Origin of the sequence: Tenacibaculum gallaicum (assembly GCF_003387615.1) — a bacterium.
GTDB classification, from domain to species: Bacteria; Bacteroidota; Bacteroidia; order Flavobacteriales; family Flavobacteriaceae; genus Polaribacter; species Polaribacter gallaicus.
On the sequence record NZ_QUNS01000001.1, the window covers coordinates 57,672 to 115,342 of the forward strand.

Annotated in this window: 55 protein-coding genes and 1 pseudogene (1 of these 56 only partly in view); 37 read left to right on the plus strand and 19 right to left on the minus strand. The window is 31.3% G+C overall.

Going from position 1 to position 57,671, the window contains the following annotated elements:
- The 3 genes in view from C7448_RS00260 to C7448_RS00270 are tightly spaced (at most 51 nt apart) and all read left to right on the plus strand, a layout consistent with a single transcriptional unit that may run on beyond the window.
- Positions 1-730, plus strand: the 3' portion of a protein-coding gene (locus C7448_RS00260) for a type IX secretion system plug protein (protein WP_115899374.1). Its footprint begins 503 nt before the window's first position; only the last 730 of its 1,233 coding nucleotides appear in the window; its start codon lies beyond the left edge, outside the window; it ends in the stop codon at positions 728-730.
- A 51-nt stretch (positions 731-781) separates the two neighbouring features.
- Positions 782-1,168, plus strand: coding sequence for a Co2+/Mg2+ efflux protein ApaG (gene apaG, locus C7448_RS00265; protein ID WP_115899375.1), 387 nt, complete (start codon positions 782-784; stop codon positions 1,166-1,168).
- Entirely contained in the window at positions 1,168-2,268 is a 1,101-nt protein-coding gene (locus tag C7448_RS00270; protein WP_115899376.1) for a DUF3667 domain-containing protein, read from the plus strand. The genes apaG and C7448_RS00270 overlap by 1 nt, the downstream gene beginning before the upstream one ends.
- Here the strand turns inward: C7448_RS00270 and C7448_RS00275 are convergent.
- From C7448_RS00275 to C7448_RS00290, 4 genes are read right to left on the minus strand one after another with little or no spacing between them, the layout of a single operon-like run.
- Positions 2,265-3,593 (minus strand): hypothetical protein, encoded by a 1,329-nt coding sequence (locus tag C7448_RS00275; protein ID WP_115899377.1) that lies wholly within the window; start codon positions 3,591-3,593, stop codon positions 2,265-2,267. The two genes, C7448_RS00270 and C7448_RS00275, sit on opposite strands and share 4 nt — an antisense overlap.
- Positions 3,594-3,598: 5 nt before the next feature.
- A complete protein-coding gene (locus tag C7448_RS00280; RefSeq protein WP_115899378.1) occupies positions 3,599-5,308 on the minus strand; it encodes a hypothetical protein in 1,710 nt (569 codons plus the stop codon).
- Positions 5,309-5,315: 7 nt separating this feature from the next.
- Positions 5,316-5,987, minus strand: coding sequence for a hypothetical protein (locus C7448_RS00285; protein WP_115899379.1), 672 nt, complete (start codon positions 5,985-5,987; stop codon positions 5,316-5,318).
- Between the two features lie 35 nt (positions 5,988-6,022).
- A complete protein-coding gene (locus C7448_RS00290; RefSeq protein ID WP_115899380.1) occupies positions 6,023-6,739 on the minus strand; it encodes an NRDE family protein in 717 nt (238 codons plus the stop codon).
- 140 nt (positions 6,740-6,879) lie between these two features.
- Between C7448_RS00290 and pruA the strand changes: the two genes are divergently transcribed.
- The 3 genes from pruA to C7448_RS00305 all read left to right on the plus strand — a co-directional run bounded on the left by pruA (position 6,880) and on the right by C7448_RS00305 (position 11,081).
- The gene (gene pruA / locus C7448_RS00295; RefSeq protein ID WP_115899381.1) at positions 6,880-8,505 is read left to right on the plus strand and encodes an L-glutamate gamma-semialdehyde dehydrogenase; all 1,626 of its coding nucleotides are present in this window, start codon (positions 6,880-6,882) and stop codon (positions 8,503-8,505) included.
- Positions 8,506-8,642: 137 nt separating this feature from the next.
- On the plus strand, positions 8,643-9,554 hold the full coding sequence (locus C7448_RS00300; RefSeq protein ID WP_115899382.1) for a glutaminase: 912 nt from the start codon (positions 8,643-8,645) through the stop codon (positions 9,552-9,554).
- A 99-nt stretch (positions 9,555-9,653) separates the two neighbouring features.
- On the plus strand, positions 9,654-11,081 hold the full coding sequence (locus C7448_RS00305) for an ApeA N-terminal domain 1-containing protein (protein ID WP_115899383.1): 1,428 nt from the start codon (positions 9,654-9,656) through the stop codon (positions 11,079-11,081).
- Positions 11,082-11,152: 71 nt separating this feature from the next.
- Here C7448_RS00305 and C7448_RS00310 read toward each other — a convergent pair whose 3' ends face one another.
- A complete protein-coding gene (locus tag C7448_RS00310; protein ID WP_170136980.1) occupies positions 11,153-11,788 on the minus strand; it encodes a YceI family protein in 636 nt (211 codons plus the stop codon).
- Between the two features lie 182 nt (positions 11,789-11,970).
- On the opposite strand from C7448_RS00310, the gene C7448_RS00315 reads away from it, so the two are divergent.
- The 5 genes from C7448_RS00315 to C7448_RS00335 all read left to right on the plus strand — a co-directional run bounded on the left by C7448_RS00315 (position 11,971) and on the right by C7448_RS00335 (position 15,277).
- Positions 11,971-13,203, plus strand: coding sequence for a DEAD/DEAH box helicase (locus C7448_RS00315; RefSeq protein ID WP_115899385.1), 1,233 nt, complete (start codon positions 11,971-11,973; stop codon positions 13,201-13,203).
- A gap of 70 nt (positions 13,204-13,273) precedes the next feature.
- Positions 13,274-13,723 carry a hypothetical protein gene (locus C7448_RS00320; RefSeq protein ID WP_115899386.1) on the plus strand — a complete coding sequence of 150 codons (450 nt, stop codon included), beginning with the start codon at positions 13,274-13,276 and terminating at the stop codon, positions 13,721-13,723.
- Between the two features lie 75 nt (positions 13,724-13,798).
- Entirely contained in the window at positions 13,799-14,128 is a 330-nt protein-coding gene (locus C7448_RS00325; RefSeq protein WP_115899387.1) for an ArsR/SmtB family transcription factor, read from the plus strand.
- Positions 14,129-14,175: 47 nt separating this feature from the next.
- Entirely contained in the window at positions 14,176-14,643 is a 468-nt protein-coding gene (locus C7448_RS00330; RefSeq protein WP_115900094.1) for a DUF6428 family protein, read from the plus strand.
- Between the two features lies 1 nt (position 14,644).
- Positions 14,645-15,277, plus strand: coding sequence for a low molecular weight phosphatase family protein (locus tag C7448_RS00335; protein ID WP_115899388.1), 633 nt, complete (start codon positions 14,645-14,647; stop codon positions 15,275-15,277).
- Here C7448_RS00335 and rsmG read toward each other — a convergent pair.
- Positions 15,267-15,896 carry a 16S rRNA (guanine(527)-N(7))-methyltransferase RsmG gene (rsmG, locus tag C7448_RS00340; protein ID WP_115899389.1) on the minus strand — a complete coding sequence of 210 codons (630 nt, stop codon included), beginning with the start codon at positions 15,894-15,896 and terminating at the stop codon, positions 15,267-15,269. The genes C7448_RS00335 and rsmG overlap by 11 nt on opposite strands.
- A gap of 145 nt (positions 15,897-16,041) precedes the next feature.
- Here rsmG and C7448_RS00345 point away from each other — a divergent pair, with 145 nt between their 5' ends.
- Together C7448_RS00345 and C7448_RS00350 are read left to right on the plus strand one after the other, a co-directional pair.
- Positions 16,042-17,133 (plus strand): fatty acid desaturase family protein, encoded by a 1,092-nt coding sequence (locus tag C7448_RS00345; protein ID WP_115899390.1) that lies wholly within the window; start codon positions 16,042-16,044, stop codon positions 17,131-17,133.
- Positions 17,134-17,157: 24 nt separating this feature from the next.
- Positions 17,158-18,345 (plus strand): pyridoxal phosphate-dependent aminotransferase, encoded by a 1,188-nt coding sequence (locus tag C7448_RS00350; protein ID WP_211321871.1) that lies wholly within the window; start codon positions 17,158-17,160, stop codon positions 18,343-18,345.
- A gap of 298 nt (positions 18,346-18,643) precedes the next feature.
- Here C7448_RS00350 and C7448_RS00360 read toward each other — a convergent pair whose 3' ends face one another.
- On the minus strand, positions 18,644-19,612 hold the full coding sequence (locus C7448_RS00360) for a hypothetical protein (RefSeq protein ID WP_147300482.1): 969 nt from the start codon (positions 19,610-19,612) through the stop codon (positions 18,644-18,646).
- A gap of 245 nt (positions 19,613-19,857) precedes the next feature.
- Between C7448_RS00360 and C7448_RS00365 the strand changes: the two genes are divergently transcribed.
- Positions 19,858-20,076, plus strand: coding sequence for a helix-turn-helix domain-containing protein (locus tag C7448_RS00365; protein ID WP_115899393.1), 219 nt, complete (start codon positions 19,858-19,860; stop codon positions 20,074-20,076).
- A gap of 9 nt (positions 20,077-20,085) precedes the next feature.
- On the opposite strand, the gene C7448_RS00370 is transcribed toward C7448_RS00365, so the two are convergent.
- Positions 20,086-20,565 carry a retropepsin-like aspartic protease gene (locus C7448_RS00370; RefSeq protein ID WP_115899394.1) on the minus strand — a complete coding sequence of 160 codons (480 nt, stop codon included), beginning with the start codon at positions 20,563-20,565 and terminating at the stop codon, positions 20,086-20,088.
- A 36-nt stretch (positions 20,566-20,601) separates the two neighbouring features.
- On the opposite strand from C7448_RS00370, the gene C7448_RS00375 reads away from it, so the two are divergent.
- Entirely contained in the window at positions 20,602-21,366 is a 765-nt protein-coding gene (locus C7448_RS00375) for a TatD family hydrolase (protein WP_115899395.1), read from the plus strand.
- Positions 21,359-21,853: a methylated-DNA--[protein]-cysteine S-methyltransferase gene (locus C7448_RS00380; RefSeq protein WP_245939400.1), complete on the plus strand. Its 495-nt coding sequence runs from the start codon at positions 21,359-21,361 to the stop codon at positions 21,851-21,853. Before C7448_RS00375 ends, C7448_RS00380 begins: the two co-directional genes overlap by 8 nt.
- A gap of 30 nt (positions 21,854-21,883) precedes the next feature.
- On the opposite strand, the gene C7448_RS00385 is transcribed toward C7448_RS00380, so the two are convergent.
- A complete protein-coding gene (locus C7448_RS00385) occupies positions 21,884-22,333 on the minus strand; it encodes a nucleoside deaminase (protein WP_115899397.1) in 450 nt (149 codons plus the stop codon).
- Positions 22,334-22,424: 91 nt separating this feature from the next.
- On the opposite strand from C7448_RS00385, the gene C7448_RS00390 reads away from it, so the two are divergent.
- Positions 22,425-23,192 (plus strand): UDP-2,3-diacylglucosamine diphosphatase, encoded by a 768-nt coding sequence (locus tag C7448_RS00390; protein ID WP_115900096.1) that lies wholly within the window; start codon positions 22,425-22,427, stop codon positions 23,190-23,192.
- A 68-nt stretch (positions 23,193-23,260) separates the two neighbouring features.
- Here C7448_RS00390 and C7448_RS00395 read toward each other — a convergent pair whose 3' ends face one another.
- Both C7448_RS00395 and C7448_RS00400 read right to left on the minus strand, forming a co-directional pair.
- The gene (locus tag C7448_RS00395) at positions 23,261-24,589 is read right to left on the minus strand and encodes a RagB/SusD family nutrient uptake outer membrane protein (RefSeq protein ID WP_115899398.1); all 1,329 of its coding nucleotides are present in this window, start codon (positions 24,587-24,589) and stop codon (positions 23,261-23,263) included.
- Between the two features lie 19 nt (positions 24,590-24,608).
- On the minus strand, positions 24,609-27,572 hold the full coding sequence (locus C7448_RS00400; protein ID WP_115899399.1) for a SusC/RagA family TonB-linked outer membrane protein: 2,964 nt from the start codon (positions 27,570-27,572) through the stop codon (positions 24,609-24,611).
- Positions 27,573-27,799: 227 nt separating this feature from the next.
- Between C7448_RS00400 and C7448_RS00405 the strand changes: the two genes are divergently transcribed.
- From C7448_RS00405 to C7448_RS00460, 12 genes are all read left to right on the plus strand, one after another.
- Complete coding sequence (locus tag C7448_RS00405; protein ID WP_115899400.1) at positions 27,800-28,789, plus strand: AAA family ATPase; 990 nt, start codon at positions 27,800-27,802, stop codon at positions 28,787-28,789.
- Positions 28,790-28,865: 76 nt separating this feature from the next.
- Entirely contained in the window at positions 28,866-29,732 is an 867-nt protein-coding gene (locus C7448_RS00410; protein ID WP_115899401.1) for a DUF58 domain-containing protein, read from the plus strand.
- Between the two features lie 9 nt (positions 29,733-29,741).
- Positions 29,742-30,659, plus strand: a complete 918-nt coding sequence (locus C7448_RS00415; protein WP_115899402.1) for a hypothetical protein — start codon at positions 29,742-29,744, stop codon at positions 30,657-30,659.
- A complete protein-coding gene (locus C7448_RS00420; RefSeq protein WP_115899403.1) occupies positions 30,646-31,653 on the plus strand; it encodes a vWA domain-containing protein in 1,008 nt (335 codons plus the stop codon). The genes C7448_RS00415 and C7448_RS00420 overlap by 14 nt, the downstream gene beginning before the upstream one ends.
- Positions 31,654-31,658: 5 nt before the next feature.
- Positions 31,659-32,696: a VWA domain-containing protein gene (locus C7448_RS00425; RefSeq protein ID WP_211321872.1), complete on the plus strand. Its 1,038-nt coding sequence runs from the start codon at positions 31,659-31,661 to the stop codon at positions 32,694-32,696.
- A 28-nt stretch (positions 32,697-32,724) separates the two neighbouring features.
- Positions 32,725-33,549, plus strand: a complete 825-nt coding sequence (locus C7448_RS00430) for a tetratricopeptide repeat protein (RefSeq protein ID WP_115900098.1) — start codon at positions 32,725-32,727, stop codon at positions 33,547-33,549.
- A 51-nt stretch (positions 33,550-33,600) separates the two neighbouring features.
- The gene (locus tag C7448_RS00435; RefSeq protein ID WP_115899404.1) at positions 33,601-35,364 is read left to right on the plus strand and encodes a BatD family protein; all 1,764 of its coding nucleotides are present in this window, start codon (positions 33,601-33,603) and stop codon (positions 35,362-35,364) included.
- Positions 35,364-36,116, plus strand: a complete 753-nt coding sequence (locus tag C7448_RS00440; protein ID WP_115899405.1) for a CDC27 family protein — start codon at positions 35,364-35,366, stop codon at positions 36,114-36,116. The genes C7448_RS00435 and C7448_RS00440 overlap by 1 nt, the downstream gene beginning before the upstream one ends.
- 56 nt (positions 36,117-36,172) lie before the next feature.
- A complete protein-coding gene (locus tag C7448_RS00445; RefSeq protein WP_245939401.1) occupies positions 36,173-36,472 on the plus strand; it encodes a hypothetical protein in 300 nt (99 codons plus the stop codon).
- Positions 36,473-36,643: 171 nt separating this feature from the next.
- The gene (locus C7448_RS00450; protein ID WP_115899406.1) at positions 36,644-38,224 is read left to right on the plus strand and encodes a SulP family inorganic anion transporter; all 1,581 of its coding nucleotides are present in this window, start codon (positions 36,644-36,646) and stop codon (positions 38,222-38,224) included.
- A gap of 112 nt (positions 38,225-38,336) precedes the next feature.
- Complete coding sequence (locus C7448_RS00455) at positions 38,337-38,966, plus strand: carbonic anhydrase family protein (protein ID WP_115899407.1); 630 nt, start codon at positions 38,337-38,339, stop codon at positions 38,964-38,966.
- Positions 38,967-39,106: 140 nt separating this feature from the next.
- Complete coding sequence (locus C7448_RS00460) at positions 39,107-39,733, plus strand: carbonic anhydrase (RefSeq protein ID WP_115899408.1); 627 nt, start codon at positions 39,107-39,109, stop codon at positions 39,731-39,733.
- A gap of 33 nt (positions 39,734-39,766) precedes the next feature.
- On the opposite strand, the gene C7448_RS00465 is transcribed toward C7448_RS00460, so the two are convergent.
- Positions 39,767-40,294, minus strand: a complete 528-nt coding sequence (locus tag C7448_RS00465; protein WP_115899409.1) for a CvpA family protein — start codon at positions 40,292-40,294, stop codon at positions 39,767-39,769.
- Between the two features lie 126 nt (positions 40,295-40,420).
- On the opposite strand from C7448_RS00465, the gene C7448_RS00470 reads away from it, so the two are divergent.
- Positions 40,421-40,777: a hypothetical protein gene (locus C7448_RS00470; RefSeq protein ID WP_115900100.1), complete on the plus strand. Its 357-nt coding sequence runs from the start codon at positions 40,421-40,423 to the stop codon at positions 40,775-40,777.
- On the opposite strand, the pseudogene C7448_RS00475 reads toward C7448_RS00470, so the two are convergent.
- Positions 40,774-41,519, minus strand: a pseudogene (locus tag C7448_RS00475) (SDR family oxidoreductase). The gene C7448_RS00470 and the pseudogene C7448_RS00475 sit on opposite strands and share 4 nt — an antisense overlap.
- A 172-nt stretch (positions 41,520-41,691) precedes the next feature.
- Between C7448_RS00475 and C7448_RS00480 the strand changes: the two are divergent.
- Positions 41,692-43,071: a TlpA family protein disulfide reductase gene (locus tag C7448_RS00480; RefSeq protein ID WP_115899410.1), complete on the plus strand. Its 1,380-nt coding sequence runs from the start codon at positions 41,692-41,694 to the stop codon at positions 43,069-43,071.
- 56 nt (positions 43,072-43,127) lie between these two features.
- Here the strand turns inward: C7448_RS00480 and C7448_RS00485 are convergent, their stop codons facing one another.
- Positions 43,128-43,487, minus strand: coding sequence for a YraN family protein (locus tag C7448_RS00485; RefSeq protein ID WP_115899411.1), 360 nt, complete (start codon positions 43,485-43,487; stop codon positions 43,128-43,130).
- 39 nt (positions 43,488-43,526) lie between these two features.
- Between C7448_RS00485 and C7448_RS00490 the strand changes: the two genes are divergently transcribed.
- Positions 43,527-43,733: a YgaP family membrane protein gene (locus C7448_RS00490; RefSeq protein ID WP_115899412.1), complete on the plus strand. Its 207-nt coding sequence runs from the start codon at positions 43,527-43,529 to the stop codon at positions 43,731-43,733.
- Here the strand turns inward: C7448_RS00490 and C7448_RS00495 are convergent.
- Positions 43,730-44,716, minus strand: coding sequence for a S66 peptidase family protein (locus C7448_RS00495; protein WP_115899413.1), 987 nt, complete (start codon positions 44,714-44,716; stop codon positions 43,730-43,732). The genes C7448_RS00490 and C7448_RS00495 overlap by 4 nt on opposite strands.
- Positions 44,717-44,831: 115 nt before the next feature.
- On the opposite strand from C7448_RS00495, the gene metG reads away from it, so the two are divergent.
- From metG to C7448_RS00510, 3 genes are all read left to right on the plus strand, one after another.
- Positions 44,832-46,886, plus strand: coding sequence for a methionine--tRNA ligase (gene metG / locus C7448_RS00500; RefSeq protein ID WP_115899414.1), 2,055 nt, complete (start codon positions 44,832-44,834; stop codon positions 46,884-46,886).
- 203 nt (positions 46,887-47,089) lie between these two features.
- Positions 47,090-49,507: a hypothetical protein gene (locus C7448_RS00505; RefSeq protein WP_115899415.1), complete on the plus strand. Its 2,418-nt coding sequence runs from the start codon at positions 47,090-47,092 to the stop codon at positions 49,505-49,507.
- Positions 49,508-49,712: 205 nt separating this feature from the next.
- The gene (locus C7448_RS00510; protein WP_115899416.1) at positions 49,713-51,836 is read left to right on the plus strand and encodes a Tex family protein; all 2,124 of its coding nucleotides are present in this window, start codon (positions 49,713-49,715) and stop codon (positions 51,834-51,836) included.
- A gap of 58 nt (positions 51,837-51,894) precedes the next feature.
- Here C7448_RS00510 and C7448_RS00515 read toward each other — a convergent pair whose 3' ends face one another.
- The 3 genes from C7448_RS00515 to C7448_RS00525 all read right to left on the minus strand — a co-directional run bounded on the left by C7448_RS00515 (position 51,895) and on the right by C7448_RS00525 (position 56,099).
- Positions 51,895-54,831 (minus strand): TonB-dependent receptor plug domain-containing protein, encoded by a 2,937-nt coding sequence (locus tag C7448_RS00515; RefSeq protein ID WP_115899417.1) that lies wholly within the window; start codon positions 54,829-54,831, stop codon positions 51,895-51,897.
- A gap of 18 nt (positions 54,832-54,849) precedes the next feature.
- Positions 54,850-55,590, minus strand: a complete 741-nt coding sequence (locus C7448_RS00520) for an energy transducer TonB (RefSeq protein ID WP_115899418.1) — start codon at positions 55,588-55,590, stop codon at positions 54,850-54,852.
- 173 nt (positions 55,591-55,763) lie between these two features.
- Positions 55,764-56,099: a single-stranded DNA-binding protein gene (locus tag C7448_RS00525; RefSeq protein ID WP_115899419.1), complete on the minus strand. Its 336-nt coding sequence runs from the start codon at positions 56,097-56,099 to the stop codon at positions 55,764-55,766.
- A 170-nt stretch (positions 56,100-56,269) separates the two neighbouring features.
- Here C7448_RS00525 and C7448_RS00530 point away from each other — a divergent pair, with 170 nt between their 5' ends.
- A complete protein-coding gene (locus tag C7448_RS00530; protein WP_115899420.1) occupies positions 56,270-56,812 on the plus strand; it encodes a GNAT family N-acetyltransferase in 543 nt (180 codons plus the stop codon).
- Positions 56,802-57,152, plus strand: coding sequence for a hypothetical protein (locus C7448_RS00535; RefSeq protein ID WP_115900101.1), 351 nt, complete (start codon positions 56,802-56,804; stop codon positions 57,150-57,152). Before C7448_RS00530 ends, C7448_RS00535 begins: the two co-directional genes overlap by 11 nt.
- Here C7448_RS00535 and C7448_RS00540 read toward each other — a convergent pair whose 3' ends face one another.
- The gene (locus C7448_RS00540) at positions 57,153-57,620 is read right to left on the minus strand and encodes a CBS domain-containing protein (RefSeq protein ID WP_115899421.1); all 468 of its coding nucleotides are present in this window, start codon (positions 57,618-57,620) and stop codon (positions 57,153-57,155) included.
- Positions 57,621-57,671 lie beyond the last annotated feature (51 nt).

Here is a 57,671-nt window from a genome sequence, read left to right on the forward strand (position 1 = left end):
CCAATTCTCTGTAAACCACCCTGGTTTACAAATAAACACTCCTTCTCAAGAAATTAATGTTACGTTATTTCAGAATCACAATTGGAACACTGCTCTCACCAATCTTCAGCCTGTTTTTATCAAACCTCAGCAATTGTTATACAACCATACAGTTAAAACTAATTTTTGGGGCGGAAATGAATTTTTAAATTTTGACACTAAATTTATACGAAACTCAAGTTTAAATGTTGCCAGAGTAGAACGTAAAAACCTATACCACAGCTATCTTTACACAGACGAACCTAGAGTTGATAAAACATATACTTACAACCCTGATATTAACGGACAATTTGTTGTAAGAACCACTGAACGTGATGTTATTGACAATAGAGACAATACTGAAGCTGATTATTCTTTAGTTCATTTTTCTTTAGATGCTTTTGAACCTTACGAGAACAAAGAAATTTTTGTTTATGGTGCTTTTAACAATTACGAATTGTCTGAAGAAAATAAAATGACTTATAACACCTCTGAAAAAATTTACACAGCCACACTTCCTTTTAAACAAGGGTTTTACAACTACAGTTATGCTACCTTAGACAGCAGCAAAAACATTGACTTACATGAGATTGATGGTTCTTTTTACCAAACTGAAAATGAATACACCGTGATTGTTTACTACAAACCTTTTGGTGAAATTTATGACAGAGTAATTGGTGTAGGTTATGGCTTTTTTAACCAAAATAAGTAAGGTATCTATAGAAACATTGACTAAAAACTGAAAAAGAACTATCTTTATCATATGTTTCAGCAAGTTACAAAAGGCATTAAAATCTCTGTAAAAACATCTTTTAGAGGCTCTGTTTACAGAGGACATCGGCAGTATTATGCTTATAGTTATTATGTATCTATAGAAAATAGTTCGAAAGAAACTGTAAAATTACTTGAGCGTTTTTGGGTTATTTTTGATGCTCTTAACAGTACTGAATACGTAGAGGGAGAAGGTGTTGTTGGCGAAACCCCCATCTTAAAACCTAACGATATTTATAATTACAGATCTAATTGCTTTTTACTTTCTACTACGGGTGCTATGGGAGGCAATTACAAAATGATTAACATAGAAACACTTGAAGAATTCCTAGTAATTATTCCAACTTTTCAATTAACTACCACTTCTATTTTAAACTAATGATTAAAAAAAACAAAGTTCCAGTTGTTAGAGATACCAACTGCTTAAACTGTGGATGTCCTTTTACTAATAATGAAAAATTTTGCCCTGAATGTGGGCAAAAAAACAGAGGTAAAAAAATCACCTTAAGTATTTTTCTTCGAGAACTTTTTGCTGGTTTTTTCTCTTTAGACACTAAGTTTTGGAGAACTCTTATCCCTTTACTAATAAGCCCAGGAAAAGTCTCAAAAGATTATATTGAAGGAAAAAGAATTAAATACACAAATCCATTTCGATTCTATTTAGCTACTTCTATTATTTTTTTCTTAATTATTAGCTTAACCGATAGTTATAAAAAATTCGAAGAATTAAGAATCGGCAGATCGTCAAAAATCAAACTAAACAACAACGATACTGAGGCTATTCAAGTAGATTTGGACTCTATACAAAATGTTGTTTTTAAACAACTTGAAGAACAGGATTCTATTAAAGCCGAACAAACAAAAACTAAAACTGACTCCACCAAGGTTTCATATAACACAGAACTAAAAACAGTTAAATCTGATCTCGGTAACTCTTTTGACATCGTAAAATTTATGAAATTTCAAAAAGGACACCCTAAAGTCTCTATTGATGCTGCTTTGGATAGCTTACAAGTAAAGAGAAATTTTAGTAATCGTTTTTGGTATTCCCGCGCAAAAGTTTTTAATTCAATTTTTTTAGATAGAGATGAAGCTAAGAAGTTTTTTCGTCAAGTGTTATCGTACTCTTCTATTGCACTTTTTATACTACTCCCTTTATTTACTTTATTTTTAAAATTTATTTACATGAGAAAGAAGTATACTTATGTAGAACACCTAGTCTTTGTCTTTCATGTACAAACCGTACTCTTCCTTCTCTTTTCTATTTTTTATATCATAGACTTTTTTAAGCATTCTAACAGCTTTTTACCTGTTTTCTTACTTCTCTTTATGATTTACTTATTTATAGCCATGAAAAGATTTTACAATCAAGGATATTTTAAGACGTTTATAAAGTACATACTAGCCAATACAATGTTTTTTATCTTAGCTATGCTTGGATCTGTTGCTATATCATTTGCTGCATTTGCTTTGTATTAATTTAATACTTGTAAAAAAAAGTTTTTTGAAGTGTTTTTAAATTCTACAGATGCTTCTAACTGGTTGTTATTAGTTACTGACAACTGTATTGTTTTTACTTTATCTAAGTATTTGTTTTTAAAAGAATAAATACCTCTGTCTTTTTGTTGATAGTCGGCAACATTAAATAAGAAGTAAAACTTACTATTTTTGTTAGCTTTTTTAACTAGTTTTTGGTTCTTTACTGATGTGAACCTTAAACCACTCTCTTCACAAAAGCTATAAGTAGTAAACAAAGGCATTAACGTTAATAGGTCTTCATTGTCTACTTTCTGAATCGCTTTTTTTTCTTCTAAATAACTACACAAATCACCTCCTTCAACTTCTAAAATCACTTTAGGTGTTATTGTTTTTTGAACTTCCTTCTTTTCTATCTTGTTAAAATCATCGTCATACTCATAAGTTACAATCGTATCTGACTTTTCTATAAAAGAGGTAAGGTTCCCTTCTACTACTCCATCCCATTTACTAATGACAGAATCTAGCGATAGTGTTGTAAGTTTTTTAAATTTATCTTTAAAATCTTTATCTAATCTATCTGCTACTATTTTAGTATTTAGCTTACCTGATATACTTAGCATTGAACTAACTATAGATGTTGCTTTAAATGACTTAAACAAGTCATTTTCTTCACTTAACTCACCTTGGATTCTTAAAACTCCTTCATCAATAATAAGCTTAAAAAAATCCCCCTGCAAAGTATTTATAGCTATAGGTGTTTCACTGTTTTTTATTTGTTTAAAAATTAAATCTTCTTCAGAAAAATAATCCTTATGATTTAAGGCAGATAATAATTCAGAAGATACAACAGCTTTTTGATACTTTTTAAACAGAATTTGTAGTGAATTATTTTGCACTACACAGCTCACTCTTCCTTTTGTATAAACGAAAGCATTTCTAATTTTTTGTTCTGTAAACCCTTCTTCTTTTAATGCTTCTGCAAATTTAGCTTTTATAGGTACTTGATTGCTTATAAGAAAGTCTTTAAATTCTTGTTGATTGGTATAAAAGAACACACTGTTAGGTATTTCAACTTGATCTAGTAGCGTTATTTTTTCTTCCTCTTTTGTCGTTGAGGATTTTTTTGAATCAAACTGTGAAAGTGGATGCTTTAAAAAGCTAAGAAGTATGTTATATTCTATTTCTCGAAGATTAACATAAATCACAGTTTCTGCTGAAGTTGGTACTTTTTCTGTATAAATTACGGTTGGGTTATATCTAAAAAACCCAACCGTAACAATAATACAGCATACTATTACAAGTATATATGCTATTCTTTTTATCATTTAGCTTACTTCGCTACTGCATTGATAAATTCTAACAATAATTTTAAAGTATTTTCTTCTGTTCCTTGTGTAGAAATTTTTAATTCAGAAGAAATTGTATTACCTCTCATTCTAGACACTCTAAACACACCTTCATTTAAATTCTCTGTTGAAAAACGCATTGCTTCTTTTTCAGACTTATTCATCCATTTATTAGGAATCTTATTTAAAACAGCGTTTGCGTCAACAAAAAATACTGTTGAATTATTTCTAACCAACTTGCTGTGTTTTTTAGTATTAAAATTATTATTTCCTCTAGCAATACTTAACGCATTAGTTCTTGATGTAGTTAAGTACAATACATCATTTTTAATTACTGAATATAGGTTAAATGGTATATCAGACTTTTTAGTTTTAAATTCTACTACATTATTTTCAATCTTTAACGCTTTGTGTTTTTCTCCTAATCTAAAAAATTTACTTAACAATTCCTCTTCCTCTGAACCTATCATTAACGTAAAATCAGGAACAATTTCTTCTTTTGTTTTTGTTACTTCTTTACGCTTGTAATCTTTATCATATTCGTAAGTAGTGTATTCTACTTCTTGTTTAGAAAAATCGTTCAATACTAAAAGGGCATCTCCAGTAACTAATTTCCCTACTGCTTCTTCATCTATAACTAAAGAGAACAAATCACCTACAATTTCCATTTCTTCTTGAAACTTAGGTAAAATGCCTCCGTACATCTTATGTAATAATTCTGGATATTCCTTTAACGTTTCTTCAGTGTCTATCGAAATACTCCAAAAAGCTAATGCTTTATCATGATCAAAGCTGTTTACTAAATTGCGACTCATTCTTTTATTATAAATCTTTTTGAAAGATTTCTTCATATCAGAGCTAACCGACATGTCTAATAAGATTCTTGCATCGTTTTTATCAAAAAACAAATTAGCAGTTACTTCTTCAACCCCGTAAATATTTTGATTTCCACCTTCAGCATACATAGGATACAGATACCCCCCAAAAGACTTGAACAAATCTGTCATTAACATACCATAGTTACGAACCCAAAGTGTTGCTGATGCATTTTTCTTTTTACTTTTTTGAAATTTTGTATTAGAAGCAATAGAGCTGATAGCATTCTTATTAAATAGGTTTAACACATACTTTTTTGTCCAACCTTTACCTATTCTTTTTCTGAAATTGTAGTTATACTCTCTTTCTTCTTTAAGTTTATCTAAACGTTCTTTATGAGTTGAGAAATATCCTCTTGACGCATCACCGTTTACCAATAAAAGATAATCATCGTTCCAAATTCTAATATCACTACGTCCTTCAATGATATTATAGCCTTCCATTCTTCTTATCTTCTTCTTATTTCGTTTACTTAACATTGACTCGAACAACTCTCTATCTTTCAATTCAACATAAAAGTTATGGTATGAAATACTATCAGTTTTACTGAAGAAATAATAAGCATTCGATTTAATATTAATACCAGCATTAGCAACTGAAGACACTTTATCTTCATCACGTCTTCTATTAATATCCTTTAAAATTTCTTTTCCAATAGCATTCTTATCAATATCTGATACTTCTATTAACTTAAATAAATTTTCTGCATTTGCAGAAATTAACACGTCTACATTGTTAGGTATCTTAGACTCTAATCGTTGAGCTTGTATAACTGTAAGTGTGTTTAAAAACAGTAGTGTAGCAATAATTTTTTTCATCCTAAATTTAATTCTCTAATTGTATTTTATTTTTGATTGTTTGTTTGTTTGCTATGATGTCTTGTGCTTGTAAATGTAACATAATAGCTTTTTTACTTTGTGATATTCTTGCTTGGTTATTCTCTGTCGTTTTTATAGGCGTTTCAAACCTATACACACTGGTGTAAGTAGCAGTTTCAAACACCTTACGGTCTTGATTTTTTGTTTTTCTGAACTCTTTCCCTAAATCAAAATGATGGCTACGTGTAAATGTTTTATTCTTTTCATTAAAAGTAAAATGTCTGTCTTTTTTGATAGCTTCTATATGTTTTTTAGAGCTAAAATTAACTATTACTTCATTCAAAGCTTCCACATTATCAAAATCACATGAAACTGTTACGATGAACTCATTAAAGTTTAACGTATTTTTTACATTATGAACTCCTTTTGTCCCTTTAATCTTAGAAACTATTTCTTGTACTTTTTTTCTTATGGTTACTTTTGAAGGTACTTTATAACCATTTATACTATCAAGTAATAGTATAGAAGCTAGCTTCGTTTTACTTTTACTTAAGTTTATGGTAAGCACAGCACTTCCCGAACCATCTTTATTAAAACTTACTTCTTCAACAAACTCAAAGCAACTTGTAAATAAGAAAATAGAAATTGTAGAGAATAGCAATAATAATCTTTTATTCATAAAATATTTTTTGCAAAGATATTAAATAGGTTTTATTACAAACGAATGATTTCTCCTCCTATTTTGTTAATATTTGAATGTAGATCGTAATAACTCATAGTAAGCTTCTTTTCGTTTTTTATAACTGACGTTACACTCACTGTTTCTACATTTTGACGCTTCATTTTTAAAGAGACCTCTTTACTACCTTTGGTTTCATCTTGATGAAAATTGATAATATCTGACTGATTAAAGTTTCTGTTATTTAATAACCAATCGGCAAACCACTCTTTTCTTAACTGTTTTATTTCATCAGTATACAGTGTAGATGACGACCAAATTTTAGGTTTATTATTTAACTCTTGAAAATGCTTTTTAGCTCCATCCCAAACTAACTCATAAGCTTTTAAGTTGCTATTCCAATCAACCAAAACAATAGTAAAAGGTTCAATCCCTTCAAAATCAAAATGATTGATTATTTCAACTGGATTCTCAACTTTTAATAATTGTTTTACAATAACACCTCTGCTCATTCGATACGACTCTGCTCTTTGATGTTTTGTAAACCCTCCATTTAGTAAACAAATCAATCTACTTTTTTCACTTAAACCAATCCATGTACCACCTGCAAGTTCATCTTTAGGATAGGTTAACCTTACCCCATCTTCTAGATACGTTTTTGGTGCAATAGTTTTTCGTTTTGGGTCTTCATCTCTATTCGAGGTTAATATAAAATCATTATCTCCTAAAGGTAAATAAGTTACCGTACACATGTTGTTTTACTTTTAAATAATTCCAGCCTTTTGTCCTTTTAAATATTCCTAAAATAACCGTAACTTTGTCGTTTAAGAAAGTCTGGTATAGGCTTTTTCAATAACAAAGAAAGAAATTTAATTCAACAAACAACATACAAATGGGAAAAGGATTTTTTCACGTACCAACTGCCATTAACGAAACCGTAAAAAGTTACGCTCCAGAATCTTCTGAACGCGAAGCGGTTGCAAAACAATACAAAGAATATTTTAACGGATCTGTAGATGTACCAATGTACATCGGTAACGAAGAAGTTAGAACAGGAAATACTCGTAATATGACTCCTCCACACGATCATCAACACGTGGTAGGGCAATATCATATTGGAGACAAAACACATGCAGAAAAAGCGATTGCTAATGCTTTAGAAGCTCGTACTGAATGGGCACAAATGCCTTGGGAACAAAGAGCTGCTATCTTTTTACGTGCTGCTGAGTTAATCGCAGGACCTTACCGTGCAAAGATTAACGCTGCAACGATGATTGCACAGTCAAAAACTGTTCACCAAGCTGAAATTGATGCTGCTTGTGAATTAATCGACTTTTTACGTTTTAACGTAGAGTATATGACTGAAATTTACAACGAGCAACCGAACTCTGACGACGGAATTTGGAACCGTGTTGAGTACCGTCCGTTAGAAGGGTTTGTATACGCTATTACTCCATTTAACTTTACTGCAATTGCTGCAAACTTACCAGCATCAGCAGCGATGATGGGGAACGTTGTAGTTTGGAAGCCATCTGATAGCCAAATTTTCTCTGCAAAAGTAATTGTAGACATATTTAAAGAAGCAGGTGTACCAGACGGTGTTATCAACGTAATTTATGGTGATCCTGTTGAAATTACTGAGGTAGTGTTAGCATCTCCTGATTTTGCTGGAATCCACTTTACAGGTTCTACGTACGTATTTAAAGAATTATGGAAAAAGATTGGTGAAAACATCCACACTTACAAAACATACCCAAAAATTGTAGGAGAAACTGGTGGTAAAGATTTTATCATTGCGCACCCTTCTGCAAATCCAAAACAAGTAGCTACAGGTATTTCTCGTGGTGCGTTTGAGTTCCAAGGACAAAAATGTTCTGCGGCTTCAAGAGCATATTTACCAAAATCATTAGCTGAAGAAACCCTAAACTATGTAAAAGAAGATGTCGCTTCTTTTAAAATGGGTTCTCCAGAAGATATGAGCAACTTTATTACTGCGGTAATTCACGAAGGTTCTTTTGATAAATTAGCGAAGTATATTGACCAAGCAAAGGCTGATGCTGATGCTGAAATTATCGCTGGTGGTAACTACGATAAATCAAAAGGATACTTTATTGAACCAACAGTTATCTTAACTACCAACCCTAAATACACTACGATGGAAACCGAATTATTCGGCCCTGTAATGACTATTTACGTGTACGAAGATGCTGATTGGGCTGATACTTTAAAATTAGTTGACGAAACTTCTGAATACGCTTTAACAGGTGCTGTATTCTCTACTGACCGTTACGCTGTTGCAGAAGCTACCAAAGCTTTAGAAAACTGTGCTGGTAACTTCTACGTAAACGATAAGCCAACGGGTGCTGTTGTAGGACAACAACCATTTGGTGGAGCAAGAGCTTCAGGAACAAACGATAAAGCAGGATCTGCTCAAAACTTATTACGTTGGGTATCTCCTCGTTTAATCAAAGAAACTTTTGTTTCTCCTGTAGATTATCGTTACCCTTTCTTAGGATAAGAAGTGTTATTCCGAACCTTATGTTAGGAATCTTACTATAAGTTAAAAGCAACCTCAATGAGGTTGCTTTTTTATTTGTTTTCAAACAGAATTCAACTAATTTCGTTTAGCATCAATTCGTTTTATTTTAACAAGCAATGAACTATAAAGAAATACTTGAAAACATATATCAAAAAATCGCTCCTATTGAAAATATAGGAAAGTTAGCTACCTATATTCCTGAATTGGCTACCATTGATTCCGAAAAATTTGGCGTACATATTTCTACAGTTTCCAATACTAATTTTGGTTTGGGAAACTTCCAAGAAAAGTTCTCCATTCAGAGTATTGCTAAAGTATTATCACTTTGTTTAGCGTATAAGCATCTTGGTGAATCTATTTGGGACAGATTAGGTGTTGAGCCTTCTGGTAATAGTTTTAATTCATTGATACAACTGGAAACGGACAATGGTATTCCTAGAAACCCATTTATCAATGCAGGTGCTATTGTAATTGCTGATATTTTAATTAGTAGTTTGGTAAACCCGAAGGAAGATTTATTGAATTTTATCAAGAGTCTTTCTAAAAATAAAGACATCAACTACTCTGCAAAAATTGCCGCTTCTGAAAAGTCGGTAGGCTATCGAAATGTAGCCTTATGTAATTTTATTAAGTCTTACGGAAACATATACAACGATCCTGAAGTAGTACTTGATTTCTATTTCGATTTATGTTCGTTGGAATTGACGTGCGAGCAGCTTTCTGAATTGTTTTTCTTCTTAGCTAACAACGGAAAAACACGACAAGAAGAACAAATATTGACCAAAAGTCAATCGAAAAGAATTAACGCCTTGATGCAAACCTGTGGTTTTTATGACGAGTCTGGGGAGTTTGCTTTTAAAGTTGGGCTAGCTGGCAAAAGTGGTGTTGGTGGTGGTATTATTGCCATACACCCTAACCAGTATGCCATTGCTGTTTGGAGCCCTAAATTGAATAAAAAGGGAAATTCCTACAGAGGTATGCGCTTTTTAGAAGAGTTTACCACTCTTTCTGAGGAGTCTATTTTTTAGGTTGGTTCTTTTCCTGATTTAAACTAATTTGACTGATATTAAGTATTAATCTTTAAAACTAAATTATAGTTATAAAAATTATGAAAAAGTAGACCAACTATGAATAAAGAATATAAAGGGGATTGGTACTTACCCAAAAGTAAAGAAAAAATACCAGGAACATTAATCGTTAACTCTAGTATAAAGAAAATAACATTAGAATTATTCACGAACACCTATCTAACAGAAGAGCCAATTATTTATAACAAAATAGAGACAACTAATCAGCGTCAATTTGAACTTATATTAGGTGATACTCAACAAAAAACAACTTTACATAATTGTGTATTCAGAAGCGCTTCTTCGATTGGAAAACACTTACATAAGATAACTTATGAAGTCGAATTTGTCTTCTTAAATATCCATTTAACCAAAGTTTCAGATTTAAGAATTCATAAAGTTGAAGTTAAGTATCCATATCTTTCGACATTTTTTGACGGTTGGGAATCTACAAAAGATTTTGACGATAAAATCGAATCTAATATCAAATCAAAACCAATTTCCATAACAGAAAAATTAGAGTTAATATTAGTTGATAAATATTATAAAAAAACAACAAAATTAGGAGAAGGATTTGAAATGAAATATTCGAAATCTATTATATTTCAATATTCAAGTGGAGAAACATTCAATGAGGTTATTCGAAATCTTTATAAATTTTCAAAACTCTTATCATTTACTACAAAAGAAAATGCTTACTTTAATTTGAATTCTATTATAATTCCGTTAGAGCAAGTTGAAAGTTATAATAAGTATTGTTTAATTAATGAAGGTTTATGTCAAACTTCTATAATTAATTTTTCTCATCATCGTCATTCGGATGTAAATAAAACATCATTACATCAAAACTTTATGCTTTTTAGTAGATGGACATTTGAAGAAAAAGAATTAAATCATCTTATAAAAATGTGGTTTAACAACACACAATTGACTCCTATTTACGATTTTTATATTGACTCAAACAATTGGTTTAAAAGAAAAAGCATTATTTTATCAAATGTTATGTTCAATAATAAGTTTTTGAATTTAATACAAGGCTTAGAATCTTATTATGACATTAAAGATCCTGATTTCATCAAAGACAATGATACTTTCACAAAAAATCGTCAAAAATTAACAAATGAAATAACAGATAATGAATTGAAAAATTGGGCTCTAAAAAACATTAAATTTCCTAAAACCCCATCGTTAACAGATAAATTAGAATATTTTATTACAAAATTCAACGAAATAATTAAACAAATAAAAGGCATTGACAGTTTCATACAAAATTATTCTATTGAAGCAACTAGATATAGGCACGAACTATCACACGGAAGAATTGAAATGACTTATCAAGGTCAAGAATTTCATAAAATATATTCTTTTTCAAAGGTCTTACTTTGTTTTTGCATATTAGAATCTTTAAACATAACTAATGATAGAATTAAAAGGATTTGTTCTTCTAATTTTCATCTGAATAGAGAATTTGAACAAATTACATTATAATAAAAAGGTTCACTAGAAAAAGCCCAAAATAGTATCGAGATACTATTTTGGGCTTTTTTTAATTTCTCTTACTAACTCAACTCAATTTTCATATTTAAGTACAACCATTTTGTTGGAACGTTTGATGATTGCCCATTTACCAATTTATCATAATCAATACCCCAATCCAATAAGTTTACCTGACCTTGCAATACCAATGAGCTAGCCATAGCATTATTAAATTCTCTAATTCCAGTTGCAAAAAACTTTACTTCTCTTTCAACTCCTTTAATAGACATCACTCCGTTAATTTGATACCAATCTACCCCCATCACAAAAACATTCGTGGTTCTAAACGTTATGCTATCGTTCTTATCATTAATAAACACCCCTTTTGTTTTAATTCTCGAAGTTAAATCAGCCTCGTCACCTCTACATACTCTCAATGAGTTTGGATCAACCTCAAACGAAATACGCATGTTTTCTAACGGATTTCCAGCATCCATTCGTGCAGGAATATCCACTTTTAAATCGTCTACAATACCACCAAACGGTGTGCTACAATGACCGTGTGTTACAAACATATTAATCGTCTTGTTTTTTACAACTTCGGTTACCTCTTTTATTTCTTTCGGTGTAACTATTGAAGTACCTTTAGCAAACCCACTTACAAGCACTATGGCTAACAATGCCCCAACTAACAAAATTCTATTTTTAATGGTATTCATACTATTCGTATTTAAAGTTTTCATCAAAACTATCGCAACCTTCCGTTAAAAGTGTAAATCAATTGTCAAAAAAGTGTAAAAAATGCTTTTAACTACTGGTTCATGCCTGTTTAACCTCTTGAAATACCACAAAATAAATTTTTCCTTCTTTGTTTTAGACTACCTTTGCAAAAAAATATTTGATGCAGTTTACAGACCTACACCTTAATAAATCTATCTTAAAAGCGCTTACGGAAGAAAGACACCACACACCTACTTTAGTACAACAAAAAGTAATTCCGTTAGTACTCAACAAAAAAGATGTGATTGTAGCTGCTCAAACGGGTACAGGCAAAACGGCAGCTTTTGCATTGCCTATTATCAATGAGCTTTCTAAAGAGGCTGATGTTGAGAAAAGAGCTAAGAAAATAAAAGCATTGATTATAAGTCCTACTCGTGAATTGGCTATTCAAATTCAAGAAAACTGTAAAACATATAGTAAATACACCAATGTAAGAACTACCGTTGTTTACGGAGGTGTACCTACACAACCTCAAAAAGATGTTCTAGAAAAAGGTGTTGATATTTTAATTGCAACCCCTGGGCGTTTTATTGATTTACACAAACAAGGAAGTATTGATGTACGCCAGTTAACGACTTTTGTTTTAGACGAAGCTGATTTAATGCTTGATATGGGCTTTATTGATGATGTAAGAAAGATTGAAGAACTATGTCCGCGTAAAAAACAAACCTTATTGTTTTCTGCCACAATACCTGATAAAGTAAACGACTTAGCAACATCAATGTTGTACAAACCAGAGAAGATAGACATTTCACCTACTGAAACTACTTCAAAAAACATTGGTCAATTACTCTATTATACGCCTAAAAAGAACAAAGTAGATTTGTGTTTACACCTACTACGTAACACTATAAAAGGACGTATTATTATATTTCGACGTACCAAATTTGGAGTAGACAAACTCGAAAAAACATTGCAGAAAAACGGTTATAAAGCTACCAGCGTACACGGTGACAAATCACAAAACCTACGTAACCAAGCTATTGAAGACTTTAAAAGCAACAAAGCCAATATTTTAATTGCAACTGATGTTGCCGCTCGTGGTATTGACATTAGTAAAGTAGATGCGGTAATTAATGTTGATTTACCAAACATTCCTGAAACCTACGTACATAGAATTGGTAGAACAGGTAGAGCTGGTAAATCTGGAATCGCCTTTTCGTTATGTAGCGCTGATGAAACTTCGTACATCAAAGCTATTCAAGAATTCATGGACAGGTCTATCAAAATTGTGGAAGATCATCCGTTTCCACTTGCTAAACCTAAGCATAAAAAACAACCCAACACTGTTAGTAAACACAAAAAAGGAAGAAAATCAGAAGCTTCTAAAAGGAAAAAAAAACGCTGGTATTAGCATTTTAGTGAAAAGAACAAAAGTGGCATTACTATTGTAAATAATCTTCAGATTCTAAATTAATAACATTATGAAAAAAATTATTCAAACCTCATTACTATTATTAATTGCAGCTACACTTACTTTTTGTTCAACAAAAAAAGAACAAAAAGACACTCTTAAAAAAACACATATTGAGTTTGTTAGTAAAGACACTACAATTAAAAATTTACAAGGTGCTACTATAACTCTTTATGGTCATGACAGACTTTTAGCAGATGCTAAAGCTACTATAATTACAAGCCAAAAAATTGATTCTGAAAAAATTCCTTTTAGCATAGATCTTGAAATCCCATCTAATCCTGAAAGCCTAATTAAACCTAAAATAAGTAATATTGACAATGTTGCCTACTATCTTGTTATCTCTTATGAGAACAATCAAAAAAACGAAGGTGATATTGTTATAGACTACGATGCGAAATTCCCTGAAATAAACATCAATTCACCAAAAAAACAACTCATTTATCTAAAGGAATTATAACATTTTAAATTAAAAAAAATGTTCTTTTGGTTTTTTTACATATTAATCGTAATATTGCAATATAATAATTAATGTATGGGATTAACCAAATCTGAAATATTTACTGAAGAGCAAAACCAGCTGGCCACTATAGCAAAAGTACTCGGTCACCCAGCTCGTATTGCTATTTTACAACACTTATTCAAATTGAATTCTTGTGTATGTGGTGATTTGGTAAATGAAATTGGTTTGGCACAACCCACTATTTCACAACATTTAAAAGAATTAAAGAAGGTTGGTATTATCAAAGGTACTATTGAAGGAACTAGCGTTTGCTATTGTATTAACCCTTCAATCTGGAAAGAAATAAAAACCTTACTTTCTTCTTTTTTAAATCTTGATATGAATAACCAGAGTTGTTGTTAAAAAAATTTGAATCTATTAATCGTAATATTACAATAAATATAATAACCATGAAACTATCAGAAATCAAACAACATTTAAGTACATTAAAAACAATTGCTTTTCAATTGCCTGACGGTAGCCTAGTTCCGAATCATTTTCACGTAACCGAAGTAGGAAAAATTACTAAAAACTTTATTGACTGCGGAGGAACAGTTAGAAATGAAGAAGTGGTAAACTTTCAATTATGGAATGCCAATGACTATGATCACAGGTTGCATCCTGAGAAATTAGTTCATATCATAGAATTATCAGAAAAAGAATTAAATATTCCTGATTTAGAAATCGAGGTTGAATACCAAGGAAGTACCATAGGAAAATACGGATTAGATTTTGACGGAACCAACTTCTTACTTACTACGAAGCAAACTGATTGTTTGGCGAAAGATAACTGCGGTATTCCAACAGAAAAACCTAGCGTAAAACTATCAGATTTACAAAAGCAAACTGCTTGTGAACCAAATTCAGGATGTTGCTAATATGAAAACACTAAATTCATCTTTATTTTCTGGTATACAAGAAACTCTCTCTGAATTACCAACTGTTTTGGAAGAGCGCAAAGAAGTTTTACAACCTCTTATTCAATTCATTCAGAAAAAACTAGACAACAAAGAGGTAATAAACCTAAATTTTATTTGCACGCATAACTCAAGACGAAGTCATTTATCGCAAATATGGGCACAAACCATGGCTTTCTATTACCAAACTCCAAATGTACATAGTTATTCAGGAGGAACCGAAACCATTGCTACGAATGTAACAGTGGTAGATACTTTGTTAGATAACGGATTTAGAATTCAGCAATTGTCAAACGAAACCAATCCTGTTTATGCAATAAAATACGCTGATAATGTACCTTCTATAATAGGTTTTTCTAAAAAGTATGATAATGAGTTTAATCCTACTTCAGCGTTTTGTGCTATCATGACCTGCTCACAAGCCGACGAAGGCTGTCCTTTTATAGCTGGTGCTGAAAAAAGAGTTCCCGTTACTTATGAAGACCCTAAATTATATGACGGGACACCTTCTGAAAAACAAAAATATTTAGAAAGAAGTTTACAAATTGCAGCTGAAATGCAGTATGTGTTTTCCCGTGTAAAAATTAGCCTTTAAATTTCACTGGTAAGTGTACCACTTTTTTGGTTTCGAAGAAATCTTCTTCAAAAAAGTTTGGTAAATTATAAATGGTGGCTTTAGGGAAGTTCGCAAGTTCTTCAGTAAGGTCACCTCCTTTTAGGTATAAAATCCCATTTTTAAGTGCGTGATTTTGTTTTTTATGCACTTTGTTTTTCACCCAACGCTGAAACGTTTCCATTTGCGCCACTGCCCTACTTACAATAAAATCATAGGTATCATTTACTTCTTCAACACGTCCGTGAGTAGTTTTTACATTTTTTAAACCTAACCCTTCAGCAACTTCATTTACCACTTTTATCTTTTTCCCAATAGAATCTACCAAATGAAATTGTGTTTCAGGAAACAAAATTGCTAACGGAATTCCTGGAAATCCACCACCTGTTCCTACATCCATTACTTTAGCGCCAGACTTAAACTCCATCACTTTTGCTATTCCTAACGAATGTAATACATGACGTAAGTACAATTCATCAATATCTTTACGAGAAACAACATTAATTTTTAAGTTCCAGTCTTGATACAATTCTTGCAACTTAGAAAATTGTTCTAACTGCGTTTCCGATAAATTGTCAAAGTATTTTTTTATAAGTTCCATGAAGTCATTTTTTCCGTTGCAAAAATAAAAAACTAATTGGTATTGTTAATTTTTATATAAAAGATATTAATCTAGTTAAAAAGTTCGTCTTTAGCAATAACTGTGAACCAAAAACGTTTATTTTTGCGGTACAAATAAACAACAAATGAAGACAGTAAACTTCTCAAGAATAGATAACGCTAAGTTTTTTAGAACTCTAAATAAAAGAGTTAACTCTTACTTTAAAGAAAATAACATTAAGCGTACAGGTAACTGGAAACTATATTCAAAAGCTATTATTATGCTAGCTATGTTTATTGTTCCGTTTATACTAATTTTAACTATTGATATGTCTCAGTGGATAAAATTAGCTCTTACCGTTTTAATGGGTGTTGGAATGGCAGGAGTTGGAATGAATGTAATGCACGATGCCAACCACGAATCTTTTTCAAGCAAAAAATGGGTAAACAAACTTTTTGGAAGTAGTATATACATTTTAGCAGGGAATGTATACAATTGGAAAGTACAACACAATGTATTACACCACACTTATACCAATATACAAGATCATGATGAAGACATTGATGCTGGTAGAATAATTCGTTTTTCTAAACACGCACAGTGGTTATGGATTCACAAATTTCAAAAATACTATTCTGTATTCTTATACGGATTGTTAACTATAAACTGGGCTATTACTACCGATTTTAAACAAATGCGCAATTATTTAAAACGTAAACTATCATACGGTGAATTTCCCAACCCAGCTAAAGAATGGACTAAATTAGTAGTTTCTAAAGTAATCTATTATTCACTTTGGGTAATATTACCTATCGCAGTGATGGATGTAACTTGGTGGAAGGTGTTAATTGGATTTTTTGTAATGCACTACACTGCAGGTATTATTTTAAGTGTTGTTTTTCAATTAGCACACGTTGTTCCTAAAACAGAAATGCCTTTGCCTGATGAAGATGGTAACATGAAAAACACATGGGCGATACACCAATTATATACTACATCAAATTTTGCTCCTAAAAACTGGTTAGTTAATTTTTATACTGGTGGTTTAAATCATCAAGTTGAGCACCATATTTTTCCACACATATCGCACATTCACTACGATAAACTAGCTAAAATAGTAAAAGAAACTGCCAAAGAATTCAATCTTCCATACAACGAATATAAAACTACTCGTAAAGCAATTATTGAGCATTTTAGACATTTAGCTGAGTTAGGAAGAAAACCTCAATTAGCATAAATCAACATACAACATAACAACACAATGTCAAACGCATTATCAAACAGAATTAACAGTTTACCAGTATCGCAAACTTTGGCTATGGCTGCTAAAGCAAGAGAATTAAAAGCTGAGGGTAAAGACATCATTAGTTTAAGCTTAGGTGAACCTGATTTTAACACACCTGATTTTATTAAAGATGCTGCTATTGAAGCCATCAACCAAGATTATAACTCATACACTCCAGTTGATGGCTATGTGGAGTTAAAAGAAGCTATTTGCGAAAAGTTTAAGCGTGATAATAACTTAATATATGCTCCAAATCAAGTAGTCGTTTCTACAGGAGCAAAACAATCAATTGCGAATGTAGCTCAGGTATTATTAAACCCTGGTGATGAAGTGTTATTACCAGCACCATATTGGGTAAGTTATTCTGCGATTGCAATTTTGTGTGAAGCTAAATTTACAGAAATTCCTTCTTCTATTGAAAATGATTTTAAAATCACTCCAGAACAATTAGAAGCAGCTATTTCGCCAAAAACAAAGATGATTTTCTTTAACTCGCCAAACAACCCAAGTGGAACAATTTATAGCGAGGAAGAATACAGAGCTTTGGCTAAAGTATTAGAAAAGCATCCTCATATATACATATTATCAGACGAAATATATGAGCATATTAACTACGGAGCTAAGCCATTTAGTTTTGCAGCTATTGAAAACATGTATGACCGTACCATTACTGTTAATGGATTAGCGAAAGCTTTTGCGATGACAGGATGGAGAATTGGTTTTATTGGTGCTCCTCAATGGATTGCTAAAGCATGTACTAAAATGCAAGGTCAAATCACTTCAGGAACTAACTGTATTGCACAACGTGCAGCAATTACTGCCGTAAAAGCATCTCCAGAAAAAGTACAGTACATGGTAGATGAATTTAAAAAGCGTAGAGATTTAGTTCTTGATTTATTAGGGGAAATTGAAGGATTCAAATTAAATGTACCTGAAGGGGCTTTTTATGTATTTCCTGATATTTCTGATTTCTTTGGAAAAACTATTCAAGGAAAAGAAATTAAAAATGCTAACGATTTTTCTATGTTATTATTAGAAGAAGCGAATGTAGCTACTGTAACAGGTGAAGCTTTTGGTGCGCCGAACTGTGTTCGTTTATCATATGCTGCTTCTGAATTACAATTACGTGAGGCAATTAAGAGAATAAAAGAAATTTTAAGTTAATTTACTTAGAACAACATCATCATTAAACATAAAAAAATCCGTAAGACGTATCTTACGGATTTTTTATTTGAATTTTTAATTAGATTCTTCGTTTTTGTTTTTTTTCAAGAAAGTGACAATATATAAAACAATAATTGATAAAGGTAAAAATGTTGTTTTTAAACTTTTATAAGTAAAAAGTTCACTATATTCTTTATTGTAGATAATATAAGAGAGTTCCCATATATAAATAATTAAGCCAAATATTACCCAAACTAAAACAAAATAGTTAAAAAACAATTTATTTCTTTTCATAATTTTATTCTTGATAAAGATAAAAAAGTGATATTGAAGTAAATTCTTTTATGGAATTTTTATCAATTTCAGAACCTAAAATCAGGTTTTTATATTTGAGCTTCACCAAACAAGGTGTTCCTTCTGGAATACCTTCTCCCACTTCAATAGGAGCGTACCCAAACTGAACATCATATACATTATATTTTTTTTCAAGAGGTAGATTAATTTTAATTTCAGTCACACTATCATACCCTATATCTTTTTTTGAAATTAAATATTTTGTCTTGTTTTTAGGCACATATACTTCAATAAGGTCAGGACAACTAGTTTTACTACCATTATCCGTAAATTCTTCTTTTACAGACATACAATATGTAAATTCAGCCGCCATTAGCACCAATCCTATTCCTCCAACAAGTTTAGACCCCAACTTTTTTATCACTTTTTTAAAAGCCTTTTTTACAACCTTACCTCCCGCTTCTCCAGAAAGAGCTCCTACAAGAGCTATTCCTGCCGCTATGCCTGTTGCATCAAGAAAACATTTTTTAAATTTATCATAACCTCCTTTTCTTTGTAAATCATAACTTGACGTTAAAAGCTTGTTAGTTTCTAAGGCATATAATAAAATCCCAACCCCTGCTATTTCTTTTTGAATTTGATTAACATCTAACGTTCCAAACATTTCATAATAATCATCATTAGTAAATCCATAATCTTTTAAGAAATTAATACTAGGTACAATCAATTCATCTAACAACTCTCTAGACTCATCATAATTTAAGATTTCAGTCCCTTTAAGGTGTGCCTTATTTTCTTCAATTTTATTCTTTGCGTTTATAATAAACTTTTCAAACTTTCTTAGAGCCCTTTCTTCTGAAGGTATTTGCACTTGTTTTAAATCTTTATCAAGATTTTCTAACTCTTTCATGTTGCTCTCACAAGAAATAAGGAACACAAAACACATTAATAAAATTGATTTTACTTTTCTCATTTTCATATTTTTATATATTAAAAAATAGTCTTTATAGTTTTTATCACATAAATTAACACAATAAAAAAACTAATAATCAACAAATAAAAAAAATTATAATTAACCATTAAAATCTTCTTAACTCCTTTTTCGATTAAGGGTTTTCCCTATTTTACAGAACGCCTTAATCGGGAAAACCCTTAATCGAAAAAGCTATTTTTTTATTTACATGTGTTTTCACTAATTTAGTGGGCAAATCTCTTGTTATGAAACTAAACAGTGAAAAAAAAATAAAAGAAGTATTACAAAAAATTAAAAAAGAAAGAATAAAATTAGGATGGTCTCAATATGAAATTGGAGTAAAATTACATATCAGCCAAAATGCTTACTACAAATTAGAAGCAGGAAAAACCAAGTTAGATTTACAACGTTTTATAGAAATAACGAATTTGTTAGAGATAAAACCCGAAAAATTTTTACAATAATTAATAATACTAAAAAGGAACTTTTAATTTTCTAACTTTTTTCTTTTTAAGCTTCTTTAAATACAATGCTTTCTTGTTATAATCAATAAAGGCTTTTCCTTCCTCTAAAATATCTGCTCCTATAATTCCGTCTACCTCGTCAGCATCATGTTGTTTTAAGGCTGTATTTACGTGCGTTAAATCAAACAATACCAAATCACACTCATTCGTCTTCCATTTCCCTATTTTAAGTGAATTGTTTTCTGATTTTTGTGTCTCCATATTGGTAGCACCAGCTCCCGCTGCTTTAACTTCACTTTCTTCAGAAATAAGTTTGAAACGTTCTATTAACTCCAATCCAACACACGAATTAGAAGCTCCAGTATCTAAAATAAATCTTCCTTTAACACCATTTATCTCTGCGTCCAACTCTAAATGGTTCGTCACCATTTTCTTAAGTTTTATTTTGATGTATTTCTTTTTTCGTAATACTTTTTTCAAACTTGCCATTTCTCGTACTTTTGTCCCGTAAAGATACAGCAATAAATGATTACAGATACACATACCCACTTATATTCTAGTCAGTTTGATGAAGATAGAAACGAAATGATACAACGTGCTAAAGATGCAGGTATATCTCGTTTTTTTATTCCTGCAATTGATAGTTCGTATACACAACGTATGCTTGATTTAGAGAAAAACTACCCCAACGATGTGTTTTTAATGATGGGCTTACACCCAACTTCTGTGAAAGAAAATTACCAAGAAGAATTAGCACACGTAAAAGAATGGCTAGAGCAACGTGATTTTTATGCGATTGGTGAAATTGGTATCGATTTATATTGGGACAAAACTTTTTTACCGCAACAACAAGAGGCTTTCCGTACGCAAATTCAATGGGCTAAAGAAAAAAAACTGCCAATTGTAATTCATTGTCGCGATGCTTTTGATGAAATTTTTGAAGTCTTAGAAACTGAAAAAGGAGAAGATTTATTCGGAATTTTTCACTGTTTTACAGGAACATTTGAGCAAGCTGAAAAAGCAATTTCTTACGATATGAAATTAGGAATTGGAGGTGTTGCTACTTTTAAAAACGGAAAGATTGACAAGTTTCTACATCAAATAGATATTGAACATATTGTGTTAGAAACCGATGCTCCCTACTTAGCACCTACTCCGTATCGAGGAAAACGTAATGAAAGTAGCTATATAACTAATGTTGTGGATAAGTTAGTAGATATTTATGGATTGACTTTCGATGAAATTTCGGAAATTACAACACAGAACTCTAAAGACGTTTTTGGTGTCTAACTTACAAACTACATATTATAAAACTCCCATAGGAGTAGCCAAGATTCAAGGTGATGAAAACGGTATTCAATCAGTTTCGGTATTGGATGATGATGCTTTAACTTCACTAAACATTCCAAAAGAAACACCTACTTATTTACAAGAGTGTGTCACACAGCTAAATGAATATTTTGATAACACAAGAACAACGTTTGATCTAAAATTGAACCCGCAAGGAACAATATTTCAACAGTCGGTATGGGATGAGTTATTGAATATTCCTTTCGGAAGAACAAGAACTTATTTAGAGCAAACCAAACAATTAGGAGATGTAAAAGCAATTCGTGCGGTGGCTTCTGCTAATGGTAAAAATCCTATTTGGATTATTATTCCTTGTCATAGAGTTGTGGGTTCTGACGGTTCACTAACAGGATATGCTGGTGGTGTTTGGCGCAAAAAATGGTTATTGGAACATGAAAGTGGAGCTAAACAACAAACATTATTCTAATTTTTAGAAGAGTAAATAATGAGGTAACGCTTAATTCAAATTGCGTTTTTCAATAAAAAATTTCTTTAGTAAAAGGCCACTTTCTTCTTCTAAAACACCCGATACAACTTTAGTTTTTGGATGTAGTTTAGTTTTCAATACAGAAAAACCTAATTTCGGCTCACTTGCTCCGTATACTATTTTACCTATTTGTGCCCAATAACTTGCTCCTGCACACATTTGGCAAGGTTCCAACGTTACATATAAGATACAATCTTTTAAGTATTTCCCTCCTAAAAAATCTGCTGCAGCGGTAAATGCTTGCATTTCGGCATGTGCTGTAACATCATTTAATAACTCTGTTAAGTTATGTGCTCTTGCTATAATTTGATTGTTAAAAACAATAACAGCCCCTACAGGAACCTCCCCTTTATCAAAAGCTAGTTCAGCTTCTTGCAGAGCTTTTTTCATAAAGTAGGTATCGTCAAATGGATTCATCAATAAGGATTTTCATAAGTATATAAACAAATGTAGCCAAAATTTGTTTGTGCAAACTCTAGGTAAAATACTTATTTTTACCAAAATTTACGATTTGATTTCAATCAATACTTCTGAAAATAAAAAAGTCTACTTTGCTTCCGACCAACATTTAGGAGCTCCAACTCCCGAAGCTAGTTTTCCTCGTGAACAAAAGTTCGTTACATGGTTAAACGAAGTTAAAAAAGATGCTGAGGCTATTTTTATCCTAGGTGATTTATTCGATTTTTGGTTTGAGTATAAGACCGTAGTCCCTAAAGGATTTGTACGTGTTTTAGGTAAACTTGCTGAACTAAAAGATAGCGGTATTCCGATTTACTTTTTTGTTGGAAATCATGACCTATGGATGCATGATTACTTTGAAAAAGAATTAAACATCCCTGCATTTCATTCACCACAAGAGTTTAAAATCAACGATAAACTGTTTTTAATTGGCCATGGTGATGGATTAGGCCCAGGTGATAAAGGATATAAACGCATGAAAAAAGTGTTTACATTTCCTTTATTTCAGTGGATGTTTCGTTGGCTACACCCAGATTTAGGTGTTCGATTAGGTCAATATATGTCAGTAAAAAACAAACTGATTTCTGGTGATGAGGACGCTAAATTTTTAGGAGAAGATAATGAATGGTTGGTACAATATTGTAAGCGAAAACTAGAGTTTAAACACTACGATTATTTTGTTTTTGGACACAGACATCTTCCGTTAGAAATTCAACTTAAAGACAATAGTGTTTACCTTAACACTGGTGATTGGATTCAGTATTATACCTATGCGATTTTTGAAAACGATAAATTATTCTTAAAAGAATATAAACCATAAAAAAAACACCTTAAATAAGGTGCTTTTTCGTTATCAAATATCACAATTAAAAACAAACCATTATGTTATTAATTAGCATTCTCACTAAATGGTGTTGGGAAAGCATCTATAATATTATCTCCTGTTCTATCTAGCGGAACATAGGTTGCGTTTAACCTATTTAAACGCCTTAAATCAATCCAACGATGTCCTTCTCCTAATAAAGAGTATCTTCTTTGTTTTAAAACTTCTTCTACTAACTCACTGTCTGAAGTTCCTCCTGAGTAATCAGGCAAGCCTGCTTCACCCCTTACAACATTAATTGCGTTTATAGCCTCAGTATTATTTGTTCCAATATTCGCTTCTGCATACATTAAAATTAACTCCTCATTTCTAATTAAATAAACAGGATCTGTATTACTTTTATACACGGATATTTGATGAGTACCCGTAAGACCATCATGAGAGCCAGAGCTATCTAACAATGAAGATTTACTAGACACACGAAGATCACCTGTCTCCCCATCAGCTATCCAAGAATTATGAATAACAAATTCATTTCCTATTTGCTTTACATAAAACAAATCGTTTTTAATATCATTACCTGTTAATCCAAAAACATGAGATACACCGAACGACATAGATTCATTTAAGTCAAAGAAAGATTCATTTAAAAAAGTTAACACTTCTGTCATGTTGTTTTGATATAGTGCAACCCGTGCAGCAATTGCTCTATTAAACTTTAAAAAACCACTTGGTAAAAGAGGCTGATCTGTTGGCTTTAAATCATTATATCCTGGACTAAAAAGAAATAAAAAATTACTCGAAGACGCTTCTAAATCGCTTTTAGCTTCATTTAATAGATTTTTGATTGCGACTAAAGCTTCATCATAACCTACAAAAGGACCTAAGTTATCTGGATCTTCTACATCTAACCTTATTCCGTTCGTATATTGCCTATTTGCTACCATTAAAAGAGCGTATGCTTTTATTGTCTTAGCGTATCCGTAGTAAGATTTTTTTTCTGCCTCAGAAAATCCAGCATTTGAATTTTCTACAGCTGTAATTAAAACATTAGCTGCTTTAACTATTCTATACCAAGCCGCAAAAGAACGAGTTGTTAAAAACCCATTATTATCTAAAGGACCTTTTAAAATTTCTCCTGTGTATCTTGGATCTGCTGTTGATAAATCATAATACTCTCTTGCTAAATAGCTTACCGTTTCATAATGAAAATCTAAATCATTTCTCATTACAGCCTCTAAACCAACTGCTAAAGCTTCGACATCAGCTGCGGAGGCACCACCTGTATATGAATCCAATGTCGGTGCATTTTGATTAGGTAATTCATCTAATTCACAACCCTGTATAAAAAAGACAAAAACAATTAATATTAATTTATAGAATATATTTTTCATGATAATTTATTTTAGGAGATTAAAAGTTAACTTTTAGATGAAAATTAACAAACTTAGATGCAGGATAAGGAGTTACTTCAACATTATTAGCTAATACATTATTTCCAAAATTTGATGCTTCTGGATCATAACTATTATAATCAAAAATGTTGATTAAGTTTCTACCCGACACCCCCACTTTTACTTTTTCCGTTCCTTTAAAAACCTCATCATCAAACGTATAAAAAAGACCTACTTCCCTTAATCGAAGATATCCTGCATCTTCTATTAGAGGCTTAGTATTTCTAACATTTGCTTGTGCCAACCTATAGGGTCCATTAGTAAGTGTGCCTGTTGGATCTAAATCAGTATCATCAAAATCCCATGTAGTCCCAGCATTATCATATAAAAAAGTTGTTAAGTTAATACCATCTCCTCCTTTTTTCCAGTGCCATAAAAATGATAAATCGAAGTTTTTATAACGTATGTTGTTTTGCCATGACATTTGAAAATCTGGCTCTGCATTACCATAAACAGCAAATCCATCTCCATCAGGATCAATTACAGCTATTTCTTCTGGAGTAAGTCCACTAGGATAAGTCCCTACAATTTGCGTAGCACTCTTACCTTCCTGTATTAAAAAAGTTCCTAAGAAGGCCGCAAAACCACCTTCTGTGAATGCTGGAACATCCAGTTTATTAATTTTAGATTTGTTTTTCCACCATTTAAAATTTGCATTCCAAGAAAAATCTTCTTTTTCAATAAAGTTTGCATTTAAACCTAATTCTATACCTGTGTTTTCAAGCTCTCCTCCATTTTTAATTTTTCTAGTAAAACCAGATGATGTTGGAAAGTTTTCCTGAATAAGTAAATCGCTAATTTTTTTGTTATATACCGTAGCCTCTAACGTAAACCTGCCATCAAACAGCCCTAAATCTAACCCATATTCTAATTCTTTTTGACGTTCTGGACCTATGGTAGGATCTCCTTTAAAAGTCCCAGGTGCAAAACCAGAAACCCCACCAATGAATTGTGGTGCAGCCAAGGTAAACTGATCATTAAAGTTTGGAAACCTTCCGGCTTCTCCATACGCAATCCTAGGTTTTAAACTAGTAACTTCTTTTATATTCCAAAAATTAAACTTATGTAAATTAATTGCTAAGTTTGCTTTAGGGTAATAATACATTTTATCTGAAACTCCATTGTTAGTTGATTTATCTCCTCTAACCCCAACAGTACCTATTATTTTATCGTCGTAATTTATTTCCTCTTGCACAAAAAAACCTGTATCTCTTTGAAGCCTAACAACTTGTTGTGATGACAAATTCTCTGCTAGTGATAAACTTGTTAAAGAAGTATTGAAACCTGTACCTACAGTTATAACAGTATTACGATCAAAATCTTGAAAAAAGGTTCCCGTTTGAGTTGTAAATTGTAATCCGTTATTTAGAATTAAATTATGAACTAAAAAGGCAGACAAGTTGTAGTTAGTATTCCTCGTCGTTCCAGATATTGAAGCTCCCTTTAAAGTAGATCGATCTCTAAAATAAGTTAATTCTCTAGGAAAAATACTTGTTGTACGAAGTGTGTACTGATCAAAACCCGCTTCAAGCACCAACTTAAGTCTATTTTTTTCTCCATTAAGGATTTTGATATTGGACTTAGCACTACCAATAAACCTATTTACGTTTTCTCTATTAGTAGTTAGTGCTATTGTTTCTAATACATTTGAACCAGCTCCTCCAAAAGGATAGACTCCATCTGTAGGAGATAAGTTTTCCCATGGATAGGTAAAAGCTAGGGCGTACCCTATAGTTCTATTGGCATTACCGTTATTAAAAAAACCTCTATCCGCTTGAGAGCTTATATAATTTGACGTGACATATAAATCTAACCAATCTGTAAATTTTTGACCTATATTTAAACGAGCCGCTGCTTTTTCATAGCCTGTATTTTCAACTAATCCAGGTTCATCTTTATAAGTTACTCCAAAAAAGTAATCGCTTCTTTCTGAACCTCCTGATGTTGTAAACCTTGTTGTTGTAGAAATTCTAGTATGATCAAATAACTCTGCTTCATAGTCTCTTAGTTTTGCATTCGCTGGTCCTCCTAAAGCAACAACCTCTGATTCATCCCAGTCTCTTAAACCTAATAACCTTGTTGGACTTCTCAAGCCTACAGTTTGTGAAAAGGATACTCTAGGTTTACCTTCTTTACCTCTTTTTGTTGTAATAATAACAACACCTCCTGCCGCTCTTGATCCGTAGAGAGCTGCCGCTGAGGCACCTTTCAGTATTTCTACAGTCTCTATATCTTCAGGGTCAATATCTGCAATCCTATTAGAAGCGTCATCTTGATTTGATGAAGGATTACCTCCTCCTGCTGCTTCACTTACAATATTATTTCCAGAAGAAATTGATGAATTATCTACATATACACCATCAACCACAAATAATGGTTGCTGATCTCCAAAAATAGAAGTAACACCTCTTAACCTCATAGAAATTCCTCCTCCTGGAGCCCCTGAATTTGCTTTTATCTCTGCTCCTGTGAACTTTCCTGATAATGCACTATCAAAACCCGATTGTGATGTAACTTGTGTTAATTCAGCAGCTGAAATTGTCGAAACTGTGTTTGCTAAATTAGATCTTTTCGTTGTAGTTGCTAACCCCGAAATCACTACTTCTTCTAAAACATCAGAATCTTCTCGTAGCGTCACCTGTAAAAAAGCATTCGTATCGGCAATATTTCTTTCTACTGTAACAAACCCTAAGGAAGATATTGTTACTACTGCCGGAAGGTTTTTTATATTTAAACTAAATTCACCATTCTCATTAGAAGTGGTACCATTTGTTGTTCCTTTCTCTATAATATTTGCAAAAGGAATACTTTCTCCATTTACATCCACAATTTTTCCTTTTATTGTTTGCCCGTAAACAAAACCAGAAAACAGAAAAATAAGTGCGTTAATTAGCAACGTTTTGCTAAAAGACATTTTCTTCATAAAATTTAAGTTTAAAGTTAGTAGAAGCTAAATTTCTTTTTTTTTATCCATAAAAACAAATTATAAACAACTTATTTTCAGCTACATAAAACACACAACCAAAAACTTAACTTTAAAGAACAATACCTTTTAGCTTGTAAATACAAGGTTTAACCAACTTTTAACAACTAAAAAAACACTATTATTGTAGCTTTGTTTCATAAAAATTCTAATTTATTTCAATTACTATGGATATAGATGTAAGAGCCATCAATGAAAAAATAGAAAGAGAAAGTGCTTTTGTAGACTTATTAACTACAGAGATGAATAAAGTAATTGTAGGTCAAAAACACATGATTGAACGATTACTAATTGGACTTTTAGGAAATGGACATATCTTATTAGAAGGTGTACCTGGGCTAGCAAAAACATTGGCAATTAACACACTTTCTAAAGCTGTTGACGGAAGTTTTAGTCGTGTTCAGTTTACTCCAGATTTATTACCTGCCGATGTAGTAGGTACCATGATATACAATGTAAAAGAAAATGACTTCTCAATTAAAAAGGGACCTATTTTTGCCAACTTTGTATTAGCCGATGAGATTAACCGTGCGCCTGCTAAAGTTCAATCTGCTTTATTAGAAGCCATGCAAGAGCGTCAAATTACGATTGGTGATGAAACTTTTAAGTTAGATGAGCCTTTCTTAGTAATGGCTACTCAAAACCCAGTAGAACAAGAAGGAACATATCCGCTTCCTGAGGCACAGGTAGACCGTTTTATGCTAAAAACAGTAATTGATTATCCAAAATTACAAGACGAGCAACTTATTATGCGTCAAAATTTAAATGGAAGTTTTCAAAAAATAAATCCTGTAATTTCAATAGAACAAATTATTAAAGCTCGTAACGTAGTTAATGAGGTTTATATGGATGAAAAAATTGAAAAATATATCTTAGATATTGTTTTTGCGACTCGTTATCCTGAAAAATACAATTTAGAAAAACTACAACCACTTATCAGTTTTGGTTCCTCTCCTCGTGGTAGTATTGCCTTAGCAAAAGCTGCAAAATGCTATGCTTTTATTAAACGAAGAGGGTATGTAATTCCTGAAGATGTTCGAGCAATCGTAAACGATGTTTTACGTCACAGAATTGGTATTACGTATGAAGCCGAAGCTGAGAATATTACATCTATTGATATTATCAATTCTATTATTAACGAAGTGCAAGTACCTTAATCAATTATCAATAAGCAATTATCAGCTTAAAATATTTTACTGATTAATTGATAACTGTTAACTGACAATTGAAAATATGGATACAAAAGAGTTACTAAAAAAAGTTCGAAAAATAGAAATAAAGACACGTAGGTTGTCTAATCATATTTTTGGAGGAGAGTATCATTCAACCTTTAAAGGTAGAGGTATGACTTTTTCTGAAGTTCGTCAATATCAATTCGGAGACGACATTAGAGCAATTGACTGGAACGTTACTGCTCGTTATAACGAACCCTATGTAAAAGTTTTTGAAGAAGAACGTGAACTAACTATGATGTTGGTTGTTGATGTTTCAGGCTCAGAATTTTTTGGTACTTCTGAACAATTTAAAAAAGATACCGTTACAGAAATTGCAGCAACATTGGCATTTTCTGCTATTCAAAACAACGATAAAGTTGGTTTAATTTTATTCTCAGATCAAATTGAACTGTACATTCCTCCCAAAAAAGGAAAAAGTCATGTGCTGAGAATTATTCGAGAACTTATAGAGTTTCAACCAAAAAGTAGGCAAACTAATATTAGTGAAGCTCTAAAATTTTTATCTAACATTATGAAAAAGAAAGCTATTGTTTTTATGCTTTCTGATTTTATGGATGATGATTATGAGCGTACATTAAAGATTGTTGGTAACAAACATGACGTAACTGGTATACGTATATATGATAAACACGACGAAGAAATTCCAAACCTAGGGATGGTTCCTATAATGGATGCAGAAACTGGAAAAACACAGCTAGTTAACACTAGTTCTAAATCGGTTAGAACTCATTATAAGGCAAATGCTTTACGTTTGTCTGATTATTTTGAAACCACTTTTACAAAAAGTGGTGCAGGAACAATTAGCACTAGAGTTGATGAGAGTTATGTACGAAAACTGTTAGGTTATTTTAAACGAAAAGGATAAGAACAAACAATGAAACACAAACTACTTTACATATGCTTGTTTTTAACTTCTTTTGCCTTTGCACAACAACCTCAGGTAAAAGTAGAAATTGATACAACAAACATCAGAATTGGTGAACAGTTTCAATATAAAATATCTGTTGACGAAACCGAAAATGTTATCATTCCTAAGTTAGAAAACTTAAAAGGATTGGAGGTTATTGATACATTAAAAATTGATACCATTGAAAACAAGCTAATCCAAAAATATATTTTAACAGGTTTTGATAGTGGTGCTTTTTACATTCCACAACAACAAATATTTATTAGAAACCAAGCTTACCTAACCGATAGTTTATTAGTTAACGTAGCTACGGTTCCTATCGATACTACTAAAGTTAAAAAATTTCCAATTAAAGGAATTAAAGGAGAACCGTATCAACTTGATGATTTCAAGCAATATTTTTGGTGGGCTATAATAGCTTTAGTTGTTATTTTACTACTACTCTATTTCTTTGTTTTCAAGAAGAAAAAAGAACAAGAAGAAAAGGTTATTATTCCTTTATTACCTCCTTATGAAGAGGCCATCCAAAAGCTAGAGGAGTTAGACGAAAAATTATTATGGCAAAATAATCAAGTTAAAAAGTATTATAGTGAATTAACAGACATTATAAGGGACTATATTGAACGAGAGTTACATGTTCCTGCCTTAGAAAGTACTACTGATGAATTAATTGATGTATTAAAAGATTTAAACGACACAAAGTCAATAGAAACTTCCAAGGAAATTATTGATAAATTAAAAGGGCTTTTACAAGAATCTGATTTAGTTAAGTTTGCAAAATCGAAGCCTTTGTCTCATGAAATAGAAGAAGACAGAAAAGATGCAAAGCTTATTATAGATAATTTAAAACCTAAAAAACAAGTAGAAGAAGATGAAGTGGAATAATTTCGAATTTCATAGTCCTGAGTTTTTATGGTTGCTAGTATTAATCCCTTTATTAGCTTTTTGGAGTTTTTATAGCAGAAAGAAAGATAGTGCACAGCTAAAAATGCCAAGTACCAAAGGTTTTAAAGTACAAGGTTCTATTTTACCTAAATTAAAACCTCTACTACACCTTTTGAGATTATTAGCTTTAACTTGCCTAATAGTTGCTTTAGCACGTCCTAGAAATGTAGCTGTTAGTAAAAAAACAAAGACGAATCGAGGAATTGATATTGTAATGGCTGTTGATGTTTCGGCCAGTATGTTAGCAAAAGACCTTAAACCAAACCGATTGGAAGCTCTAAAAAGAGTCGCGATCGATTTTATAAATCGACGTCCAAATGATCGTATTGGTATTGTAGTATATGCAGGAGAAAGTTTTACACAAACTCCGATTACTAGTGATAAATCTATTGTGAAAAGAACTATTTCAGAAATTAAATGGGGTCAGTTAGAAGGCGGAACAGCTATTGGAATGGGCCTAGGTTCTGCTGTTAATAGATTAAAAGAGAGTAAAGCTAAAAGTAAAGTTATTATTTTACTAACTGATGGTGTAAACAATGCAGGATTTGTAGACCCTAAAACTGCTACTGAATTAGCTAAAGGGAATGAAATTAAGGTTTACACTATTGGAATAGGAACAAACGGAATGGCTCCTTTCCCATGGGCTAAAGACCCAAGAACTGGTAAAATTTCTTTTAAAAACCAATCTGTTGAAATTGATGAAGATTTGCTAAAACATATCGCAAGCGAAACTAACGGAAAATATTTTAGAGCAACTAACAACACCAAATTAAAAGAAATTTATGACGAAATCGATAAGCTAGAAAAAACTAAAATAGAGGAGTTTAAATATTATAATTACTCAGAAAAATATCGTTTTTTAGTACTCCTAGCAGGAATCTTTTTACTCTTAGAATTCACCCTAAAAAACACAGTATTTAAAAGTTTTATTTAAGCAAGATGTACAAACTAGAAGAACCAATATATTTTTATCTTTTTGCAATTATTCCTATAATAGTTGTGGTTTTCCTATTCGTTTTATGGTGGAAAAAAAGAACTCAAAAAAAGTTTGCCAATCCAGCTCTTTTATCTAAAATAGCACCAAACACATCAACCTTTAAATCAGTATTAAAACTTGTTTTCTTTTTAATTGGGCTGTCTTTTCTAATTCTATCATTAGTAAACCCTAAAATGGGAACTAAGTTAAAAACAGTAAAAAGAGAAGGTGTTGATGTAGTATTTGCTTTAGATGTTTCTAAAAGTATGTTGGCAGAAGATATTGCTCCTAACAGACTAGAAAAAGCAAAACAAATTATATCTAAAACTATCGATAAATTAGGAAGTGATAGAGTTGGTATTATTATTTATGCAGGTAATGCTTATCCTTTACTTCCTATTACCACAGATCATGCTGCTGCAAAAATGTTTTTGCAAAACGCAAATCCAGATATGGTTTCAAGCCAAGGTACTGCCATTAACGAAGCACTAAACTTAGCAAATACTTATTATGACAATGATGAGCAAACCAATCGTTTTTTAATCATTATTTCAGACGGTGAAGATCATCAAGAGGAAACCAAACAAGTAGCTCAAAATATCGCCAACGAAGGTGTTAAAGTATATACCGTAGGTGTAGGAACCGAAAAAGGAGGTCCAATTCCTATTAAATTAAATGACGCACTTATTGGTTACAAAAAAGACAGAATGGGAGAAACAGTAATTACCCAAAGAAAACCTGATGTTTTACAAGGAGTTGCTGATGCTTCTGATGGACAATATTTTGATGGTAATAAAACTGAAAATCCAGTAGAAGCTATTGAAAAAATTATAGGGAACGCACAAAAAAACGAGTTTGAAACAAAACAATTTTCTGATTATAAAGACCAGTTTCAATGGTTTGTAGCTATTGGGTTGTTATTTTTAATTCTTGATATGTTTTTGTTTGATAAAAAAACCAAATGGTTGAAGAAAGTAGATTTATTTAATGAGGAGTCTTAAGCTCCGTTAAGTAGTAATGTGGTATAGAATGAAAAGTTTACAAAATTTAATATTTGTTATTATTATTGCTGTTTCTGCAATGGCAAATGCACAACAAGACACGCTTAAATTACAGCGTGAAGCACGTGATTTATTGCGAGAAGGAAACAAACTATACAATAAGCAAAAGTTTAGCGATGCTGCTATTTCCTACCGAAAAGCTTTAGGTAAAAATAGCAAGTACGAAAAAGCAAGCTATAATTTTGGTAATACCTTATACCAAGAAAAAAAATACAAAGAAGCTGTAGAACAGTTTAAAGTAACTACTGAAACTTCAAAAGACAAAATGGCTCAGGCTGAAGCTTATCACAACATAGGTAATGCTATGATGGAGCAGAAGCAATATGAGCAAGCTGTCGAAGCTTTTAAAAATTCCTTACGTAGAAATCCGAATGACGATGAAACACGTTATAATTTAGCAGTTGCTCAAAAAGAAGCTAAAAAGCAGGAACAAAACGAGAAGGACAACAAGGATAAAAATAAAGACCAAAAGAACAAGGATCAGAAAGATCAACAAAAGCAAAACGACAAAGACAAAAAGAACGACAAAAATAAAGATCAAAAAGGCGACGATAAGGACAAAAAAGATGATAAGCAAGATCAGAAAAATGACGATCAAAAAAATCAACAAAAACCTAATCAAGACCCAAAAGACAAAAAAAATCAAAAGCCTAAACCTCAACAAGGTAAAATGACCCCTGAACAAATGAAACAGTTGTTAGAGAGTTTAAATAATGAAGAGAATAAAACGCAGAAAAAAATGAATGCGAAAAAATCAAAAGGAAGAAAAGTAAAACAAGAAAAAGACTGGTAATTTTACAGTTTTTAAAATCTTAATTATTTTTATACATTTTTGAAAATTAACATGAAGTTGAAAGTATACATATCGTTATTAGTTAGTTTTATAACATTTGCCATTAATGCACAAGACGCCGCGTTAACGGCTAAAGTTAGTAAAAACAAATTGGGCGTAAATCAACGATTACGTATTGAGTTTTCAATCAATAAACAAGGAGCTGATAATTTTAAAGCTCCTAATTTCACTAATTTTAAAATAGTTGGTGGCCCTAGTCAATCAGTAAGTCAATCTTGGATTAACGGTAAAGTTTCCTTTAATCAATCATACACTTACATTTTACAACCAAAAAGAAAAGGAGAATTTAATATTCCCTCTGCGAGTATTGAAATTGATGGAAAAACAATAAAGTCAAACCCTATAAAAGTTATTGTTTTAAATGCTGTTGATATTCCTAAAAACCCAAACGACCCTAGTTATATTGCAGAACAAAATATTCACTTAGTTACTGAAATTTCTAAATCTAAACCTTATGTTGGTGAAGGGATTTATGTAGAATATCGCTTATATTTTAGCGACAATGTTGGTATTTATGACAATGCAATTACAGAAGCACCACAATACAATGGATTTTGGAATCAGGAAATTAAGCGTAACGGAATGGGTGTTAAAACTGGCACCTATAACGGAGAGAATTATCGTTATGCAGTATTACACAAGGCGCTATTAATACCAACCACTTCCGGTAAGCTAACAATAGACCCAATGAAGATGGATATAGTCGTGGCAGTACCTACTGGAAGGGCTGATTTTTTTGGAAACGTAATTACGCGTCAAGTTCGTAAAGAGTTTTCTTCCGCTAAGAAAGTTGTTAATGCTCAGGCTTTACCTCTTCAAAATAAACCGGAGGACTTTACAGGTGCAGTGGGTCAATTTTCTTTTGATGTTTCTTTAAGTAAAAACACCTTAAAGGCAAATGAATCTTCACAAATTAAGGTTTCTGTAAATGGTAAAGGAAATTTAAAATTATTTGAACTTCCAAAAATTGAAACTCCTAAAGAACTGGAAGTTTATCAACCAGAAAGAAAAGAAAACGTTCGTATTACAGGAACTGGGTTATCAGGTTCAATTACCGATAGCTATACAGTTGTCCCCGAATTCAAAGGAAAATATAGAATTCCAAAAACTAGCTTTTCTTACTTTAATCCGAAAGAAAAAGTGTATCAAACTATTACTACTGATGATTTATATGTTGATGTTTTAGAAGGAAAAGAAATTCCGACAAATTCAGATGCTAACACAGTAGCTAAACAAGATGTGAAAGTTACGGGTAACGACTTTAGATACATCCAAACATCTACTGACTTACACCCCATAAAGACAGATGATTTCTTTAAATCTACCTTATTTTATGTTCTTTTATTACTTCCTATTTTAGCAATTCCTGTTGGAATCTTTATTCAAAAAAAGAAAGAAGAGCGTGATAGTGATATATTAGGAAATAAGCTACGAAAGGCAGACAAACTCGCCAAGAAATACTTATCGGAAGCACAAAAGCAATTAGGTAATAAAGAAGCTTTTTATGAAGCTTTAGAAAGAGCCCTACATAATTATTTAAAAGCAAAACTAGGTGTAGAAACTTCTGATATAAGTCGTGAAAAGATTACTGATTTATTAGCTAATAAAAACGTTAATAAAGAAACTATTAATAGTTTTATTGAAGTATTTAACAATTGTGATTTTGCTAGATATACTCCAATTACCAATGTACAAATGAAAGAGGAGTATGAGAAGGCAAAACAAGTAATAACGCAATTAGACAGACAATTATAATGAGAAAGTTAGTTATATATTTATTCTTATTGGTGTCAATTAGTACGTTAGCACAAAATGCCAATGATTTATTTACAAGCGCGAATTCTTTATACAAAGAAGGAAAGTACGAAGAAGCAATTAAACTATATGAGCAAATAGACGATGAAAATTTAGTATCATCAGAAGTGTATTATAACTTGGCTAACTGTTACTATAAGATTAATAAAATAGCGCCTACTATTTATAATTATGAAAAAGCATTACAGTTAAACCCTTTAAATGAAGATGCTAAAAATAACTTAATTATAGCAAAGCGTTTAACTCTTGATAGAATTGAAGCATTACCCAAATCAGTTTTTCAAAAGTTTAATGAAAACTATTTACAAAAGTTTACTTATAACACTTGGGCAATAATTACCATTGTGCTTTCTTTTGTTGCTTCTATTTTATTTTTGCTGTTTTATTTTGCCTATACTCCAAATAAAAAAAGAACTTATTTTACAACTAGTATTATTTCTTTTTTGCTTTTAACAATCTCTTTAACTATTACATACACACAATACAATCAAGCTAACAACACTATTGAAGCTATTATTTTTACTGAAGAAGTTTCAATTAGCAATGAACCTACTGATAACTCAAATGAAGTTTTCACATTGCACGAAGGAACCAAAGTTAATGTCTTAGATTCTGTAGATAATTGGAAAAAAATAAAGCTTGCTGATGGAAAAGTTGGATGGATAAAAGCGAAAAATTTAAAAGAACTATAACATTTTAGATGTAAAAAATTAATTACTTTTGTCTCTAAATAAATAGAAAAATTATTTTGAAATCTAAAATCGCTATCTTTTTTATCGTTTTGTTCGCAGGCATTATTGTTACGCCTTCGATAATTACGTTGGTAGATAAAGACCAAGATATCACTATTTTCTTAAGTTTAAGTGAAGAAGAAGAAAACACTAAACATGTTAAGGTCGCTGAGTTAAAAGCTCACCCTAATGAAGATTATACTTCTTTTTTATATAGAAAAATTCAAAAAAAGAAAAACGTACGTTTTCAATCTAAAAACTACGTGTCACAGTATCCTAAAATTCTCACCCCACCTCCCGAGCTATTTACTGCATAGTACCTGAATAAGCTATTTCTTATATGAGGTGTTAAGCATGGAAATATTTCAATGAATCAAACAATTATCGTTGAAGTATTTCAAGTATCTCTTAGTGAATAAAAAATCAATTATTTAAATTAAAAATACACTCTAAATTTTTGTTTAGAGTATAAAATATACGCATATATTATGTTTAAAACTATTAAAAGCGACTTGCCAGCAAGTATTGTCGTATTTTTTGTTGCTTTACCTTTATGTTTAGGTATTGCTTTAGCTAGTGGAGCTCCTCTTTTTTCAGGTGTAATTGCAGGAATTATTGGAGGTACTGTTGTTGGAGCCTTGAGTGGTTCGAAAATAGGAGTTAGTGGCCCTGCAGCTGGTTTAGCTGCTATTGTTTTAACCGCTATAGGGTCTTTAGGTGGTTATGAAAACTTTTTAGTAGCTGTTGTATTAGGAGGTATTATTCAAATACTTTTTGGTGTTCTTAAAGCTGGTGTTATCGGTTATTACTTCCCATCATCGGTTATTAAAGGAATGCTTACTGGTATTGGTATTATTATTATTTTAAAGCAAATTCCTCACTTCTTCGGATATGATGCTGAACCAGAAGGTGCTGATAGTTTTATAGAAACTTCAGGAGAAAATACTTTTTCAGCTATTTTAAGTATTACTGATAATATTACCATGGGATCAATGGTTATTGGTTTTATTGGATTGGCTATTTTAATTCTTTGGGATAAAGTTTTAAGTAAAAAAGGAAGAATATTTCATTTAATTCAAGGGCCATTAGTGGCTGTTGTAACAGGAATTATATTTTTCACCTTAATGCAAGGGAATGAAACATTAGCAATACAAGCTTCGCATTTAGTAAGTGTACCAATTCCTGAGAGCTTTGATTCTTTCTTAACGCAATTCACATTCCCTAACTTTAATGCTATTACAAACTACGAAGTTTGGGTAACTGCATTTACCATTGCATTAGTAGCAAGTTTAGAAACTCTACTTTGTGTTGAAGCCACAGATAAATTAGACCCAGAAAAAAATGTAACTCCAACCAACAGAGAATTATTAGCGCAAGGAACAGGTAATATTTTATCTGGTTTAATTGGAGGTTTACCTATTACTCAGGTAATTGTAAGAAGTTCTGCTAACATCCAATCAGGAGGTAGATCTAAAATGTCTGCAATTATTCACGGATTATTATTGTTACTATCAGTTATTTTAATTCCAACCTTATTAAATAAAATACCTTTATCTGTACTAGCGGCAATTTTATTAGTTGTTGGTTATAAACTAGCAAAACCTAGCTTATTTAAACAAATGTACTCGTTAGGGTGGAAACAATTTATTCCTTTTATTATAACCGTTTTAGGTATTGTTTTTACCGATTTACTTACAGGAATTTCATTAGGATTAGCTGTAGGGGTTTTTGTTATCTTAATAAAAAGTTATCAAAACTCTCACTTCTTACATATTGAAGATAAAAGTAACGGAGTGCACAAAATAAAAATGACACTAGCTGAAGAAGTGACTTTTTTTAACAAAGGAGCAATTTTAAAAGAATTAGACAGCTTACCTGAAGGCACTCATTTAGAGTTAGACGTAAGAAAAACCAGGTACTTGGATAATGACATTGTTGAAATTTTAGAAGATTTTGCTTTTAAAGCCAAAGAAAGAAACATCAACATTAAACTTATTTCTGAGCGTGGTATTGTAGAAAACCCTGAAAGCTTTATTAAGTTCTTTAAACTTAGACCAAAAGCAGCTTAATTTTTCTTAAAACCAATAAGTTGTAAGCCAAAATACTTTATACTAACAATACTTAATTAAGTATTGTTAGTATTCATAAAAACGACATACATAATTTTATAAAAATATATCAATGAAAGCACACACTAAAGAAACACAAGCTACAATGACTCCTGAAAAGTCATTACAATACCTAAAAGAAGGAAATCAAAGATTTCAAAACAACCTAAAAGCTAATCGTAATTTGTTAGAGCAAGTTAACGATACTAGAGAAGGACAATTTCCTTTTGCTACTATTTTAAGTTGTATAGATTCTAGAGTTTCTGCTGAATTAGTTTTTGACCAAGGGTTAGGAGATATCTTTAGCGCACGAATTGCTGGTAACTTTGTAAACGAAGATATTTTAGGTAGCATGGAATTTGCTTGTAAACTAGCAGGTACTAAATTGGTTGTAGTATTAGGACATACAAGTTGTGGAGCAGTTAAAGGAGCTTGTGATAATGCTAAATTAGGTAACTTAACCAATATGTTAAGTAAAATTAAACCTGCTGTAGAAGCCGTAACTGAACCTAAAGATGAGAGTTTGAGAAACTCCTCTAATTTAGAGTTTGTAAACAACGTTGCAGAAAAAAACGTACAATTAACTATCGATAGAATTTTAAACGAAAGTGATGTACTAGCTGAAATGCATAAAAATGGTGAAATTATGATTGTTGGAGCTATGTATAATATTAAAGATGGTTCTGTTACTTTTTATGAATAAAAAACATCTCCTATAATTATTATTATAAAGAGAATCTAAACTTAGTTTTAGGTTCTCTTTTTTTATTAACTTCGGTAATTATATTGCTTAATCCAGAAAGCAACTGTAAAAGATTCTTCCAACAAACAATTTTTATAATAATGAATCTATCTAAAATTTTTGAAAACAATAAAGAGTGGGTAAAAAACAAACTATCTACCAATAAAGATTACTTTAAAAAATTAAGTGAAGGACAAAGTCCTGAATTATTGTATATAGGTTGTTCTGATAGTAGAGTTTCAGCAGAAGATTTGATGGGTTCAAGTCCTGGTGAAGTTTTTGTACACAGAAACATTGCTAATATGGTACCCGCAATTGACTTAAATTCCGCTTCAGTAATTGAATATGCTGTTGAACATTTAAAAGTAAACCATATAGTTGTTTGTGGTCACTACTCTTGTGGAGGAGTAAAAGCTGCTATGCAATCTGCCGATTTAGGATTGTTAAATCCTTGGTTACGTTATATCAGAGATGTATATCGCTTACACAAAGATGAATTGAATAAAATTAAAGATGAGAATGCTCGTTACGATCGCTTGGTTGATTTAAATGTGCAAGAACAATGTGTTAACCTAATTAAAACTGCCGCTGTACAAAAAGCTTATAGAGATAGAGGGTTAAAAGTACATGGTTGGGTTTTTGATATTAAAACAGGAAATCTCATCGATTTAAACATTGATTTTGAACATATCTTGGAAGACATCATGGAAATTTACCACTTAGATTAAATTAGTAAAAACGGATAACTTTTTATCCGTTTTTTATATTGTTATTTTTATCTCCTCACTATTATCACTTTCCTCCTCTTCTTCTTTTATAATTGAAGGAAAAATTGTTGGAGCAATTTTTTTAACAGGCTTAAATAAGATAGATTCTTCTAAGCTCTCTTCTTTCACAAACGGAATAGTATCATTCATTTTCCCGAAAAAAATAAAAATTACGCTTAAAATTAATCCGATTTTTAAAGCTCCAAAAACACCTCCTAAAATTTTATTTAAAATTCCTAGAGCTGCAAAATCAGCTATTTTAGTTAAAATTTTTCCTAATAAAGCTATTACTACAATTATTACCACGAAAGTTCCAGCAAAAGCCGCTAAAGAAATATACTTTTCATCCCAAGTAACACTGTCTTTTAACCAATCTCCTATAAAATAAGAAAAGTGTATAGCACCATAAACCCCAGCTACAAGTGCTACTAAAGAGGCTATTTCTACAAACAAACCTTTCATTAAACCACGAACAAAACCAAAAAGTAATAACGCAGCTATTATTATATCAAATGTATTCATTGTTGTTTTCTGAAATTCTAAATTAACGAGACTTTATAGAAAAACACAGCAAAATTAATTATGTGTGTAGATACTATACAAATATACATAACTCATTCCTATCTTTGCTTTTTTCAAAAAGCACAAATGACAAAAGAAACCAACTTAAAAGAAAAATGGGATTTTCTAATAACTCAGTTATCAGAACAATTCGCAGATGGTGACGATCTTAATATCGACGGAGTTATCTACTTAATTGGTGTTCAAGAATTAGGACAAGGACACCGTAAGTTTAAGAAAGATGAGAAAGTCAATCTTATGCATATTGCTATTTGTAAGTTATTGGAACCTTACGGATACTATGAGTTTGATTTTTTTGATGATGAAGGATGGCCACATTATAAGACTCTAACTGAATTACCTAACCTAAAGCCAGGTGAACAGTCAGTTTTAATGAAAGAAGCCATAATTAATTATTTTGAGATAATTAACTTTTTTGATTAAGTAACGCTTAACTTCCGAATCATTTTTGACAACAACTTAGGAAAAAAGCGTTTGGTATATACACCTAATTTTTCCTTTGCTCCAGCTATATAAACTTCTTCTTTTTTATTTTTTATCGCTTTTAGCATCAATTCGGCAAACCTATCTGGATCTATACCATTTACCGTAGCTGAGTCCATTTTATTTTGAGGAGTTCCATTTCCTGTTAATGCATTTCTTGACACATTAGTAGTTACAAACCCGGGGCAAACCAAAGTAACAGCAATATTATCATTATAATGTTCTGCTCGCAAACTGTCAAAGAAACCATGCAAAGCATGTTTAGTTGCTGCATAGGTAGAACGCAGTGGAGTTCCTATTTTTCCAACAATACTTGTAGTTACAACAAAATGTCCCGATTTATTTTCAATAAAATGAGGCAATAAAGCTTTTGTTAAAGCTACAGTTCCTAAATAATTATATCCATCAAACGTTTATCAACTTTTATCGAAGTGTCTTTCACCAACGATCGTTGGCTTAATCCCCCATTATTTACTAAAACATCAATGCTACCAAAAAACGAAACCGCTTTGGTTACCTTATCAGTAAGCTTTTCATAATCTTCTAAATCCAAAGGTAAAACCATAACTTTTTCTGGATATTTACAAAGTTTTTTCACTTCTCTTAAAAAGCTTTCATTTCTTGAAGATATAATTAACTTTGCTCCATAATTAGATAACTTAACTGCTAGAGATTTGCCAATTCCTGAAGAAGCTACCGGTTACCCAAAATATTTGTTCTTTAAAGTTCATGTTTTGAAACAATTAAATAAATGTTTCTAAAATACATAAGAAAAAATAAAAACGGTACACTTCTTGGATAGAAGTTCGCAAATGACTAGTTTTAAAACCTTATTAATAACCCTTTAAAACATTATGATGAAAAAATTACTGGCTCTATTAATATTCACCACATCACTTGTAAATGCACAGTACACTGTTAAAGGTACTATGACCCCTCCCGACAAAGGAGATTGGGTTATTTTATATAAAATTGAAGGAGCGAAACAAAAGTTTCTTGCAAATACTACAATTAAGTTTGATACTGTTGCAATAAGTGGTGAAAAACAAGTTTTAGGAAAGTTTAGTTTTGAACTACCTAACACCGCAAATTCTGGGGCCTATAGAGCTACCTACAGAAATTCTGGTGCTGGCTTTGTTGATTTTTTCTTTAATAAAGAAAATGTTGAATTCGTTTTCAATCCAAGGTATCCTGATCAATCAGTTCTTTTCACTAGCTCTAGAGAAAACAAGTTATACAGTGAATACTTACAAGCATACAATGCTGTGCAAAAAAAGATAGATTCATTACAAGCTTCTTATATCGAAACTAAATCAAAAGACACAAAAAAAGCTTATAAAAAAGAGCTTAAGAAACTAGAAGACGTACAAGAAACGTATGAAAATAAGTCTGAAGGAATGTTGGTAAATAGCTTTATAACAGCTTCTCATCGTTACAACTCATCCAATCCTCACGATAATGTACAAGATTATTTATCTGCTACTAGTGAAAACTTTTTTGAACATATCGATTTTAAAAGTGATAAGTTATATAATTCTTCTTTTTTAATTGATAGAATTAACGACTACGTTTTCTATTTAAACTATTCTGAAGATAAAGATGTTCAACAAAAACTAATTAAAGAGTCTATTACTAAAGTTATGAAGAAAATTTCTTCTGACAAATTAGAAAAAGCGGTTATCGATTATTTAATTAGTGCACTTACTGATAAACGTAACGGACCAATTGTAGATTGGATGTTTGCTGAATATTACGATAAGCTTCCTGCTAAAGATCAAGATGCTGATTTTAAAAAGGAAAAATTAGATATATTACTTGCAACTGTAGGTAGAGTAGCTCCTGACTTTTCTTGGAAAGAAGGAAATGAAGAATATAAATTATCTACATTAAACGATGGCAATAAGTATTTATTAGTATTCTGGAGTACTGGTTGTCCACACTGTGTAAAAGAAATTCCAGAACTTTATAAATTTATGCAAAGTCATAAAGAAGTATCTGTAGTTTCTTTTGGTATTGAAAATGAAGAGAATGAATGGGATGAGTTTGTTAAAAACTTACCAGGATGGCACAATGCAATAGGAACACATCCTGAGTATAAATTTGATAACGAAACAGTAAAAAAGTATAACCTACTTGGCACACCTTCTTATTTTGTATTAGACAAAGACAAGAACATTATTGCTATGCCTGATCATGAAGAGGATGTAGAAAAATACTTTAGTAGTGATAAGTAATTACTAGTGTAAATAACATAAGAAAAGCTCAACAAATTTGTTGAGCTTTTTCTTTTTTAAAAGAATAAAAATGCATCTTCAATATGTTCAATTACAAATTCGTTTTGTTGTTTAATAACAGCGATAATATCAAACCGTATTTCTACATCTAAGTCCTTTTCTGTTACATAATTATCTATAGCTGTAACTAATAGTTTTATTTTCTTCGGGTTCACAAAATCTTGTGGATTCCCAAAGTAAGCTGTTGATCTTGTTTTAACTTCAACAACAGCTAAAGTCTCCCCATTTTGAGCAATAATATCAACTTCAGCTTTTTGAAATCGATAGTTTTTTTCAACAATAATATATCCTTTTTTAACAAGATAGTTTATTGCTAATTGTTCTCCCTTCTTACCAAGTTCATTGTGTTGTGCCATTTAAAAACTTATATTTGAGCAACCTTAAATCTTTGTATCATGAAAAAAAACATGGGAAACACAGACAAAGCTATTAGAACTTTAATTGCTCTAATAATAGCAGCTCTATCTTATTTTGAGTTTATTACAGGTGTTCTTGGTAATGTTTTACTCATAGTAGCAATTATACTTTTAGTCACTAGTTTAGTTAATTTTTGCCCGCTATATAAGTTGTTAGGAATAAATACATGTAAAACAAAAAACTAATTAAACTCTACCAAACATTCCTTATTTTTACTTATCGATAATTTAACTTCTCTACCCATTATCAATGCTCTATTATCTGGTTCGTGACCAGCCGGAAAATTAAATAGCACAGGAATATCCTTAGGAATAACCTCTAAAATTAACTGTTCTATTGAGCTCCCCCACGGTGTTGTGTTTCTTTTAATCTTGGTCATATCACCAACAACAATAGCTTTAACGTTTTTAAAATACCCTGCACGTTTTAAACTTTGCAACATTCTATCAATTGAGTACTTATATTCACCTATTTCTTCAATAAACAAAACTTTTTCATCTGTAGAAATTTGACTATCCGACCCTAACATAGAAGCTAAAATAGCAATATTACCACCTACTAACTCACCTGAAACCCTTCCTACTCTATTCTTGTTTGAAGTAGCAACTTTATAACTTAATTTTTCTCCAAACAATGCTTTTTTAAAAGTTGCTATGGTTTGTGCTATTTCTTCTGCTTTTTCTTCCATACTCGTACCCATCATTGCATGTAAAGTTTCAACACCCAAATTATGAATGTGATTATGAAACGCTGTAATATCAGAATACCCAACAACCCACTTTGGATGTTTTTTAAACTCAGTAAAATCTAGTTTATCTAAAATTCTCACAGAACCATATCCGCCTCGTGCACTCCAAATAGCCTTAATATTCGGATTATCTAATGCATCTTGAAAATCTTGACATCGTTCGTCATCAGTACCCGAAAAATGATTATTCTGATTAAACATATGTTTTCCATACACTACTTTTAACCCCCAACTTTCTGCTAATCTTTTAGCTTTATCAATTGTATGCTTACGGTTTTTTAAAATTCCAGCAGGAGCAACAATTGCAATCGTATCTCCTTTTTGCAAATATGGTGGTGTAGTTAACTTCATAGTTTCATTTTGCGCATAGACTGATGTAATTATCAGTATAAAAAATAAGGTAAAAATTCTTTTTTCCATAAACAAGTCTCTTTTCTTGATCTTAAAAGTCTAAAATCCATCAAATGTACCTAATTTATAACAGTATAAAAAATTGCTTTTTCGTACTTTTGCGCTTTAATTTTAGTAGAAAAACATGAGTACACCAAAAAGATATACAATTACAGCAGCATTACCTTATACAAATGGCCCAATCCATATTGGACATTTAGCAGGGGTGTATGTTCCTGGAGATATTTATGCGCGTTATCTGCGTCAAAAAGGAAAAGACGTAGCCTATATTTGTGGTTCTGATGAACATGGAGTTGCAATACCAATGCGTGCTAAAAAAGAAGGTGTTACTCCACAGGATATTATTGATAAATATAACGGAATCATTAAAAAATCATTTGAAGATTTTGGAATTTCTTTTGATAATTATTCACGTACTTCAGCTGAAATTCATCATAAAACAGCTTCTGATTTTTTCACAAAATTATATAACGATGGTGAATTTATTGAAGAAGTTACGCAACAACTATATGACGAAGAAGCGAATCAGTTTTTAGCGGATCGATTCGTTATTGGTACCTGCCCTAAATGTGGAAATGAAGAAAGTTACGGAGATCAATGTGAAAAATGTGGGACAAGTCATAATGCTACAGATTTAATTAATCCTAAATCAGCTATTACTGGAAATGTTCCTACCTTAAAAGAAACTAAACATTGGTTTTTACCTTTAGATAAACACGAAGCTTTCTTACGCGAATGGATTTTAGAAGGACATAAAAATGATTGGAAACCTAATGTATTAGGGCAATGTAAATCTTGGATTGATGACGGACTACGTCCTCGTGCAGTAACCCGTGATTTAGATTGGGGAATTCCTGTTCCTGTTGAAGGTGCTGACGGAAAAGTGTTATATGTTTGGTTTGATGCACCAATCGGGTACATTTCTTCTACCAAAGAATGGGCAGAACGAGAAGGCAAAAATTGGGAGGACTATTGGAAAAAAGACGATACTAAATTAGTCCACTTTATTGGTAAAGATAATATTGTATTTCACTGTATTATTTTCCCTGCAATGTTAAAAGCACACGGAGACTTTATTTTACCAGAAAATGTACCAGCTAACGAGTTTTTAAACTTAGAAGGAAATAAATTATCTACTTCTAAGAATTGGGCAGTTTGGTTACACGAATATTTAGAAGAATTTCCAAACCAACAAGATGTGTTACGTTATACTTTAACAGCCAACGCACCTGAAAATAAGGATAATGACTTTACTTGGAAAGACTTTCAAGCAAAAAACAACAATGAGTTAGTTGCTATTTTTGGGAATTTTATTAATCGTGTTGTGGTATTAACAAACAAATACTATAATGGAGTGATTCCTGCTGCTGGTGATTTATCGGAAGTTGATAAAGATACCTTAGAGCAATTAAAAGAATTCCCTAACATTATTGCAAAATCTATTGAGCGTTATCGTTTTAGAGAAGCTTCTCAAGAACTAATGAATTTAGCTCGTTTAGGGAATAAATATTTAGCTGATGAAGAGCCTTGGAAGGTGATTAAAGTTGATGAGGAACGTACTAAAACCATTATGAATGTTGCCTTGCAAATCGCAGCTGGTTTAGCGGTAGTATCAGAACCTTTTTTACCATTTACTTCAACAAAGTTAAAATCAATTTTAAATATTGATAACAATCTTTCTTGGAATGATGTTGCTGAAAAAGACATTCTCTTAGCCGAAAACCATCAAATTAACAAAGCGGAATTATTGTTTTCTAAAATTGAAGATGCTACAATTCAAACTCAGTTAGACAAATTAGAAGCTACCAAAAAAGCAAACGAAGCAGCTAACAAGGTAGCAGAACCTCAAAAGGATACTATTGAATTTGACGATTTTACAAAAATGGACATTCGAGTAGGAACTATTGTTTCGGCTGAAAAAGTGGCTAAGACAAAAAAACTACTGAAACTTACCGTAGATGTAGGTATTGATACCCGTACCATTGTTTCTGGAATTGCTGAAAGCTTTAAACCAGAAGATATTATTGGTCAGCAAGTATCTGTACTATGTAATTTAGCTCCAAGAAAATTACGTGGTGTAGAGAGTCAAGGAATGATTTTAATGACAGATACTCCTGATGGTAAATTAGCTTTTGTTCAACCTTCTGAAAAGGTGAATAACGGAGAGTTTATTGCTTAAAATCCACGAAACACACATACATATATAAAATCTCACTAAGAAGTGAGGTTTTTCTTTTTTTATAAACATACTTCAAATCCTTACCACCTATTACAAAGCACTTTAAAACCACAACCTCATTAAATTTAAAATTCATCTTATAAACACATTTAACTTAAGGCATAATTTTTGAGATATTTCGAACTTATTACTAAAAAAGTTACATGAAAACTGAACTCTTATTCTACAAAAATCTAACCAAAACCCTTAAGCTATCTTTATTTATTAATTTTCTTTTTATTAAAACCTACTCTTTTACACAACAACAAAAAACAAACCCAGTAATTACTAATTTTCAAAACTATACTTCTGACTATAGAGAGCTAGCCTATTCTCAACTCAACAAATCTACCTATATAAAAGGAGAAACTCTGGGGTTTTGTAGTTATATAATTGATAAGGCTAAAAAAACTCCTTCACTCTTAACTAAAAACTTATATTGTGTTATTACAGATGAAAACAATCATATTATTAAGGGTAAACTAATTAAAGTTAATCGAGGAATTGCATTTAACTTTTTTGAGATTGATAGTCTTTTCTCTAGTGGAAAGTATACTTTTAAAGCATACACAAACTGGATGAAAAATTTTGATGAACCCAACACCTTCGTTGAATCTTTTAAAGTCATTGATCCAGAAAAAAATTCTTACTTAAAAAGAAAGGCTCTTTCTAGTGCGATAGATGCTCAATTTTTACCCGAAGGTGGCCACCTCGTAAACAATATAAAAACTAAAGTAGGAGTTACCATAAAAGACAGTAACGGATATGGTATTCCAAATGTAGCAGGTAAAATATACGATTCTAACAACACCCTTATTACTACTTTTAAAACTAACTTCTTAGGTATTGGTAATTTTTCTTTACTTCCAAAAGCGAAACAAAATTACATAGTTAAAATCACACATTTAGATAAAGAATATAAACACACCATAACAGGAATTAAAAGTAAAGGAGTTTCGATTAAACTAAACCGAGTGAACAACAAAGTTCTTATAGAGTTAGGAACAAATCAAAAAACATTAAAAAATATTAAAAATAAGCCTTTTAAATTAACTATTCATAATGGAGTTATTATAAAAGAAGCAGTTATTAAATTTAAAGAAACTAGTTTTATTAAAGTAATTGATTATAAAAAATTACTCCCTGGTATAAATATTTTTACACTTTTTGACGAAGACAATAACCCTATTTTAGAACGTCTTTTTTTCAATTATAAAGGTATTGAAACGTTAACTTTAAAAGAGCCTAAACTTTCAAAAAAAGGAGATTCTTTACAAATTGACATACCCTTTTTTCAACTTTCTAACAGACCTAAAAATAATATTCATCTTAGTGTATCTGTACTACCAAAAGAAACTAAAGCTTATCAAAAAAACCATAATATAATTTCTTACACACACCTACAACCATATGTTAAAGGCTATATAGAAAATGCTAGATATTATTTCATCAATATTAATAGAAAAAAGAAATATCATTTAGACAATTTACTTCTCACTCAAGGTTGGAGTAGTTATGATTGGAACTCTATTTTTGAAAACAATACTTCAAACCACTTTGCTTTTGAAAATGGCATTACCATTAAAGTTAATAAAAACAATATTAATAACTCTGAATTTTTTATTTCTCCATTAAAGCTTAGTAATCCAAGTATTATAAATGTCCAAGAAAATAAAAAGTATTTTGTAAAAGATGGTTTGTATCCATTGAATAAAGAATCTTTAAAATTAAGTGTATTAAATAAAAAAGGAAAACTAATCAAGCCTGATTTATATGTTCAATTTTCTCCTAATAAAATCCCCCTAATTAACAACTATTTAAAAACATCTTTACCTCCCAAAAATAGCTATTATTCATATGAATTTAAAACCAACCCTTTTTCATACTCTGAATTTGATGAATATCAAAACCTAGACGAAGCCATTATTAGTGTAAATTTAAGACAACAAAAAATCGATAAGATTCAATCTAAAAATTGGGGTGATATTTATTTAATAGATGACTCTCATAGAAGATTTAATTTAAGATTAGCAAACTATATAACTTCATATGTAATGGGTTTTACAGTTACTGGATATATGGGGCAATTTATTTTAAGTAATAGTTCAGGAAAATCATCTTTCAGCTCCGCTCCTCCAACCGTTTACTTAGACGATGTGATTCAGTCAAATCTTGACTTCTTACATCATTTCAGTATGGATGACATAGATTATATGGTTGCAAATCGTCATGGATTTGGTGAGGGCATGCGTGGATCTAACGGAGTTTTAAAGATTTATACCCGTAAAACTTCAAGCGTAAAAAGAAAAATTGACAATAATAGGAAGTTTAATTTCCCTTTAACATTCTCCAACAATAAAAAATTCTATGTTCCTAAATATAAAACTTACCATAATTCTTTTTATAAAGAGTATGGAGTTATAGATTGGATCCCTAATGCTAATCTAGATAGTAGTGGAAACTTAAACTTTAAAATACACAACCCAGCTAATACAAACATCACTCTTTTTATAGAAGGAATAACTCAAGATGGAAAATATATTGTAGCTAAAAAAGTATTAAATATTGATTCTAATAAATAAAACAGGGAGATTTATCACTAAATAAACCAGCATATTTTTTTCGCCCTTATCTCTATTTATTTTTTATATGTGCTTTATAGTAAATTAGCCTTTGTGCAACCTTCTCAAAAAGTGAATAACGGATAATTTATAGCTTACATATAAACATTTATTATATTCGCAACCTCGCTATTTATGCGAGGTTTTTTATTTAAAATATTTTTCAATGCAACTCATCTCATATATAATTTCTCGTACACAACTCTCTCAAAAATCAATTCAAAACACTATTGAATTGTTAAATGAAGATTGTACCATTCCTTTTATAGCTCGTTACCGAAAAGAAAAAACAGGTAATTTAGATGAAGTTGAAATAGGTCAAATTGTACAACTTAAAGAACAATTTGAAGCGTTAGAGAAGCGAAAATCAGCCATTTTAAAAGCTATTGAAGAACAAGGTGCTTTAACAGATGAGTTAAAAGCTAAAATTGAAAAAATAGAAGATTTAACTACGCTAGAAGACATTTATCTTCCTTATAAGAAGAAACGAAAAACTAAAGCAGAAACAGCTCGTAAAAACGGTTTAGAACCCTTGGCGAAGATAATTATGAGTCAACGTGTAAACGATTTGGAATACACGGCTTCAAAATATGTAAACAATGACGTTGAATCCGAAGAAAAAGCGTTAGAAGGCGCTCGCCATATTATTGCGGAATGGATTAACGAACGAACTGATATTCGAAATAACATACGTTACCAATTAGAGCGTTTTGCTAGCATTGTAACCAAGGTTATCAAAACCAAAAAAGATGATGAAGCTGCTCAAAAATTTAAAGATTACTTTGATTGGGAAGAAAACCTAGGTAGAATACCTTCTCATCGATTGCTAGCTATTTTACGTGCCGAAAAAGAAGGTTTTATTCGCGTAAAAATTAGTATTGATAATGAACGAGCACTTCAAAAAATGGAGGACAGAATTATTCGTTCGAATAATGAATGTGCTGAGCAAATTGAATCAGCTATTGCTGATGCTTATAAACGTTTGCTTTTTCCTGCGTTATCAAATGAAGCTTTATCTATTGCCAAAGAAAAAGCTGACGAAAACGCCATTAAAGTATTTGCTAAAAATTTACAACAATTACTATTAGGTTCTCCTTTGGGTGAAAAGCGAATCTTAGCTATCGACCCTGGATTTAGAACGGGTTGTAAAGTGGTTTGTTTAAGTGAGCAAGGAAAGTTATTACATAACGAAACTATTTTTCCGCACGCACCTCAACACCAATCCAAAGAAGCAATGAACAAACTTAGCTCTTTAACAGATGCTTATAAAATAGAAGCCATTGCTATAGGTAACGGAACTGCTTCAAGAGAAACTGAACGCTTGGTGAAACGTATCCACTTTAAAAATGATATAGAAGTATTTGTTGTAAGTGAAGCTGGTGCTTCTATTTATTCTGCTTCTAAAATTGCACGAGATGAGTTTCCTAATTACGATGTAACGGTTCGTGGAGCTGTTTCAATTGGTCGTAGATTAGCTGACCCTTTAGCTGAACTGGTAAAGATAGAAGCCAAATCGATTGGTGTAGGTCAATACCAACACGATGTAGATCAAACACAATTAAAAAAATCACTAGACACTGTAGTAGAACATTGTGTAAACAAAGTAGGTGTTAATATTAATACAGCTAGTGCTTCTTTATTAAGTTATGTTTCTGGAATTGGACCTAAATTGGCTGAAAACATAGTGAATTACAGAAATGAAAATGGAACTTTTACCGATAGAACTGCTATTAAAAAAGTTCCTCGTTTAGGAGGAAAAGCATTCGAGCAATCGGCTGGTTTTCTACGTGTTAAAAATGGTAATAATCCATTAGATGACTCTGCTGTACATCCTGAACGTTATTCCTTAGTAAAACAAATGGCAAAAGATGCAGGAACCAAAGTAAATGATTTAATAGGTAATTCTTCCGTTTTAAAACAACTAAAACTACAACAATACATAACAGACTCTTACGGGTTACCTACGCTACAAGATATAGTAAAAGAGTTAGAAAAACCTGGATTAGATCCTCGTGAAAAAGCAAAAGCTTTCAGCTTTAATGAACACATTAAAACCATTGATGATGTAAAAACAGGTATGATACTTCCTGGGATTGTGAATAACATTACCAATTTTGGTTGTTTTGTTGATATAGGCATTAAGGAAAGTGGTTTAGTACATGTTTCTAACCTTTCTGACACTTTTGTGAAGGATGTAAACGAGCATCTAAGCTTACATCAACACGTTCAAGTTAAGGTATTGGAGGTAGATACTGCAAGAAAACGTATTCAGTTAAGTATGAATTTTTAACAAAAAAAACGAGCTAATTAAATTAGCTCGTTTTTTTGTATGAATAATAACTTCTTTTTTAGTTATTAATAATCCAAGAAAGGTAATATAACCTACCTATGTTCCCTAACCCTGGAGCATGTTGGTATTCTTTACCGAATAAATTTGTACCTCCAATTTTAAACTTAGATTTTAAACTAGGAATACGATAATTTAATTGTGCATCTAAAACAGTTCTTGCATCAACATTACCTTTTACAAAAGTTGAAACCCATCTATATTTATCAGTCCATCTTGCATTGATATTAAACCCAAAGTTTTTGAAAAGCTTTTCATTTCCAAACTGAATTTTAGCACTATGTTTTGGTGTATTAAAGTTAGGCTCAAAAGATCCAAAATCTAAGTCTTCTTTCATTTCAAAATCTGTGAAATTATAATTTGCACCTATATTGAAATTTCTAAATAACTTTGTATTGAAACCAATACCAATACCGTAAGAGTTAATCTTAGATTTAGCATTCGTAATTAAGTTAAACTCAGTTACACTTCCTGTTCTAATTGCTTCAGCAGCTAAAGGATCTAATTGACCTGTTGCTATTACGTTTCCTATATTTGGCACCACCACGTCTTGGAAAAACACAAAATCGTTGTGTACACTATAAAATGCGTTAAAGTCTATATCTAAGTTAGTATTATTTATATTTAAAAGACTTCTATACCCTAACTCAAACGTTCTAACTTCTTCTGCTTGTATTTCTTTATATTCAGATTTAATATTTTGTCCTCTCTCATCAATAAAACCTAAATCATATACAGATCTTGTTAATAAAGCATTATTAATTATATCATCTCCTGTTGTAATAGAGTTTTCTGTTACAGTATCACCTGTTGTCGGATCTTCATATCTACTAACAGTAGGTATTCCTATTCTTCTTAGGTTATCATCTGTAGAACCTACGGTAATTTTTCTGGCTGAAAAAGCGAACATATACTGCTCTTGAATTGTTGGATTTCTAAATCCTGTTTGATACGATGCTCTAATTATATGCAATTTTTCTTCTCCTAAAGCATAGTTAAGCGCTAACCTTGGTGAATAGTTTACTGAAAAGTTTTCAGATTTATCGTAACGGATAGAACCTGTAAACTTTAATCTTTCATTTAAAAATTTCTTTTGAAGTTGTGTATAGAAACCGTATTCTTCAATATTTATTTCTTCGTTAGCATCATTAAATATTGTTCCTTTTGATTCTGGATTATAGTTTCTATAAGAACCTCCAACTTGAACATCTGCCCAATCATTAAGTAAGCTTCTAAAGTTATAGTTTGCATCCACATGTGCATAAGCACTTTTGTCGTAAATTTTACTCCCTCCTTCAGTTATTAATGTTGATGTAATTGAATTAAATCCATTGGTAAATTCAGCAGTACCTGGATTTAATCTAAATTGATCTGCAAATTCTCTAGACATTGCTATAACTCTTGGATCAATATCATTTACATTGAAAGCATTTCCAGAAGCCCCTATAAGAGACGGATCATTATTTATAAGATCCATGTATTGTATTGCATAATAATCTCCCCAAGTTGGTCTATAAGTTATACCAGATAAAACAGGAATTTTAGCATCTGCTAATGAGTTTAATCTTTGAGCTGTGCTTGTTAAATCGTAACTATCTCCTGCATCATTACGTGTATAATATCCTCTTACAAAGAAGTTATCTCCTTTTACCTCTAACTTAGACTGCCCTATATAATAGTTACGTTGTGCAAATCTTGATGCAGCTCCTTGAAACATGTTATCACCCATTGCTATTCTTGTAGCTAACTGAATTTCTAACGATTCATCTTTAAAAGGTCGGTAATGTAATGAGGTAGAAAACTTTAAGTTTTTAGATTTATAATCTCTAACCAATTCTCTTTCTGTATATCCTTTTCTACTAATATGTGTTCCTATCGGGAATTTTAATTTAGAATCTTCATCTAGTGATGATGCATCTAAATACCTTAAATATACAAGTACAGGAGTTGAGCTAGTTAAATCTGCAAAATCTTCGTCTCCATACATGTTGACACCATCGTAATCTAAACTTTGAGAAGCATCAAAGCTTCCGTCAATAATCTCATTAGTGTCAATTCTTTTGTTTCTATTATCGGTAGCATGCCACTCTTCTGCCTCAAAATAAGAGAAGTTTACTTTTGCTGCAAAAGCATCACTAAACTTATATGCCATTCGAGTACTAACATCATAAAAAGGGTTGTTGCCTGCCGCTTCTTGACTAGTCATTCCACCTTTTACTAAAACACTTACACCTGTATGGTTAAATGGGTTTTTAGTATTCATTATCATAATACCATTATAAGCATTGGCACCATATAAAGCCGAAGATGCTCCTGGTAATATCTCTACACTTAAAATATCTAATTCAGATACACCAGATAAGTTACCAGCACTTGTATTTAAAGCTGGTGCTGCTGTATCCATACCATCTACCAACTGAACAAATCTTGAATTATTAAAATCAGCAAACCCTCTAGTGTTTATAGATTTGTAACCATAGCTAACCTCTCTGGCATCAACTCCTTTTAAATTAGCTAATCCGTCATAAAAAGAATTTGAGCTATTCTTTTTAATATCAGTTAACCCTAGCCTTTCTATGGTAACAGGAGATTCAATAATTTTTTCTGGAGTTCTAGAAGCTGATATAACCACTTGATCTAACAGAAGGTTTTCTTTCAAAACTACGTTTATCTTTTTCTCAAAAGAAATAATTGAAACCTCTTCTGTTTTAAATCCAAAAGCAGAAATTGTTAATGTTTGAGGTAACGTATTACTTGATAAAACGATTGAAAAGTTTCCTTCTTCATCTGAAACTGTAAAAGTTTCACCGTTTGAAATTTTCGCATTGTAAAACGGCTCTAAATATTCATCATACACCGAACCTGATATTTTTACCTGAGCATAACTTGTTATAGCAGCTAAGGTAAAAACAATCATTACTAATTGTTTTTTTAACATTTTAAATTTAATTGATTTTTATTCTTCTAATGAAAAGTTTATTGGAAAACCATATTTTACAGGCACACGTTTTCCTTTATTTTTTCCTGGTTCGAAGCGAGGTAGCATAGATACCACTCGTTTTGCTTCTTCATTAAGGATTTCTCCTCCGTCAGGGCCTAAAGTTTTAATATTTGTTACATAACCATCTCTATCTATAACGAAACGAATCCAAACTTCTCCTTGAATTTGGTTTCTTATCGCTTCTCCAGGATAGCGAAAGTGTTTATTAATGTGATTAACCATCTCTAAATTAAAACAATCAAGTCTGTCTTTTTTCTTTGCTTTTTTACATTTATCAAAAGATGGTATTTTTTCTGTATAAAAAAGTTTTTTTGCCTCAGATAATTCTTCTTTTGATAACATCTCTGTTATCCTTGTTAGATTGTTTTTATAACCTGATGTTTTCTTAGCAATCTCTTCATTTTCTATCTTCACATCTTCAGAAGCAGAAACATCATTAACATTTAAAGTACTAACTGAGCTTATAGCTTGTGCCTTTTTTTTAACAACTCTTTTTTTAAGATATCTTTTACTTGCAGATATTTTAACTTTAATTTGTCTATCTGCTTTTTTCTTTGAGTTTTTTATTGGTTCAATAGTACATTTTGTTATACTATTAACATCAATCAAAGATTCATCAGGAGATTCGCATACTTCTTGTTGAGCATAGAAATTAAAAGACGACAATAAAAAAACTACTAAAAAATACTTTCTCATATAAGTAATTATATAATTAATAAAGGGTATAGAGTATTCTTACGAATTAGATATGGTCGGGGGAATGGCCGGCAAAAGTAAGTGTTTTTTGAATACTACCTTATCTTTTTTTAAAAAAAAGAACCTATTTTCTCAGGCTCTTTTTTCAATCTCTTTTTCAACAACTTACCCACTTATTTATTTCCTAACATCAACAATTCATTACAAACTACTTCTGTTATATAACGTTTATTACCTTCTTTATCTTCAAAAGAACGGGAAGTAAGTCTCCCTTCTATCATCACTTCTTTTCCTTTTTCTAAATATTTTTCTATAATCTCTGCTGTTTTATTCCAAGCTACGACATTATGCCATTGTGTATCGGTTATCTTTTCTCCTTGTGCATTTTTATACGTTTCATTAGTTGCAATAGTAAACTTTGCTAGTTTCTTTCCAGAATCTAAAGTGATGATTTCTGGGGTGTTTCCTAAATTACCTATTAACTGTACTCTGTTTTTTAGTGCGTTCATAATATTTGTTTTAATGTTAAACAGTTAAGAATTTGCCATTCAAACGAATTGACACTGCAAAGATGAAACAGCATACAAATTAAAACCGGTTAGTAATCATTTGTTTTCGTTTGTAAATGAATGTAATCGTTTAATTATTTTTAATACCTTTGTTTCCAAACACCTACAGCATGAAGTTTTATTTAGAAACCGAACGTTTAATTTTACGTGAGTTTAAAAAAAATGATCTAGAAGGTATTTTTGAGTTAGACTCAAATCCTGAAGTACATAAATATCTAGGCAATAAACCTATTACCACCTACAAACAAGCTGAAGATAATATAGCTTTTATACAGGAACAGTATAAAGAAAGAGGTATTGGTAGGTTTGCTTGTATAGAAAAAACTTCAGGTGATTTTATTGGATGGTCTGGATTAAAGCTTAATCAAGGAGAAAAAGAAACGTTGAACGGCTTTACTAATTTTATTGATATTGGTTATCGTTTTATTCCGCGTTTTTGGGGTAAAGGTTATGCTTCAGAAGCTGCTTTTGCTTGTTTAGACTTCGGTTTTAAAAAATTGAATTATGATATTATTTATGGTGCTGCCGAAACTGAAAATATTGGTTCTAACAAAATTCTACAAAAAATAGGCTTGCGCTATGTAAATGATTTTGTTTTTGAAGGTCATGAAGCCAAATGGTACGAACTTAAAAAGTCAGATTATGAGCAATAAGCAATGTTTGGAGTGTGGAGAAAAAGTAATTGGTAGGGTTGACAAGAAGTTTTGTTCTGATTATTGTAGAAATGCACATAATAACAAGGTTAACAAGGAGAGTAAAAACTTAATTAGAAACACCAACAACCGTTTACGAAAAAACTATAAAATTCTTTCTGAGCTAAACACTTCTGGTAAAACAAAAGTAACGCGACGTAAATTATTTGATAGAGGTTTTGACTTTAAATTTATCACATCTCTTTATATCACAAAAACGGGCAACACCTATTTTTATGTGTATGACCAAGGATATTTAGTATTAGAGAATGAACTATACTTATTAGTTAAGCAAGATTAACTATTTCCACGTATTCCCTTTAAGTTTCATAGCAGCAATAAGTACATCTTTTTGACTAATTTGCCCTACTAACTTACCATTTTCAACAATGGGAAAGCGTCTTCTTCGTGATTCTAAAAACTTATTAGCAGCATCTAAAATATTCATGTTACCATCAATCGTTTCTACTTCTTTCACCATAGCTTTTCCAACGGTGTTGTTCTTAGCAGTTGGTGAATTGTAATACCTACTTTCTGATATTTGTTTTATACAGTCACCTTCTGAAATAATTCCTACCAATTCATTTTTTTTATTAACAACAGGACCTCCAGATATTTTTTGCTTTATAAGTACATCTATTGCATCTTCAATAGGTTGTTCTTCTTTAAACGTAATTAATTTTGTACTCATATAATCTGAAACCAACATTGGTACCTTCTCTTCTTGGGGTGTACTCGACCTCTTTCCTTGAAAACTTTTAATTGCCATAATACTAAAATTTACTACTAAATATACTGATTTTTAATTGATTATGTTTTT

Excerpts from the sequence above, each read along its gene's own strand:
- apaG (WP_115899375.1), top strand. The coding sequence starts at position 782 with ATGTTTCAGCAAGTTACAAAAGGCATTAAAATCTCTGTAAAAACATCT.
- C7448_RS00270 (WP_115899376.1), top strand. The coding sequence starts at position 1,168 with ATGATTAAAAAAAACAAAGTTCCAGTTGTTAGAGATACCAACTGCTTA.
- C7448_RS00275 (WP_115899377.1), bottom strand. The coding sequence starts at position 3,593 with ATGATAAAAAGAATAGCATATATACTTGTAATAGTATGCTGTATTATT.
- C7448_RS00280 (WP_115899378.1), bottom strand. The coding sequence starts at position 5,308 with ATGAAAAAAATTATTGCTACACTACTGTTTTTAAACACACTTACAGTT.
- C7448_RS00285 (WP_115899379.1), bottom strand. The coding sequence starts at position 5,987 with ATGAATAAAAGATTATTATTGCTATTCTCTACAATTTCTATTTTCTTA.
- C7448_RS00290 (WP_115899380.1), bottom strand. The coding sequence starts at position 6,739 with ATGTGTACGGTAACTTATTTACCTTTAGGAGATAATGATTTTATATTA.
- pruA (WP_115899381.1), top strand. The coding sequence starts at position 6,880 with ATGGGAAAAGGATTTTTTCACGTACCAACTGCCATTAACGAAACCGTA.
- C7448_RS00300 (WP_115899382.1), top strand. The coding sequence starts at position 8,643 with ATGAACTATAAAGAAATACTTGAAAACATATATCAAAAAATCGCTCCT.
- C7448_RS00305 (WP_115899383.1), top strand. The coding sequence starts at position 9,654 with ATGAATAAAGAATATAAAGGGGATTGGTACTTACCCAAAAGTAAAGAA.
- C7448_RS00310 (WP_170136980.1), bottom strand. The coding sequence starts at position 11,788 with ATGAATACCATTAAAAATAGAATTTTGTTAGTTGGGGCATTGTTAGCC.
- C7448_RS00315 (WP_115899385.1), top strand. The coding sequence starts at position 11,971 with ATGCAGTTTACAGACCTACACCTTAATAAATCTATCTTAAAAGCGCTT.
- C7448_RS00320 (WP_115899386.1), top strand. The coding sequence starts at position 13,274 with ATGAAAAAAATTATTCAAACCTCATTACTATTATTAATTGCAGCTACA.
- C7448_RS00325 (WP_115899387.1), top strand. The coding sequence starts at position 13,799 with ATGGGATTAACCAAATCTGAAATATTTACTGAAGAGCAAAACCAGCTG.
- C7448_RS00330 (WP_115900094.1), top strand. The coding sequence starts at position 14,176 with ATGAAACTATCAGAAATCAAACAACATTTAAGTACATTAAAAACAATT.
- C7448_RS00335 (WP_115899388.1), top strand. The coding sequence starts at position 14,645 with ATGAAAACACTAAATTCATCTTTATTTTCTGGTATACAAGAAACTCTC.
- rsmG (WP_115899389.1), bottom strand. The coding sequence starts at position 15,896 with ATGGAACTTATAAAAAAATACTTTGACAATTTATCGGAAACGCAGTTA.
- C7448_RS00345 (WP_115899390.1), top strand. The coding sequence starts at position 16,042 with ATGAAGACAGTAAACTTCTCAAGAATAGATAACGCTAAGTTTTTTAGA.
- C7448_RS00350 (WP_211321871.1), top strand. The coding sequence starts at position 17,158 with ATGTCAAACGCATTATCAAACAGAATTAACAGTTTACCAGTATCGCAA.
- C7448_RS00360 (WP_147300482.1), bottom strand. The coding sequence starts at position 19,612 with ATGAGAAAAGTAAAATCAATTTTATTAATGTGTTTTGTGTTCCTTATT.
- C7448_RS00365 (WP_115899393.1), top strand. The coding sequence starts at position 19,858 with ATGAAACTAAACAGTGAAAAAAAAATAAAAGAAGTATTACAAAAAATT.
- C7448_RS00370 (WP_115899394.1), bottom strand. The coding sequence starts at position 20,565 with ATGGCAAGTTTGAAAAAAGTATTACGAAAAAAGAAATACATCAAAATA.
- C7448_RS00375 (WP_115899395.1), top strand. The coding sequence starts at position 20,602 with ATGATTACAGATACACATACCCACTTATATTCTAGTCAGTTTGATGAA.
- C7448_RS00395 (WP_115899398.1), bottom strand. The coding sequence starts at position 24,589 with ATGAAAAATATATTCTATAAATTAATATTAATTGTTTTTGTCTTTTTT.
- C7448_RS00400 (WP_115899399.1), bottom strand. The coding sequence starts at position 27,572 with ATGAAGAAAATGTCTTTTAGCAAAACGTTGCTAATTAACGCACTTATT.
- C7448_RS00405 (WP_115899400.1), top strand. The coding sequence starts at position 27,800 with ATGGATATAGATGTAAGAGCCATCAATGAAAAAATAGAAAGAGAAAGT.
- C7448_RS00410 (WP_115899401.1), top strand. The coding sequence starts at position 28,866 with ATGGATACAAAAGAGTTACTAAAAAAAGTTCGAAAAATAGAAATAAAG.
- C7448_RS00415 (WP_115899402.1), top strand. The coding sequence starts at position 29,742 with ATGAAACACAAACTACTTTACATATGCTTGTTTTTAACTTCTTTTGCC.
- C7448_RS00420 (WP_115899403.1), top strand. The coding sequence starts at position 30,646 with ATGAAGTGGAATAATTTCGAATTTCATAGTCCTGAGTTTTTATGGTTG.
- C7448_RS00425 (WP_211321872.1), top strand. The coding sequence starts at position 31,659 with ATGTACAAACTAGAAGAACCAATATATTTTTATCTTTTTGCAATTATT.
- C7448_RS00430 (WP_115900098.1), top strand. The coding sequence starts at position 32,725 with ATGAAAAGTTTACAAAATTTAATATTTGTTATTATTATTGCTGTTTCT.
- C7448_RS00435 (WP_115899404.1), top strand. The coding sequence starts at position 33,601 with ATGAAGTTGAAAGTATACATATCGTTATTAGTTAGTTTTATAACATTT.
- C7448_RS00440 (WP_115899405.1), top strand. The coding sequence starts at position 35,364 with ATGAGAAAGTTAGTTATATATTTATTCTTATTGGTGTCAATTAGTACG.
- C7448_RS00450 (WP_115899406.1), top strand. The coding sequence starts at position 36,644 with ATGTTTAAAACTATTAAAAGCGACTTGCCAGCAAGTATTGTCGTATTT.
- C7448_RS00455 (WP_115899407.1), top strand. The coding sequence starts at position 38,337 with ATGAAAGCACACACTAAAGAAACACAAGCTACAATGACTCCTGAAAAG.
- C7448_RS00460 (WP_115899408.1), top strand. The coding sequence starts at position 39,107 with ATGAATCTATCTAAAATTTTTGAAAACAATAAAGAGTGGGTAAAAAAC.
- C7448_RS00465 (WP_115899409.1), bottom strand. The coding sequence starts at position 40,294 with ATGAATACATTTGATATAATAATAGCTGCGTTATTACTTTTTGGTTTT.
- C7448_RS00470 (WP_115900100.1), top strand. The coding sequence starts at position 40,421 with ATGACAAAAGAAACCAACTTAAAAGAAAAATGGGATTTTCTAATAACT.
- C7448_RS00480 (WP_115899410.1), top strand. The coding sequence starts at position 41,692 with ATGATGAAAAAATTACTGGCTCTATTAATATTCACCACATCACTTGTA.
- C7448_RS00485 (WP_115899411.1), bottom strand. The coding sequence starts at position 43,487 with ATGGCACAACACAATGAACTTGGTAAGAAGGGAGAACAATTAGCAATA.
- C7448_RS00490 (WP_115899412.1), top strand. The coding sequence starts at position 43,527 with ATGAAAAAAAACATGGGAAACACAGACAAAGCTATTAGAACTTTAATT.
- C7448_RS00495 (WP_115899413.1), bottom strand. The coding sequence starts at position 44,716 with ATGGAAAAAAGAATTTTTACCTTATTTTTTATACTGATAATTACATCA.
- metG (WP_115899414.1), top strand. The coding sequence starts at position 44,832 with ATGAGTACACCAAAAAGATATACAATTACAGCAGCATTACCTTATACA.
- C7448_RS00505 (WP_115899415.1), top strand. The coding sequence starts at position 47,090 with ATGAAAACTGAACTCTTATTCTACAAAAATCTAACCAAAACCCTTAAG.
- C7448_RS00510 (WP_115899416.1), top strand. The coding sequence starts at position 49,713 with ATGCAACTCATCTCATATATAATTTCTCGTACACAACTCTCTCAAAAA.
- C7448_RS00515 (WP_115899417.1), bottom strand. The coding sequence starts at position 54,831 with ATGTTAAAAAAACAATTAGTAATGATTGTTTTTACCTTAGCTGCTATA.
- C7448_RS00520 (WP_115899418.1), bottom strand. The coding sequence starts at position 55,590 with ATGAGAAAGTATTTTTTAGTAGTTTTTTTATTGTCGTCTTTTAATTTC.
- C7448_RS00525 (WP_115899419.1), bottom strand. The coding sequence starts at position 56,099 with ATGAACGCACTAAAAAACAGAGTACAGTTAATAGGTAATTTAGGAAAC.
- C7448_RS00530 (WP_115899420.1), top strand. The coding sequence starts at position 56,270 with ATGAAGTTTTATTTAGAAACCGAACGTTTAATTTTACGTGAGTTTAAA.
- C7448_RS00535 (WP_115900101.1), top strand. The coding sequence starts at position 56,802 with ATGAGCAATAAGCAATGTTTGGAGTGTGGAGAAAAAGTAATTGGTAGG.
- C7448_RS00540 (WP_115899421.1), bottom strand. The coding sequence starts at position 57,620 with ATGGCAATTAAAAGTTTTCAAGGAAAGAGGTCGAGTACACCCCAAGAA.